The 57500-nt window shown below is 45.1% G+C and carries 59 protein-coding genes, 2 tRNA genes and 2 pseudogenes (2 of these 63 cut by a window edge); 12 read left to right on the top strand and 51 right to left on the bottom strand.

What is annotated here, in order from left to right; all coding sequences use genetic code 11:
- On the top strand, window positions 1-390 hold the final stretch of the coding sequence (locus ACYCSE_RS18635; RefSeq protein WP_446674431.1) for a phosphodiester glycosidase family protein. 741 nt of this gene lie to the left of the window's left edge; only the last 390 of its 1131 coding nucleotides appear in the window; its start codon lies beyond the left edge, outside the window; its stop codon occupies window positions 388-390.
- A gap of 129 nt (window positions 391-519) precedes the next feature.
- Here the strand turns inward: ACYCSE_RS18635 and ACYCSE_RS18630 are convergent, their stop codons facing one another.
- The 3 genes from ACYCSE_RS18630 to ACYCSE_RS18620 all read right to left on the bottom strand — a co-directional run bounded on the left by ACYCSE_RS18630 (window position 520) and on the right by ACYCSE_RS18620 (window position 1658).
- On the bottom strand, window positions 520-969 hold the full coding sequence (locus ACYCSE_RS18630) for a DUF6386 family protein (protein ID WP_459699272.1): 450 nt from the start codon (window positions 967-969) through the stop codon (window positions 520-522).
- A gap of 220 nt (window positions 970-1189) precedes the next feature.
- Window positions 1190-1288, bottom strand: a complete 99-nt coding sequence (locus ACYCSE_RS18625; protein WP_014599622.1) for a hypothetical protein — start codon at window positions 1286-1288, stop codon at window positions 1190-1192.
- A 100-nt stretch (window positions 1289-1388) separates the two neighbouring features.
- Window positions 1389-1658, bottom strand: coding sequence for a hypothetical protein (locus ACYCSE_RS18620; RefSeq protein WP_341161826.1), 270 nt, complete (start codon window positions 1656-1658; stop codon window positions 1389-1391).
- Between the two features lie 354 nt (window positions 1659-2012).
- Between ACYCSE_RS18620 and ACYCSE_RS18615 the strand changes: the two genes are divergently transcribed.
- Complete coding sequence (locus tag ACYCSE_RS18615; RefSeq protein WP_459699269.1) at window positions 2013-2351, top strand: helix-turn-helix domain-containing protein; 339 nt, start codon at window positions 2013-2015, stop codon at window positions 2349-2351.
- Between the two features lie 204 nt (window positions 2352-2555).
- On the opposite strand, the gene ACYCSE_RS18610 is transcribed toward ACYCSE_RS18615, so the two are convergent.
- The 6 genes and pseudogenes from ACYCSE_RS18610 to ACYCSE_RS18585 all read right to left on the bottom strand — a co-directional run bounded on the left by ACYCSE_RS18610 (window position 2556) and on the right by ACYCSE_RS18585 (window position 6728).
- A complete protein-coding gene (locus ACYCSE_RS18610; protein ID WP_459699267.1) occupies window positions 2556-3041 on the bottom strand; it encodes a DUF1036 domain-containing protein in 486 nt (161 codons plus the stop codon).
- A 301-nt stretch (window positions 3042-3342) separates the two neighbouring features.
- On the bottom strand, window positions 3343-4482 hold the full coding sequence (locus ACYCSE_RS18605) for a 5-methyltetrahydropteroyltriglutamate--homocysteine S-methyltransferase (RefSeq protein WP_459699265.1): 1140 nt from the start codon (window positions 4480-4482) through the stop codon (window positions 3343-3345).
- A 123-nt stretch (window positions 4483-4605) separates the two neighbouring features.
- A complete protein-coding gene (locus ACYCSE_RS18600) occupies window positions 4606-5508 on the bottom strand; it encodes a LysR family transcriptional regulator (RefSeq protein ID WP_023987954.1) in 903 nt (300 codons plus the stop codon).
- 177 nt (window positions 5509-5685) lie between these two features.
- A pseudogene (locus tag ACYCSE_RS18595) lies at window positions 5686-5898 on the bottom strand (family 1 glycosylhydrolase); the annotation flags it as partial.
- 111 nt (window positions 5899-6009) lie between these two features.
- Entirely contained in the window at window positions 6010-6345 is a 336-nt protein-coding gene (locus tag ACYCSE_RS18590) for a carboxymuconolactone decarboxylase family protein (RefSeq protein WP_336076960.1), read from the bottom strand.
- Window positions 6342-6728 (bottom strand): tautomerase family protein, encoded by a 387-nt coding sequence (locus ACYCSE_RS18585; RefSeq protein ID WP_446674427.1) that lies wholly within the window; start codon window positions 6726-6728, stop codon window positions 6342-6344. Before ACYCSE_RS18585 ends, ACYCSE_RS18590 begins: the two co-directional genes overlap by 4 nt.
- A 111-nt stretch (window positions 6729-6839) precedes the next feature.
- Here ACYCSE_RS18585 and ACYCSE_RS18580 point away from each other — a divergent pair, with 111 nt between their 5' ends.
- Window positions 6840-7715 carry a LysR family transcriptional regulator gene (locus ACYCSE_RS18580; RefSeq protein ID WP_459699262.1) on the top strand — a complete coding sequence of 292 codons (876 nt, stop codon included), beginning with the start codon at window positions 6840-6842 and terminating at the stop codon, window positions 7713-7715.
- Window positions 7716-7878: 163 nt separating this feature from the next.
- Here the strand turns inward: ACYCSE_RS18580 and ACYCSE_RS18575 are convergent, their stop codons facing one another.
- The 4 genes from ACYCSE_RS18575 to ACYCSE_RS18560 all read right to left on the bottom strand — a co-directional run bounded on the left by ACYCSE_RS18575 (window position 7879) and on the right by ACYCSE_RS18560 (window position 12560).
- Complete coding sequence (locus tag ACYCSE_RS18575) at window positions 7879-9807, bottom strand: PTS fructose transporter subunit IIABC (RefSeq protein ID WP_322172069.1); 1929 nt, start codon at window positions 9805-9807, stop codon at window positions 7879-7881.
- Between the two features lie 67 nt (window positions 9808-9874).
- On the bottom strand, window positions 9875-10786 hold the full coding sequence (pfkB, locus tag ACYCSE_RS18570) for a 1-phosphofructokinase (RefSeq protein ID WP_061828660.1): 912 nt from the start codon (window positions 10784-10786) through the stop codon (window positions 9875-9877).
- Window positions 10787-10788: 2 nt separating this feature from the next.
- The gene (locus tag ACYCSE_RS18565; protein WP_061828662.1) at window positions 10789-11535 is read right to left on the bottom strand and encodes a DeoR/GlpR family DNA-binding transcription regulator; all 747 of its coding nucleotides are present in this window, start codon (window positions 11533-11535) and stop codon (window positions 10789-10791) included.
- A gap of 353 nt (window positions 11536-11888) precedes the next feature.
- Entirely contained in the window at window positions 11889-12560 is a 672-nt protein-coding gene (locus ACYCSE_RS18560; RefSeq protein WP_459699260.1) for an O-methyltransferase, read from the bottom strand.
- Between the two features lie 126 nt (window positions 12561-12686).
- On the opposite strand from ACYCSE_RS18560, the gene ACYCSE_RS18555 reads away from it, so the two are divergent.
- The gene (locus tag ACYCSE_RS18555; RefSeq protein ID WP_061828664.1) at window positions 12687-13574 is read left to right on the top strand and encodes a LysR family transcriptional regulator; all 888 of its coding nucleotides are present in this window, start codon (window positions 12687-12689) and stop codon (window positions 13572-13574) included.
- 89 nt (window positions 13575-13663) lie between these two features.
- Here ACYCSE_RS18555 and ACYCSE_RS18550 read toward each other — a convergent pair whose 3' ends face one another.
- Window positions 13664-14746, bottom strand: coding sequence for an ankyrin repeat domain-containing protein (locus ACYCSE_RS18550; RefSeq protein WP_459699257.1), 1083 nt, complete (start codon window positions 14744-14746; stop codon window positions 13664-13666).
- Window positions 14747-14913: 167 nt separating this feature from the next.
- Between ACYCSE_RS18550 and ACYCSE_RS18545 the strand changes: the two are divergent.
- Both ACYCSE_RS18545 and ACYCSE_RS18540 read left to right on the top strand, forming a co-directional pair.
- A pseudogene (locus ACYCSE_RS18545) lies at window positions 14914-15092 on the top strand (DNA alkylation repair protein); the annotation flags it as partial.
- A 178-nt stretch (window positions 15093-15270) separates the two neighbouring features.
- Complete coding sequence (locus ACYCSE_RS18540; protein WP_254347942.1) at window positions 15271-15681, top strand: DUF4183 domain-containing protein; 411 nt, start codon at window positions 15271-15273, stop codon at window positions 15679-15681.
- 94 nt (window positions 15682-15775) lie between these two features.
- Here ACYCSE_RS18540 and ACYCSE_RS18535 read toward each other — a convergent pair whose 3' ends face one another.
- From ACYCSE_RS18535 to ACYCSE_RS18520, 4 genes are all read right to left on the bottom strand, one after another.
- Window positions 15776-17470, bottom strand: a complete 1695-nt coding sequence (locus ACYCSE_RS18535; protein ID WP_459699255.1) for a methyl-accepting chemotaxis protein — start codon at window positions 17468-17470, stop codon at window positions 15776-15778.
- Window positions 17471-17818: 348 nt separating this feature from the next.
- Entirely contained in the window at window positions 17819-19588 is a 1770-nt protein-coding gene (locus tag ACYCSE_RS18530; protein ID WP_459699253.1) for an ABC transporter substrate-binding protein, read from the bottom strand.
- Entirely contained in the window at window positions 19579-19800 is a 222-nt protein-coding gene (locus tag ACYCSE_RS18525; protein WP_459699251.1) for a hypothetical protein, read from the bottom strand. The genes ACYCSE_RS18530 and ACYCSE_RS18525 overlap by 10 nt, the downstream gene beginning before the upstream one ends.
- Window positions 19801-20038: 238 nt before the next feature.
- Window positions 20039-20917: a radical SAM/SPASM domain-containing protein gene (locus ACYCSE_RS18520; RefSeq protein WP_061828666.1), complete on the bottom strand. Its 879-nt coding sequence runs from the start codon at window positions 20915-20917 to the stop codon at window positions 20039-20041.
- 230 nt (window positions 20918-21147) lie between these two features.
- Between ACYCSE_RS18520 and ACYCSE_RS18515 the strand changes: the two genes are divergently transcribed.
- Genes ACYCSE_RS18515 through ACYCSE_RS18505 form a run of 3 tightly spaced genes read left to right on the top strand, consistent with a single transcriptional unit; the run spans window position 21148 to window position 23572 of the window.
- Window positions 21148-21903, top strand: a complete 756-nt coding sequence (locus ACYCSE_RS18515) for a helix-turn-helix domain-containing protein (RefSeq protein WP_459699248.1) — start codon at window positions 21148-21150, stop codon at window positions 21901-21903.
- A 17-nt stretch (window positions 21904-21920) separates the two neighbouring features.
- Entirely contained in the window at window positions 21921-22571 is a 651-nt protein-coding gene (locus ACYCSE_RS18510) for a GNAT family N-acetyltransferase (RefSeq protein ID WP_459699247.1), read from the top strand.
- The gene (locus ACYCSE_RS18505) at window positions 22568-23572 is read left to right on the top strand and encodes an alpha/beta hydrolase family protein (protein ID WP_459699245.1); all 1005 of its coding nucleotides are present in this window, start codon (window positions 22568-22570) and stop codon (window positions 23570-23572) included. Before ACYCSE_RS18510 ends, ACYCSE_RS18505 begins: the two co-directional genes overlap by 4 nt.
- Here ACYCSE_RS18505 and ACYCSE_RS18500 read toward each other — a convergent pair.
- The 5 genes from ACYCSE_RS18500 to nrdR form a co-directional block, all read right to left on the bottom strand.
- A complete protein-coding gene (locus tag ACYCSE_RS18500) occupies window positions 23569-24495 on the bottom strand; it encodes a GNAT family N-acetyltransferase (protein WP_254327788.1) in 927 nt (308 codons plus the stop codon). The two genes, ACYCSE_RS18505 and ACYCSE_RS18500, sit on opposite strands and share 4 nt — an antisense overlap.
- Window positions 24496-24643: 148 nt before the next feature.
- On the bottom strand, window positions 24644-24910 hold the full coding sequence (locus tag ACYCSE_RS18495; RefSeq protein ID WP_254327787.1) for a CD3324 family protein: 267 nt from the start codon (window positions 24908-24910) through the stop codon (window positions 24644-24646).
- A gap of 451 nt (window positions 24911-25361) precedes the next feature.
- Window positions 25362-25434 (bottom strand) — tRNA-Lys (locus ACYCSE_RS18490).
- Window positions 25435-25446: 12 nt separating this feature from the next.
- Window positions 25447-25522 (bottom strand) — tRNA-Ala (locus ACYCSE_RS18485).
- Window positions 25523-25653: 131 nt separating this feature from the next.
- Window positions 25654-26121: a transcriptional regulator NrdR gene (nrdR, locus tag ACYCSE_RS18480; RefSeq protein ID WP_013309614.1), complete on the bottom strand. Its 468-nt coding sequence runs from the start codon at window positions 26119-26121 to the stop codon at window positions 25654-25656.
- A 105-nt stretch (window positions 26122-26226) separates the two neighbouring features.
- Between nrdR and ACYCSE_RS18475 the strand changes: the two genes are divergently transcribed.
- Window positions 26227-26451 carry an alpha/beta-type small acid-soluble spore protein gene (locus ACYCSE_RS18475; RefSeq protein ID WP_013309613.1) on the top strand — a complete coding sequence of 75 codons (225 nt, stop codon included), beginning with the start codon at window positions 26227-26229 and terminating at the stop codon, window positions 26449-26451.
- A gap of 118 nt (window positions 26452-26569) precedes the next feature.
- Here the strand turns inward: ACYCSE_RS18475 and ACYCSE_RS18470 are convergent, their stop codons facing one another.
- The 15 genes from ACYCSE_RS18470 to citZ all read right to left on the bottom strand — a co-directional run bounded on the left by ACYCSE_RS18470 (window position 26570) and on the right by citZ (window position 43370).
- Entirely contained in the window at window positions 26570-27133 is a 564-nt protein-coding gene (locus ACYCSE_RS18470; protein ID WP_459699241.1) for a lytic transglycosylase domain-containing protein, read from the bottom strand.
- A complete protein-coding gene (gene coaE / locus ACYCSE_RS18465) occupies window positions 27130-27726 on the bottom strand; it encodes a dephospho-CoA kinase (RefSeq protein WP_459699239.1) in 597 nt (198 codons plus the stop codon). The genes ACYCSE_RS18470 and coaE overlap by 4 nt, the downstream gene beginning before the upstream one ends.
- Before the next feature lie 11 nt (window positions 27727-27737).
- The gene (locus tag ACYCSE_RS18460) at window positions 27738-28529 is read right to left on the bottom strand and encodes an MntP/YtaF family protein (RefSeq protein ID WP_061828671.1); all 792 of its coding nucleotides are present in this window, start codon (window positions 28527-28529) and stop codon (window positions 27738-27740) included.
- 111 nt (window positions 28530-28640) lie between these two features.
- A complete protein-coding gene (mutM, locus tag ACYCSE_RS18455; protein WP_061828672.1) occupies window positions 28641-29471 on the bottom strand; it encodes a DNA-formamidopyrimidine glycosylase in 831 nt (276 codons plus the stop codon).
- Window positions 29472-29542: 71 nt separating this feature from the next.
- Window positions 29543-32197, bottom strand: a complete 2655-nt coding sequence (gene polA / locus ACYCSE_RS18450) for a DNA polymerase I (RefSeq protein ID WP_061828673.1) — start codon at window positions 32195-32197, stop codon at window positions 29543-29545.
- A gap of 177 nt (window positions 32198-32374) precedes the next feature.
- Window positions 32375-33034 carry a phosphate signaling complex protein PhoU gene (phoU, locus tag ACYCSE_RS18445; protein ID WP_025721993.1) on the bottom strand — a complete coding sequence of 220 codons (660 nt, stop codon included), beginning with the start codon at window positions 33032-33034 and terminating at the stop codon, window positions 32375-32377.
- A gap of 39 nt (window positions 33035-33073) precedes the next feature.
- Window positions 33074-33832, bottom strand: a complete 759-nt coding sequence (pstB, locus tag ACYCSE_RS18440) for a phosphate ABC transporter ATP-binding protein PstB (RefSeq protein ID WP_061828674.1) — start codon at window positions 33830-33832, stop codon at window positions 33074-33076.
- A gap of 127 nt (window positions 33833-33959) precedes the next feature.
- A complete protein-coding gene (locus tag ACYCSE_RS18435; RefSeq protein WP_459699235.1) occupies window positions 33960-35084 on the bottom strand; it encodes a methyl-accepting chemotaxis protein in 1125 nt (374 codons plus the stop codon).
- Between the two features lie 159 nt (window positions 35085-35243).
- Window positions 35244-35975 carry a response regulator transcription factor gene (locus ACYCSE_RS18430; RefSeq protein WP_013309604.1) on the bottom strand — a complete coding sequence of 244 codons (732 nt, stop codon included), beginning with the start codon at window positions 35973-35975 and terminating at the stop codon, window positions 35244-35246.
- A 128-nt stretch (window positions 35976-36103) separates the two neighbouring features.
- Window positions 36104-37906 (bottom strand): two-component system histidine kinase PnpS, encoded by a 1803-nt coding sequence (gene pnpS, locus ACYCSE_RS18425; RefSeq protein ID WP_459699232.1) that lies wholly within the window; start codon window positions 37904-37906, stop codon window positions 36104-36106.
- A 121-nt stretch (window positions 37907-38027) separates the two neighbouring features.
- Window positions 38028-38897, bottom strand: coding sequence for an SDR family oxidoreductase (locus ACYCSE_RS18420; RefSeq protein WP_322171998.1), 870 nt, complete (start codon window positions 38895-38897; stop codon window positions 38028-38030).
- Between the two features lie 221 nt (window positions 38898-39118).
- On the bottom strand, window positions 39119-39535 hold the full coding sequence (locus ACYCSE_RS18415; RefSeq protein ID WP_459699230.1) for a hypothetical protein: 417 nt from the start codon (window positions 39533-39535) through the stop codon (window positions 39119-39121).
- A gap of 317 nt (window positions 39536-39852) precedes the next feature.
- On the bottom strand, window positions 39853-40794 hold the full coding sequence (mdh, locus tag ACYCSE_RS18410) for a malate dehydrogenase (protein WP_061828678.1): 942 nt from the start codon (window positions 40792-40794) through the stop codon (window positions 39853-39855).
- Window positions 40795-40810: 16 nt separating this feature from the next.
- A complete protein-coding gene (gene icd, locus ACYCSE_RS18405; protein WP_069291602.1) occupies window positions 40811-42106 on the bottom strand; it encodes an NADP-dependent isocitrate dehydrogenase in 1296 nt (431 codons plus the stop codon).
- Between the two features lie 151 nt (window positions 42107-42257).
- Window positions 42258-43370 (bottom strand): citrate synthase, encoded by a 1113-nt coding sequence (gene citZ / locus ACYCSE_RS18400; protein ID WP_028542893.1) that lies wholly within the window; start codon window positions 43368-43370, stop codon window positions 42258-42260.
- A 345-nt stretch (window positions 43371-43715) separates the two neighbouring features.
- On the opposite strand from citZ, the gene ytvI reads away from it, so the two are divergent.
- A complete protein-coding gene (ytvI, locus tag ACYCSE_RS18395) occupies window positions 43716-44834 on the top strand; it encodes a sporulation integral membrane protein YtvI (protein ID WP_061828680.1) in 1119 nt (372 codons plus the stop codon).
- 29 nt (window positions 44835-44863) lie between these two features.
- Here ytvI and ACYCSE_RS18390 read toward each other — a convergent pair whose 3' ends face one another.
- The 7 genes from ACYCSE_RS18390 to ACYCSE_RS18360 form a co-directional block, all read right to left on the bottom strand.
- A complete protein-coding gene (locus ACYCSE_RS18390) occupies window positions 44864-45262 on the bottom strand; it encodes an FxsA family protein (RefSeq protein ID WP_013309596.1) in 399 nt (132 codons plus the stop codon).
- Window positions 45259-45777 (bottom strand): acyl-CoA thioesterase, encoded by a 519-nt coding sequence (locus ACYCSE_RS18385; RefSeq protein WP_061828681.1) that lies wholly within the window; start codon window positions 45775-45777, stop codon window positions 45259-45261. The genes ACYCSE_RS18390 and ACYCSE_RS18385 overlap by 4 nt, the downstream gene beginning before the upstream one ends.
- A gap of 134 nt (window positions 45778-45911) precedes the next feature.
- Window positions 45912-47201 (bottom strand): pectate lyase, encoded by a 1290-nt coding sequence (gene pelA, locus ACYCSE_RS18380; RefSeq protein WP_459699228.1) that lies wholly within the window; start codon window positions 47199-47201, stop codon window positions 45912-45914.
- A 288-nt stretch (window positions 47202-47489) separates the two neighbouring features.
- Window positions 47490-48332, bottom strand: a complete 843-nt coding sequence (gene pstB / locus ACYCSE_RS18375) for a phosphate ABC transporter ATP-binding protein PstB (RefSeq protein ID WP_061828683.1) — start codon at window positions 48330-48332, stop codon at window positions 47490-47492.
- Between the two features lie 17 nt (window positions 48333-48349).
- Window positions 48350-49246: a phosphate ABC transporter permease PstA gene (gene pstA / locus ACYCSE_RS18370; protein WP_061828684.1), complete on the bottom strand. Its 897-nt coding sequence runs from the start codon at window positions 49244-49246 to the stop codon at window positions 48350-48352.
- Window positions 49246-50178 carry a phosphate ABC transporter permease subunit PstC gene (pstC, locus tag ACYCSE_RS18365; protein WP_013370343.1) on the bottom strand — a complete coding sequence of 311 codons (933 nt, stop codon included), beginning with the start codon at window positions 50176-50178 and terminating at the stop codon, window positions 49246-49248. Before pstC ends, pstA begins: the two co-directional genes overlap by 1 nt.
- Before the next feature lie 106 nt (window positions 50179-50284).
- The gene (locus ACYCSE_RS18360) at window positions 50285-51208 is read right to left on the bottom strand and encodes a phosphate ABC transporter substrate-binding protein (protein WP_039269889.1); all 924 of its coding nucleotides are present in this window, start codon (window positions 51206-51208) and stop codon (window positions 50285-50287) included.
- Window positions 51209-51415: 207 nt separating this feature from the next.
- Here ACYCSE_RS18360 and ACYCSE_RS18355 point away from each other — a divergent pair, with 207 nt between their 5' ends.
- Entirely contained in the window at window positions 51416-52312 is an 897-nt protein-coding gene (locus ACYCSE_RS18355) for a LysR substrate-binding domain-containing protein (protein WP_459699227.1), read from the top strand.
- Window positions 52313-52408: 96 nt separating this feature from the next.
- Here the strand turns inward: ACYCSE_RS18355 and pyk are convergent, their stop codons facing one another.
- The 6 genes from pyk to ACYCSE_RS18325 form a co-directional block, all read right to left on the bottom strand.
- The gene (pyk, locus tag ACYCSE_RS18350; RefSeq protein WP_029516614.1) at window positions 52409-53839 is read right to left on the bottom strand and encodes a pyruvate kinase; all 1431 of its coding nucleotides are present in this window, start codon (window positions 53837-53839) and stop codon (window positions 52409-52411) included.
- 125 nt (window positions 53840-53964) lie between these two features.
- Window positions 53965-54948, bottom strand: a complete 984-nt coding sequence (locus tag ACYCSE_RS18345; protein ID WP_061828687.1) for an acetyl-CoA carboxylase carboxyltransferase subunit alpha — start codon at window positions 54946-54948, stop codon at window positions 53965-53967.
- A complete protein-coding gene (gene accD / locus ACYCSE_RS18340) occupies window positions 54949-55842 on the bottom strand; it encodes an acetyl-CoA carboxylase, carboxyltransferase subunit beta (RefSeq protein ID WP_013309586.1) in 894 nt (297 codons plus the stop codon).
- A 180-nt stretch (window positions 55843-56022) separates the two neighbouring features.
- A complete protein-coding gene (locus ACYCSE_RS18335; RefSeq protein ID WP_013309585.1) occupies window positions 56023-56211 on the bottom strand; it encodes a hypothetical protein in 189 nt (62 codons plus the stop codon).
- A 152-nt stretch (window positions 56212-56363) separates the two neighbouring features.
- A complete protein-coding gene (locus ACYCSE_RS18330; RefSeq protein WP_023987905.1) occupies window positions 56364-56861 on the bottom strand; it encodes a phosphatidylglycerophosphatase A family protein in 498 nt (165 codons plus the stop codon).
- A 166-nt stretch (window positions 56862-57027) separates the two neighbouring features.
- A protein-coding gene (locus ACYCSE_RS18325) for a DNA polymerase III subunit alpha (protein WP_459699225.1) crosses the window boundary here: on the bottom strand, window positions 57028-57500 show its final stretch. It continues 3202 nt past the right edge of the window; 473 of the gene's 3675 nt are visible here — the last part of the coding sequence; its start codon lies beyond the right edge, outside the window; the stop codon is at window positions 57028-57030.

The following is a 57500-nucleotide window of genomic DNA, read 5'->3' as shown; positions in this document are numbered from 1 at the left end:
ACTAATCATTTAGCTGAGCTGGTGTCGGGTTCTGCCTTTGAACAACGCTTAAGCCAAGGTAGCGTCGAAGGTGCCCTTCAAGCCGGGCCTCGTCTGGTCACGAACGGTCAGGTTTCCCTAAATGTCAAAGCCGAAGGCTTCAAGGACCCTAAAATATTAACAGGCGGCGGCGCCCGCAGCGCACTCGGGATGAGTCGGGATCATAAGCTGATCCTCCTGACCACAAGTGGAGCGACTATACCGCAGCTCGCCCAAATGATGAAGCAGGCTGGCGCTTATCAGGCCATGAATCTGGACGGCGGTGCTTCCAGCGGGCTGTATTACAACGGCTCCTACCTCACCACACCCGGCCGCCAAATCAGCAATGCCATTATTGTAAAGTATCAATAGACAGATAAAGGGCTGTCTTCACGGATGTGTAAGCCGTGGGGATAGCCTTTTTTCTATTTCCCCAGTTTAGGTTGTCCGGCCTCCACCTGTTCAGGCGGCTTGTATGGGCCGTTACGGGTTGCCTACAACCTACAATCGAATCAGACCTGTAAAGCTATTGCTGCCTTCGCTTCCTTTTTTTAAAGAAAGATAAATACGATTGTCTTCTCTGCTCGCCAAGCATTCATAAAATCCCGGTTGCATAGAAAGGAACGTCCCTCCCCATACGCATTCAGGCTCCAGTCCACCACTTGTGGCTTCCTCCCCTGCTCCAATAAATAGGTTGCCTGAGGGAACCTTCAAAAACAGCCGCACAGTAGGCTTGTCGATATGATCTGTTATCACAACCTCATAGGTCCCGTCGGCTCCCAGATTCAAAAAAGCTACATTTCCTTTGTTCAACTCGCCCAGCTCGTCCTCTTCGATGGACCACCAATCCGGATCATCGTCCAAACGATGTTTAAGTGCTTGCGTATCAAATAAGCAAAGAGTCGCCGTGTCTGTCGTAAATTGAAATGGACTGCTTGCCGTATTCATCATGCGATCCTCCTGATTTTGGTCAACGAATTTCTGTTTTTCCACGTCTTACGCTATCCGTATTGCCATATATTTGAGGGAAAATCTCCCTGTATGTAAAGTATAACAATGCTTGCAGGGCCAGACAACATGTTGGGCTAACACCTATTCTGCATAAAAAGCCCTCCCTCACGATGTCGTGAAAGAAGGCCGATTTGTGGATTTAAGCGATGCTAACCTGCTGTTAGATCAAAAAAGACTTAGTAATAATTACCAACAAAATGAACAATACCAAAATCGCTCCTGTGGATGTCCATGCTCCACCGTAACCTACTTCACCCATGTCTGAATCCCTCCTTGCGTTAAAGCTTACTCTTATCGTATGAAGAAAAGCGGATAACGACAGGGCGAATCGGCAAGTTTATTTGCCATGGAAGGACTACTCAGAAAATGGACTGATACGTTTGAGATAGATCGCTAATGACTCTGGATGACAACTGGCAGAGAATGTCGTCCGTTCTTCGCAGTAACCTGCTCACATCCTTGTACTTCATTTTTTGAAGGAGCGGGGTTTCTAACTGGGATGAAAGAAATTGAGTGGTGCCTATAAATACAACAACATCCAATCCCGGGTTGGTTTCGGTATGTAATAAGTGCAGCAGATCAGTCATAGACAGTAATCCGGGAGGGAAACGGCTGTTGTTTTCTTTCATATATAGTGCTTTTAACATGGAGGTCAAAGCCCAGTCACATAGGATAATGCAGCATTGGACTTGATTGTGCTTGTACAGGATTTGGGCTAGTTTCATGTGGTATTGGGATAGAGTGTGAAAATCCGTTATTGAATTATGTAGGTGTTGTGAGGGTCTGGACGGTTGAGTGGGACTTGGAATAAAGGTAGAAGGAGCTTCTTTCATATCTATTCCTCCAGAGAATTTAAAGAATAGTCTTATTATACTCTAGAATAATACTTATAGATATAATATTTGATAAATATACGATTCTTAATCTCATGTTTACCCAATAAAATCTTGTCTACACTTTTTAGTATGAAGGAGTGTAGATAAATGCAGGACAAAGAAGTACTAAAGCTAGTTGGGGCTAGAATAAGAGTGTTACGCAAAGAAAAAGGCCTCTCACAAGAAGCTCTTGGGGAAAAAGGTGGATTTCATTTTACATACATTGGACAGATCGAACGTGGAGAAAAGAATGTTTCTTTGATAAATGTAGCTAAAATTGCAAAAGCACTAGACGTAAACTTAGTTCAGTTGTTTTCATATGTAAGCGAGGACCCCAAAATTGTGGAGTCTGATGAAGATATTATAGAAATTATTACGATGCTCAAAAAGTCGAGTCCAGAGAAAGTACGCTTGGCGAGGAATGTGATACGGGAGATTACAAAATAAAAGGATTTTTTAGCAAAAATAAAGGAGCCACCTTTAGTTAACAAGGCAGTTCCTATTGCACTATTGTTTTACGTAAGTTCAATACCCTATCGAACATTAAAATAACATATATATATCCACTATTAACTTAATTTCAAGTTTCTTATATAAAAGCGCGAACTGAATTGAATTCGAAATTACAAAGGATTCCCCTCCATTATGAAATTATTGACTTCTAGGTAGTTTTTTGCGGTCATTCAATTTAGATTTTCTTTTTACCCTTTTTGTGGGCAATACCATACGAACATTTTTTAGCTTCGTTTTTCTTTGAGCACTATTTGTAATAAGGTTGACTGTAAAGTTCACGAAACCGCGTTGGATGTTAAGTGTTTTAAAACCAACTCTTCTGCAATTATTGCATAGATTCCCATTAATATTCCAGATCCAACATCCACTGAAATTATAATTAGGAACATGTATGGGGAAATTACCTGACCATACAAGATTTCTTGATATGCTCTCAGCGTAGTAATAAATTGTTCTATCCCCTACGTTGCCAGTAACAACTTCCCTCGTTTGACCAGGCGCCAAACGGTACCAGGTAGACAATATACCAGTTTGTCCCACAAAGACAAACCCACATCTGCTCGCGTGATAGAAAATAGCTACTTGTACGGTAGAATTGGTGCTGTTTCGAAAATAAAGACTCATTTTTTTGTCACTCCCTCTTAATGCCATTCTACAATCCATTGTATGCAAGAGTTGTAAATAGGAAGTGGACAAACATAAAAGAGTCTTAACCTTTTTTAGGATATTCAGAAATTATGCTTTTTTAGAGTTTCCCGCCATCAGTTTGGCGAAACCATATGACCATATTGTTTATGTTATGGAATTCAATCCAAAGAATACTCCCACCTGATCTTGTAAAGATCAAAAAACACGTCCATATATGACGTGTTTTTTATAAATATCTTTAACTAATAGAACCTTTCAATTCCCCTAAACTAACCCCTTATTTCCAAATCTCGTCCGCAATCTCTTTAATGAAAGCAAGCTTTTTCCACTGCTGCTCTTCTGTCAGAATATTGCCCTCTTCTGTCGAAGCGAATCCGCATTGTGGACTGAGGCAGATGTGGTTGATGTCGACGAATTGAGTCGCTTCCTTAATGCGGTTAATGACCGTCTGCTTGTCTTCCAGTTCACCCGTTTTGGAGGAAACTAGGCCCAGTACGACCTGCTTTTGATCTTTCAGATACTTAAGCGGTGTGAAGTCACCTGCACGGTCGGTGTCGAATTCGAGATAGTAGCCGTCGATGTTGTCGATGCCGAACAGGGTTTCGGCTACAGGCTCATAGCCGCCAGAAGATGCCCAGGTGGAATGGTAGTTACCACGGCATACGTGGGTCGTTACGACCAAATCGGCTGGAAGATCCTTCACCGTTTCCTGATTCACGCGGGCAAACAGCTTTTTGGTATCTTCCACATTCTCACCCGCATGCTGTCTAGCTTCCCAATAGTTTTTATCACAGAGCATACCCCATGTGCAATCATCCAGTTGCAAGCTGCGGCAGCCCTCACTGTACAACGCTTGAATCACGGACTTGTAGGCTTTGGCGATATCCGTCACCAGTTCATCCAGATTGCTGTAATACGTATCGGTTGTTTCTTTATTCTCTCCGCGCAACAGCTCGGCCAGGAACTGTGCAGGTGCCGGGATCGTTTGGCGCGCGATCGCATCCTCACCTGCGGCTTGCTTCAGGAATTTGAAATCTTCAATGAAAGGATGACGGGAATGTCCGATTTTACCGGACAAGCGTGCGGTTTCCGCTCTTGTTTCCACACCTTGGAATTGGTAGCCGTTCGAAAGCTGTACCTTTTCCACACCATCCAGACCCCACATAAAATCAAGATGCCACCAGGAGCGTCTGAATTCACCGTCTGTCACGGCTTGAAGTCCTACGGATTTTTGCTTTTCCACTAGCTTGATAATTTCGTTATCTTCAATCTTTCTCAGCTCGTCCGCAGAGATTTCATTATTTTGAAATTGAATTCTGGCGTCTTTAATCGCTTGCGGGCGCAGAAAGCTGCCGACCATATCGTGTCTAAAAGGGGTCACTTTACGTTGGGATGCATTATCAAGGATGCTGCTCATTAAGGTTATCTCCTTTTTCGCTTTTGTAGTGAAGTTCTTGTAAGAAAGATAACATACATTTTCAGTTATAAGGTAACTCCAATAAACTATAGCTAGTTATAGCCTAAGGCTATACCAAACCTTTTATTCCCCTATCGCCTCATGCAGCGCTTCTACATAGACAGTGGCCAGCTTGGAGAGCGCAGCGTTTTTATGGCAAATCCATCCCACATTAATAGACTCATCACATTCCAGAGGAACGGAAATAATGTCGTTACCGTTCAGATCCGCACTGATCACCCCGGTAGAAATCGTATAGCCGTTCAAGCCAATGAGCAAATTAAAAAGGGTCGCCCGGTCATGGACACGAATGCTTTTGGGATGCGATAACGTACTGAGAATCTCCTCGGAAAAGTGAAAGGAATTGTACTCCCCTTGCTCAAAGGACAAATACGGATACGGATGAAGCTGGTCAATGGTCACGATGGACTGTCGGGATAGCGGATTATTGGCACTGATAAAAATATGTGGCTTGGCCGTAAACAGGCTGTTAAATTGCAGATTCGCATCTTTTAGCAGCTTGTTAATGACCTTGGCGTTAAATTCGTTCAGATACAGGATTCCGATCTCACTGCGCAGGCTTTTGACATCCTGTATGATTTCATGGGTTTTGGTCTCTCGCAAAGCCAATTCATACTCTTCTTGACCATATTGATTTACCAGATTTACGAATGCATTTACAGCAAAAGCGTAATGCTGCGTGGACACAGCAAAATGCTGTGGTGAAGGCTTGGCATCCAGATAGCGACTTTCCAGCAGCTCCGCCTGCTCAACGACCTGACGTGCATAACCGAGGAATTCCACGCCTTCCTTGGACAAAGAAATCCCCTTATTGGTACGCTCAAAAATGGTGATATGAATTTCTTCCTCCAGATCACGAATCGCGTTCGACAGACTGGGCTGGGAAATGAACAACCGCTTTGCCGCCTCATTCATGGAACCGCGATTGGCAACCTCAATGACATATTTTAATTGTTGTAAAGTCAATGCATGATGTCCTTTCCGTTTGTGTTTCTTCTATTATATAATACACGATCACACTTCTGGGAAAGGAGTAATTGGATGCTTGAATGAATTCAGACTCTCCCCAAGGCTATAAATACAAACACCCCCTCAAAATGGTAATATCCATTTCAAGGAGGTGCTTTTTCACGGCGGCTTTAATTAACGAATTTCACCGTTTGTGGAAATCAGCTTTTGATAACAATAGAAGCTTTGTTTACGAATACGACGCAGATCCTTGAGATCAAACTCCTCACGATCCACATAGATAAACCCGTAACGTTTGCTGAAGCCCTGATTAGTACTAACAAGGTCAATCGCAGACCACGGACAGAAGCCGAATACTTCTACACCGTCTGTAATTTCCAGTTGAATTATCTGGGTATCGCCTGCTTATCAGTAACAATGCAGAATAACAACACAATCATGCCAAAAAACTGCTAAACACTCGGAATCCCTTGCGCTTAGCAGTTTTTAGGTTCATGCTTAACTCTCTTTCTCTTTGCAAAACACCTCTTTGGCAACCTGCATAGCTGAGGCTGCCCGGGGCCATCCTACATAAAAGGCAAGCTGTGTAATGACCTCAACCAGTTCTTCCTCCGAAATTCCGTTCTCCTTGGCCAGTTTCAGATGATAAGGAAGTTGATTTACATGCTCACACGCTACCAGAGCGGCAACTGTAATGAGACTCCGTTCTCTGAGAGATAGCTCACTTCTTCTCCATACATCTCCAAAAAGAACATCCTCCGTATAACCTACAAAAGCGGGAGCAAAATCACCGATGGTTTCCCGAACACTCGATCTGATCAATTTATGCTTCATACAATCATCTGGGCAAGTCCGTTGCCAAAGGACCAATCCTCTAATTCAGTCTCTACCAGTGTCACAAATACATCCTCCGGTCTAACCTTACATTCAATAGATAAGAGTTCCGCTAACTTTTGGTAGAAACTCTTTTTTTGTTCCGTAGTTCTACCCGATCCCAATGTAATTTGGATGTACAGCAGCTTGTCTGTTCTGGATACATTCAAATAATCGGGACTATAATAAAACTCGCTTTGCTTATGAGCATGAAAAACCTGAAAGTAATCTTTTTCTGGAACCTGAAAATGTTCGATCAAAGCATTCATGATACAGCGACTAATCCAAGGCAACTCTTGCTCTGTGTATTGCTGCTCCATGTAGCCAATTCGTACAAATGGCATGTTCATCTCTCCTATTCGCTGGGATAAGATGATTGTACTCCTCTTATTTTCATCTGTATAATTGAAAACAATCATAAATATATTCAATTTTACCGATGGAGATGAACATGCGTGGATCTGAAAGAATTAACTACATTTCGTACCATAATCGAAGAAGGAACGTTTTTAAAAGCTGCTGCCAAATTAAACTACGCTCAGTCTACAGTCACGAACCAAATCCAGAGGCTAGAGAAAGAGCTGGGATTTCAGCTTTTTAAAAGGGGGTGGGATGCAGAGTTAACGTCCCCAGGCAAACTATATGCCGAGGAGATAAACGGGCTTATTCAGCATTGGAATTTTGTGATGGACCAGGCGAAGTCTCTAAAAAAGGAGGAGATTGGCACGCTCCATATCGGTGTGATTGAAACGGTGGCGGCTACCGTACTGCCCTTGGTTCTGCAGCAGTTTCGAGAGCATAAACCGAATATTACGTGCCATTTTACAGTTGGCAACACGGATGCACTCGCAAATGCTTTGGTGGACGGTAAGCTGGATTTTGCAATCTCCGGGGAACCTCACTCGATTCCTTCCTTACACTTTGAACCCATATATCACGAACACATCGCCTTTATTGTATCCCGTAATCACCCTTTTGCGGTAAAAAGTGAGCTTTATCTCGAAGATCTGTACGAGTACCCGCTTATCGTCGGAGGTAAGAACTGCTTGTACCATATACGACTGGAGAAAGAGCTTTCCCGCTTTCCATCGATGCCGTTTTTTTATACTGTCAGTCAAATCTCGTCGATCGCCACATTTGTAAAAACGATTCCATCAGTTGGAGTGGTTCTATCGTCAATGCCTTTGCCGGAGGAACTGGTTACCGTCCCCCTCCCGTTAACAGGCCCGAATATTCCTATTGGACTGCTACAAAACAACCATCACCAGCAGTATATGTCTTCGGCCCGAAAGCTATTTATACAGCTGGTTAAGGAGCTTTATAGGCTATAGCTCCAATGCAATAACTACTAATAAGCTATATAGGCAAAGCAGACACCTTTGCATAAAGAAAAAGCCGCTAAACACTCAGAAACCTGATGTTTAGCGGCTTTACTATTTTGATGGCCTAAAGAAATGTGGCCCTCTTTTAATTTTTATACTCTTGACATACCCGTTATTTCGCTTCGAGCGGTTTTTTCCACAGTCCCAGAATGAGCGCGGAAATCACGGAGCCGATCACGACTGCAAGCAAGAACAGCAAAGCATGATTGGCAAGAGCTGCTACAAAAATTCCGCCATGTGGAGCTGGAAGATTGATTTGCCAGAACTGCGTCAGACCACCAGCAATCGCTGAACCTACAATACAAGAGGTCAGGACACGCAGAGGATCGGCAGCTGCGAATGGAATGGCTCCTTCTGTAATGAAGGACAATCCAAGTACATAGTTCGTCAAGCCAGACTTGCGCTCTTGCTCAGTAAACTTATTTTTGAAGAACGTCGAAGCTAATGCGATCGCCAGCGGAGGTACCATACCAGCCGCCATAACAGCCGCCATCATAGCGCCGTTCGTGTTACCGCTGGAAGTAAAGACACCGATCGAAAATGCGTAAGCTGCTTTGTTAAAAGGACCACCCATGTCGATCGACATCATTCCGCCCAGGATCAGACCCAAAATAACTGCATTACCTGTTCCTAAATTGTTCAGAACATTAACAAGCCACGTATTAATACCACCGAAAATTGGATCGAACAGGTAGAACATAATCGCGCCTGAAATTAGAAGTCCAAATACAGGGTATAACAAGATTGGTTTTAAACCATCCAGTGTTTTCGGCAGACCTGCAAAAGCTTTACGCAGGAAGATCACCACATAACCAGCCATGAAACCAGCTGCCAGACCGCCAAGGAAGCCTGCATTAGAGTTTACAGCCATCAGACCCCCAACCATACCTGGCATCAGTGCCGGGCGGTCTCCAATGCTCATCGCGATAAATCCGGCCAGTATCGGAATCAGGAAGTGGAACGCACCTGTTCCACCGCCAATTGTCTGCAACAGTTGGAACAATGCATTGTCTTCTCCTGCCACTTGTTCAATCAAGAAGGAAATTGCTAACAAAATCCCCCCGCCTACAACGAATGGCAGCATATGAGAAATACCGTTCATTAAATCCTTATAGATTTTACTGCCCACGCTGCTCTTCTCCGCTTTCGACTCTTCAGCACTGCTTTTACCTTCACTACGATAAATTGGGGCATCGCCGTTCAGCGCTTTGCGGATCAGTTCCTCAGATTTACGGATACCGTCGCTTACCGGTCTTTGCAATACAGGTTTACCGTCAAATCTGGCCATTTCAACCTTTTTGTCAGCAGCAACGATTACACCTTTGGCACGGCGAATTTCATCCGCTGTCAGTACGTTTTGCGCACCTTCCGAGCCATTCGTTTCTACCCGGATGTTAACACCCATTTCTGTCGCTTTCTTAATGAGAGCGTCTTCAGCCATAAACGTATGCGCAATGCCTGTAGGGCAGGCAGTCACCGCAACCACAAACTCGTCTGAATTCGGGTTACCAACGATAACATCCGGCGTTTTCTGTGCTTTGGCAGCCTCTTTCTTTGCTTCTTTTGCTTTCTTGGCTGCTTCTTCTTCCGCCTGCTTGGTATCAAACAGCTCGGATACTTCATCCGGTGTTTGCGTATTCATCAGTTTGTCAATGAAATCGGTATCAATTAGAAGCCGGGAAAGAGCCGCTAGTGTGCGAAGATGCGTATTTGCTGCTCCCTCTGGAGCCGCAATCATAAAGAACACTTTTGCCGGCTCACCGTCCAACGATTCGAATTCTACGCCTTTACTGCTTTTGGCGAAAACGACAGTCGCTTCATTCACGGCTTTAGTCTTGGCATGCGGCATCGCAATGCCGCCGCCGATTCCAGTGCTAGACTCTGCTTCACGTTTGTAAATCATTTCTTTAAACAAGGCACGGTCATTAATACGTCCACTTGCTTCGAGACTAGCGATAAGCTCCTCAATCGCCTCGTCTTTTGTCGTCGCCTGCAGGTCCATGATCATCGTTTCTTTAATCATCAGGTCTGTTATTCTCATTTTTCACACTCTCCTAAGTTCGATCAGCGTGTCGATACACGCATAATAAGCTCATGATGCAGCCGAATTACCGTTTTGAAATCGTGACTTGCGGCCGTAATTGTTCAATCTTCTCTTTAGTAGCCAGATCATCGGAAAACGCAGTTGCGCTTCCGGATGCCACTCCTGCACGGAATGCTTCGATCGGATCGCCATGAAGAGACAGCGTACCCACGAATCCAGCAATCATTGAATCACCTGCGCCTACAGAATTTTTCACCGTACCTGCTGGTACATTTGCGTGATACACTTCATCTGCCGTAATGAACAAAGCCCCTTCTCCTGCCATGGAAATCAGTACATTTTTTGCGCCTGCTTCCAGCAGCTTACGACCGTAAGTGACGATCTCCTCCTTTGAATGAATCGTTACGCCAAACAACTCAGCCAGCTCGTGGTGATTCGGTTTGATGAGCAGCGGTTTATGAACCAGTGCCTTCATCAACGCCTCACCTGTGGTGTCGATGACGAATTCAGCGCCAGTTTGCTGACATACGCTAATCAGCCGATCATAGAAGTCTCCTCCAAGTGACGGTGGAATACTTCCCGACAAGACGACAATGTCATTTTTCTGGAGTCCCGCCAGCTTTTGCACCAACGCATCGGCCTCTTGCTCACGAATCGCAGGTCCCAAACCATTAATTTCCGTTTCATCGCCATGCTTGAGCTTAATGTTAATCCGCGTGTCATCTTCGATCATTACAAAATCAGTTTTAATGGATTCTTCCCGCAATGTATCGTCGATAAACCTGCCTGTGAATCCTCCGAGAAAACCAATCGCCGTGCTATCTGCCCCCAACTGGTTCAGTACACGTGATACATTAATTCCCTTACCACCTGGCAGTTTTAAATCACGTTTCATCCGGTTCAAATCACCAAGCTTCAAATCATCAACTTCCACGATATAATCAATGGAAGGGTTCAGCGTTACTGTATATATCATTGTTATCCCTCGATTATCTTAGTTTTCTGAGCGATGGATCGGCGTGACCGTTCTGGCATCGATTCAGTAATAAGTATAGCTTCCTTGAGCTCGAACAGTTTGGCGAAGGTTACTTCTCCAATTTTGCTGGAATCGGCTAACACATACGTTTTGCCAGACAGCTGGTGAGCACGTCGCTTGATCAGCGCCTCTTCGGGATCAGGAGTTGTATACCCCATTTCCATATCCACCCCGTTCGTTCCTAGAAAGCACTTGTCGAATCGAAAATTGTCCAAATTTTGTAGGGCAATACTCCCGATTACGGCTTTGGTATGAATTTTCATCATCCCTCCCAGTAGATAGCTTCTGATTCTTTTGCTTACCAGTGCTTCTACGTGGGATAGTCCATTCGTCACGACCGTCACGTCTTTAGCTTCAATGTAAGGAATCATCGCCATCGTTGTTGTTCCCGCATCCAGATAAATACATTCGCCATCCAAAATTTCTTTGGCTGCTATACGGGCCACCGCATTTTTTTCTTGAACGTTTTTGAATGTTTTTTCTTCCATGCCAGGTTCCTGACTTTTCTGATTCAGCAAGGTTGCCCCTCCATGAATCCGCTTGAGTAACTGACGGCTCTCAAGATCTATCAAATCACGCCGAATCGTTGACTCAGAAGCTCCCAACAGATCAGCCAATTCTTGCAACTTTACAACACCACATTCTTGTAAGCGCTGTATTATTAACTTGTATCTTTCTTCCGTCAGCATCATCATTCCCCCAACTGATCATATCGTACCACAAACTTGACAAAAAACAATCACTTTTCTTCAAAAAGATTCAAAAAAATTCATTTCTAATTCATTTTTTTACAAAATGGTGAATTCCTGCTCCAATCATCATGATTGCGTTTACATTTTAAAGAAAATACATCTACTTTTATGTAAATTCATTCTTCTTACATAGGAATTCAGCAGTAAACGTTCAAAAACGTTCTAAAGCTTCCATCAGTACTATTTTACCATTATGCGCACAATTCGTCCCCACCTTCTCTACTGCTCAGAAAAAGGCTAAACACGAGGACTGCTCCCCTTTGTGTTTAGCCAATCGAGATGCTTAGCGTTCAGCCCTTAACGATTCCAATGACGAAACCGTCATACCCCTTGCTCCCCACGGTTTGGATAGATGTAGCTGTAATTCTTGATTCCTCAGCTAGCATCTCATAAAACTTTCTTACTCCCTGCACACGGGGGTCTGTGCTATAAGCTTGAACCACTTCTCCTTCACGGATAACATTATCACCGATAATAACGGTGCCAGGACGTGAAAAACGAAGTGCCCAATCCAGATAAAATGGATTATTGGGTTTATCCGCATCGATAAAAATAAGATCAAAGGGGTCAACTCTCTCCTCTTTCATCTGTGCTAACTGCTCTAAAGCGTCTCCCTCCCGAAGTTCCACTATTTCATCCAACTGAGCCAACGATATATTCGACCGGGCAATTTTAGCATGGATCGGATTGGCTTCCAGCGTAACTAATTCTCCCTCCTCCGGCAACGCCCTTCCCAACCAGATTGTGCTGTAGCCTCCCAAAGTACCGATCTCCAGCACACGTCGCGCTCCCTGCATTTGAGCAAGGATATTTATTAGCTTTCCCTGATTGGGGGATACATCATGCGGAGGTAGTCCCGCCTTTTGATTAGCGGCCAATACTTGTTCCAAGACAGCATCATGCGGAATGAGACACTCCGATATATACTGGTCTACTTGATCCCACGTGTTCGTTTGATTCATTCGCTCCACTCTCCTTTGGATTAACTTACAATTTGATTGTAAATGAATTATTATTATAAAAATAATATATGTTTTTGCTCTATTCATAATCTACATATATGAATCTGTCGGAAAGGAAGTATGGTCTTGAACCTGCATGCATTACGCTTATTTCACGTGGTCGCCTCTACAGGGAGTGTGACACGTGCCTCTGAACTTTTAAATATTAGTCAACCTGCGATTACTGCCCAGATTAAAAAATTTGAAAAAGAAATATCTCTCACACTGCTCATGCCGCTAGGAAGAGGGATTGCCTTAACGGATGCTGGTGAAAAACTTGCTGTACTCGCCAGACGGCTCTTTGCTGTCGAACAGCAAATCGAACAATTTTCACAAGATTATCGTGATGGAGCTCATGGTCATATCCGGCTAGCGGCTACTTATTTACCGGCTCATTTTCTCATTCCGGCCTGGATTGCAAAATTCAAACAACAATATGAACATGTTGAAATGACGATTAACACTACAAATTCCAACGATGCTTTGCAGCAGCTATTAAATATAGAAGTGGATTTGGCTATCTACGGAGGACTGCCTGAGCAGTATCCCGATACGATTCAGACTGAAGAATTATTTCGTGATGAATTGTGGTTCGTGGTAGCTCCAGATCATCGATATGCAAATCAGCAGGTTTCTTTATTGGAAATGATGCATGAACCCTTTGTTATGCGTGAAAAAGGGAGCTCAACACGGGAGAGATTATTTTCCTTATGTCGAACCTACAATGCCCCCGCCCCCCAGGTCACCCTAAACTTCACAGGGCTGCATGAGGCGATTACCGCAGTTATTGCCGGATATGGTGCCAACTTTGTGTCCTCACTGGTCGTGCGTGAATATGTAGAACGTGGCGAACTGTGCCGGGTATATGTAGAAGACATCCAGCTTCTCAATTCAATCGCCATCTGTACCCGTAAGAACGAACCCCTATCTACCGCTACTCTAAATCTCATTCAGCTCATACGTAACCATTCCTGATGAGTATTAGGCACCTGTGTACACTAGCGCTGTATTTTAAAATAACAAGAGCCATGACTGCGTGCATACCGCATTCATGGCTCACCTTGTTATGATACATATTCACCCTCAATAATCTTCTCCAGATAATCTTCCGGCTGTGCAAGAAACTCGGCAAAGCTGCACACATCCGCATGTTCCTGATGCTCCTCGTCATAATAACCCAGGCACTTCTGCTTCGGATTCCACACCAATATAATATCCGAGTAATTATCTACTTTTAGAGACAGACGCAACAGCTTTTGCCGACCCACCTTCATCTCAACCGTATCTATGAGCGAGAAGAACTCAACAAATTGAATATCAAGATCATTTTCTGGCAGGTTCACACGGAGCTGATCCCCCGTCAGAAAGGCTATTAAATCCTTCGGAAGCTTGTAGCTTTTCAAAGCATGTCGTTTATTTTCCAAATTATGAAATGCCGGAGGCTCTACAGACTTTAAATACTCAGCCATTTCTACGTTATTATTCTTTAGTGCAATTGTATATGCCCGTTCTCCATCTTTTTCTGCCAGCATCATATCAGCGCCTTGCTGAACCAAATACTTCACCATCGCAAAATCGTTGTTGCGTGCCGCCACTGTTAAAGGTGTGGCTTTATAAGGATATACCATATTAGAGGCATTGAAATTAATATCTACACCATGTTCCAATAGTAATGCTACTGTTTTTAGGTCATGCTTACTAACTGCGCTGCGGAGTGTTGCTCCAGCATGCTGCTTCATATCGAGGCCCAGCTCATGGATAAGCAGTATATTACTTTTGTTACCGTAGTAGGCTTGCTCATAAGCACCGGATTTGACATGATTTTTACCGTCCAGCTTGGCGCCATGGGCGACCACATAACGGACAATCTCTTCGGTACCATAGCGAACAGCCTTCAGGAATGCGGGATTATCCTTCACATTAAGTTGGACCCCCTCATCGACCAGTAGCTTCAAGACTTCCATTTGCTCAGTGATGAGTGTAATATCTAATGGACTTAATGTCGTATATTTGCTGATAACGATTCCTTGTTCTATATCCCAGCCTTCGGTCAGCGCTTGGCGTAAAGCGGATATATTGCCTTGAACGATATGCATCGCTATCTCAGGAAGAACCTCGAAATTGCCTACATCTTTTAATTTAATCATCGTTATTACCTCACTCTTTATGTATCTACTATTAATCATGTATATCTATTTTATACCAACCTCTCCTTTGTATAAATCCAACAGACTCCCCAAAATTCATTATTCTCTCTAGCGCAAACAAGTGAGTAATAGAGATCAAAATTCCTTATAGAAGCTATAATTGTATTATGATTCTGTATACTCTGTGCAACCGAAAAGGTGCTCGCAAAGGGTCAGATATTCCTAGTGATGTGCTTCAGCTGCTACAGCAGGGGCGGCTTGAGACGGTGAATCTCACCGAATGGCTGGCTGTCGATCATGTGTACTATTGCAAAATACTCTTAATGAATTTGGCTTGCAGCGATCATCCGATGTCTTCGCTTGATGACTTCGGATACCAAAGAAACGAAGCGAATAGTAACCCGGGCCCAAAGAAGCTTGAACAAAGAGAAATAATTAGAAGACTCCTCCCCATCCAATCCATATCTAGAATATTCACATAAACTATAATATTTATCTGGAACATTAGGAATGGAGGAATTCCTATGTCTATTATTCGAATCTATCTGGAAGCAGACAGTATTGTATCTGGAAACATTGCTATCACAACAAGTATCAATGTCACTCCAGTGGTTAATCGTTACACAGCTATTGTCGTGCTTGGTAATATATTAGGTGGAGTGACCACTATCCCAGCACAAAATTTCACGAATGATAGTGGTACTTCAGTCGCGGCAAACAGTCTTGTGGTTCCGACCAGTAGCGGATACTACAATGTATTTGTAAATGGGACGTTGCAGCGAGGCGGCTTAACAACGCTTTCTGCTACAAACCTAATTATAAATACAGGCCTGATTGTTGGTGCAACAGTAGTCGTTGAGGTTATTAATTTCAACTCTAGTGCCTCCTCAACCTCTGTCAACAATGTTACAGTAACTACTACCATAAGCGACTGAGAGAATGCCTTCGTAAAATTACTATAAAAAAACCGCCAAACACAGGGTTTACCCTCGTCTTTTAGCGGTTTATTTCTCTTTGAACCCCGAATATTTAAATCTTGAAGTTCTCCACAAGCACCTGAAGCTTCTCGGCAAGTGATGAGAGAAGCGCTGCGGAGGATTCCACTTCTTGCATGGCAGCAAGCTGTTGCTCCGAAGAGGCTGACAGGGACTTTGCCCCTTCAGCCGTATGGTTAGAGACCATTACGGTATTCTGAATGGCTTCAACGAGCCCTTCAGAGATCAGCGCCAGATCCCGAACTGTGGCTGATATTTGCTCGCTTTGGGAAGACATATCGGAGATGGAGACCTCGATCTCGGAGAAGGAGCGTCCGGCTGATATGATCAACTCTTTGCCCTGCATCATTTCGTCCTTGGAACGCTTCATAGTTTCTCCTGCCTTGTCCATTTGGGCGATAATCAGACTGATCAGCTCGCTGATTTGTGTGGCAGAATTGGCAGAACGTTCGGCCAGCTTGCGGACAGAGCCAGCGACAACGGCAAAGCCCTGACCTTCTTCTCCGGCGCGCGCAGCTTCTATCGCTGCATTCAAAGACAGCAAGTTGGTCTCCTCGGCGATGCTGGCGATGGTGCCGACAATGTTCTCAATCTCCTTGGAGTGGCTGCCAAGCGTATGAATAATGCTTGAGAGATCGCCGATGCTTTCGCTGACAACTCCCATTTGGGAGGTGGTGGAATCCATCGATTCCCGGCCAAGACGTGCTTTCTGGACATTATCCGCGGCCTTGTTCATTGCGATGTCCGCATTGCCGGCAATATCGCTGATGAAGCGTGACATATCCTGAACAGCTTTATAGCTTCCTTCCAGATTCTCCAGTTGGGTATGCGCTCCATCGGCTAACTCAATCGTAACATTCACGCTATGCTCTCCAGCACGGTTCGTTGCCTGTGCGCTGGCAGACAGCTCTTGAGAGGAAGAAGCGACCAGCATAGAGGTGTCATTGACCTGAGTAATCAGGTTGCGCAGGTTCATTGTCATATCGTTGAAGTCGCTGGCCAGCGTCCCGATTTCATCCTTGCTTTTGAAAAGAAGCGGTTCATGAGTAAGGTCGCCTTTGGTTATGGTATTCACAGAGGCTGACAGCTTGGTAAGCGGACTTACCATATGGCGGATCAACAGGTAAACAACAAGGATAGCCACGATGAAAATGGAGCCGCCAATAATAAAGGGCTGAACAATAATATCCAACGTCCGTTCCTGAATTAACGAACCGTCAAAATTGATGGCCATCAGTGCAACAATGGGCTTGGTGGGATCATGGTCCTGATAAATGGGGCCGTATCCGGTTTTGAGCGAGGTTCCTTCATATGTATAAACCTTGGAGTATGCTGAATGCTTCATGGTAGTTATCATTTTTTTGTCTTCGTCTGTGAAGTAGAAGGAATCGCCAGCTTGATAGCCTCTTTGCTTGAAGTTGGCATCGGCGGCCAGAATTTTTCCATCCAAGGAGATAATGAAAGCCTCTTTAAAAATAGGCTTATGTGCTACAATCCAGCCGATCCGGTCTTCAATGGCAGCAAGTTTGCTGTTATCTCCACTGACCAGAGCCGATATATCCGCAGGATCTATAAGGCCAGTCGTAATATTGGCGCAACCCACCAGCTCGATCCCAGCAGCTTCATCCACTTGATGATAAGCGGTACGATATCCGAAGTATCCAATGGAGGAACCTACGAGAAGCAGTATGATGAGCATCATCCAGGTTAATTTTGTTGCCAGCTTCATTATTTGAACCACCAATCCTGACTCTAATAAATTTTTGTGACCATCCGTTTTCACTGCTACGATTATAGCCTATCAACACTTCCTATAATATGGCATTCCAGTGTCGGAATATGTCGTTTTTTGTGAGAATAGTCACTGTTTTTTGTAAACGGGGACGTTGCAGCGAACGGCCGTCATTAATGGCGCGGTGACGACTACCATAAGCGACTGAGGTGAGAGTGCCTCTGTTGAATTACGACAAAAAAACTGCTAAACACAGAGGTTCACCCTCGTTTTTAGCAGTTGATTTTTCTATATATCATGTGTTTCATCGGTAACGTATTTTGATTTTTATAGGTGTATTCAGCTTTATTTTTTGTGGGCTAATAAGAGATTAACTATCGTATCCAATTGAAGTTCCAATGAATAAGGATCTTCCATCACAAACTCATCCTCTTTATCGCTGAATGAACCGTACATATAAACCTGTCCTTTTTTTACAGCCGGAAGTCCTTTCCATAGCTCATTATGCAGAATCTGATTAGCCCCTTCATCTTCTGAACCGTATACAAAGATGTGATCTCCCATATACTCGGGTAAAACCTCAAGTGAAATATTTTCAAATCCTTCTTTCATGTTCAATGCCTTCTTGGTAGGTGGCAGCTTTAGCATCTGATAAATGGTCGGACTTCCGTAATTGCCGCCTTTCGCTGCCAAAACATATATCGATTTATTGGCGACTTGTACAATTGAAACCGTCTCTCCGTCCTTAACGATACCTTGAATTTTCGTTCTGGCCTCTGCAGCTTTCTTCTCGTATTCAGTAATCCACTGCTCGGCTTCTTTCTGCTTGCCAAAGATTTCACTGATTCTACGGAATTTATCCAGCGGTCCCGCTGTAGATTCGCCCTCCCAATACGGCAGGAACACGGTCGTTCCTACCTTTTGGTAGCTGTTGATGTTCTTTTCGATTGAACCGATAATTAAATCCGGTTGCAGAACGGTCAGTTCCTCTAAATCCATAGGAAAATCACCGAGATCCTTGATTCCGGCCAACTTCTCTTTGGGATATCCCGATCGATCAATCCAAGCCTCATTCAGCATATAGCTTCTGACCCCTACCGGAATAATCCCCAGCTTCAAAAGATGCCCCATATACTGATCCGATGCCACTCGTTTCGGGTTTGCAGGTACTTCCACATCGCCTTTTAATGTCTTAACCGTTCTTGTCTGTGCTTGCACTGCCGCTTGTCCATCGCTGTTGGATGATGTCGCTGTATGATTAGCCTTCGTTTGCGAGCTTCCATTTGTATTCGCCGGAGCCGAGCAAGCTCCCAGCATCAAAGATAAACACAGCATAATCATCATGGCCGTTATTTTGACTCTTCCGTGCATGATTAAATCCCCTTCCGCATGATGCCGATATTGAAAATCAATATCAGTATAACGTGTGAAAGATGTCCGCTGAAGGGCATATTTAAGCATCGTTTGGGGCATATCCTGATCTTGCTTCTGGGCAGGATGCTCCCTCTCCTTTTTGAATCGTACGGGAGATAGTCCCTTATATTTCTTGAAGCTGCGACTTAACGAATGGGCATCTGGATATCCCACACGCTCTGCAATCTCCTGCAAAGTGGCGTCCGTCTGCATTAGCAGTTCTGCTGCTCGATCTGCTCTTACTTGGCCCAAGTAATGAATCGGACTGGTATGCATTTTACTTTTGAACAACCTTGATAAATGCCCAGTACTGCATTCCAGCTCCTCCGCAATGGACTCAAGTGTCATAGGCCGACTAAAATGTTCACGCATATAGGCTACAGCCTGCGATACACGGTCGGGCTTAAGAGGTTCGATGTCCTGCCCATACAACTGCTGCAACAACTCATATACAAATTGATGAAATAAGGCTTTAACATGCAGTTTGCCAAGTCCAGAAGCTTCACGCCATTCTTGCTCCAACAGCTTCACTTGATCGTACAGGGGCAGCGGGTAATGAGGTGCGAAAGCATACTGATTCTGAAAAGGATTTTCCTTTTCCTGCAATTGTGCAATCTCCTCGCGACCAGGCAGAGCCAACGTTGCCTTGTACAAAATGATGAAATATTCAAGCCCCTCTTCCGCCAGGATACTCAGGCACATTCCTTTTCCGCCATGCAGTACATGGAAACGCCTACCCTGTGAATACTGTTATCCAACCGTACCCGTGCGCTTCCACGCACAGCATACAAGAACGCACTAACAGGAAGTCGATAGGTTCGTAGCTCCTCCCCTTTTTCTATCTTCTTATGACGAACATCCATCACCTGTATAAAAACATGATTCCACAGCAAAATGTGATCGTTCAACTTCATTACTACCGCTCAGCCTCCATCCAAACCGTTCCTTCAGTTCTTATTCCGCCCTATCAGAATTAAATTCATTATAATTGATAATCATTCTCACAAACAATCGATTGTATCTAACTTCCTCTAAACAGTTCAAAACCATTGATTATGTATGTATATATCAAAATATAAGTAAAAAAGCCCTGCAGAAGGGCTATCTTTCTTGCAATTCATTCTACTGTTGAATGGAGATCTACCTGTATGATTATGTTCCAAATCGTTTGCGGTACCCGCATTTTCGACATAACTCTTCTACCGCTTCTCTCTTGGAGAATCCGAAGTACAGACGGTTTGCACGCTCCCCTTCCACAATGTCGGAAAAAGATTGTTCGTGCACGTTACCTAAATTAATGACACCTTCTCCATCAAGACAGCAAGGGACCACTGTTCCATCCACCAATACCGCCGCCTGGCTACGGAGTGCATGGCAAAAGCCTTTTCCGTCATCTTCCGGGGCACTGAGGCTCGGCCATTCAAATTCATGGTCTTGATTCAAATAAACATTTGGTGCGATTTTGACCCCACTGCCTGGTATCACCTTTTCCTCAATCCGATAGTCCAGTCCAAACTCTTGCTCCAGTCGTTCAAGTGTTTCCCGGTTGCGCTGACGCTGCACATTAGTCAGATTATCCTGAGTCAGGTTCCAGAGACGGAACGAAATAATGACATTGTGTTTCACTGCTTCTCTTACAAACGTGAAAATATTACCCAAATATCCTTCTCGATCCACGGAGCCTTCATGCCCGTCAAAACTGTGAAGAGAGAAGTTCATCTGACGCAGCGCTGGTTGCCCAAGCAGCTTATGTCCGGTCTTCGGCAGCAAGGTACCATTGGTGGTTATATTGACCTTCAAGCCTTTCTCATGAGCACTTTCCAGCAAAAGATCAATTTTCGGATGGAGCAACGGCTCTCCTTTTACATGCAAATAGATGTAATCCGTGTGTGGTTTGACCTGATCAAGCACATTTCGAAAGACTTCCGGATCAATAAATTTTTTGACACGCTGTGTTTGAGGACAAAAGCTGCATGCAAGATTGCAAATGCTCGTTATCTCAATGTATACCTTTTTAAAAGTTTTCAACATGATTTCCCCATTCTAACCTTCATCCGGAGCATCTTGTTTATGCTCACTAATCTTATGATTATAACGGGTTATCACCGACAGGTAAACTCTCCAGTCTCCCCCCTTGGTGTGGGCATCAAATGCTCGACACCTATGCCTATCCAAGATTTGATTTGATATTTTCTATTGACCCTAGGTCTGACCTAAGGTTTATAGTGGAGTTATTCAACTATCAGTAAGGAGTCCTGTCATTGAAAGAACACATTACGATCAGCCAGCTTGCTCAGCTCATGAATGTATCTGTACATCAACTGCGTTATTATGAAGAAAAGGGAGTCCTGTATCCATCACATACAGAAGAAAATCAATATCGGATGTACGGGCTTCATGAGATTTATCAGCTTTCGCATATTTTATTATTACGCAAATTAAACGTCCCTGTCGGCCAGATTCTAGAATGTATGACTTCCTATGCTGCGGATGATTATAACCGGCTTTTAGAGCATTCGTTGCAGAAGGTACAGGCTGAAATAGCTAACTTGAAAATGCATGAACAGTTTATTCACAAAGTGCTAGAAGAACATGATAGCCTGACTCAGCGAAATGATGAATATCAGGTCAAACGATTAGGTCCCCGTCATTTAAAGCTATGGTTTGCATTGGAGAATGGTCAAGAGCTTACTGCCGGAAACTTATTTAAACACCGCCCGGCCCCACCTCGATTATTTGAAAATGACCTGCATTACTTGTCTGATGCCGGACAGGCGAAGCTATGTTATGAAACGGCGGATGTGGCTGACTATATCCTGGAAGAAGGCAACTATCTTTATAAGCATCTTTCCGTCATTGAAGAGCCTGAGATTGATTATGAAATTAAACAAATGGAACGATATGTAGCTCATCACCAATATAACTGCCAAAGCAAGATTGTCCTAGTAGAAAAATCTTATCTTTCGATGTTCGACAACAACAAGCTGCAATACGAAATTCAGGTTAAAGTAGAATAAATCTTGGAGGGCGTTACATGAGTGCAAAATCCTTTGACATTGTTGCATACCAGAAACAAGACCATGAAGCCGTTTGCAGTCTTTTAGTCGAATCGTTTAAAGCAAAATTCCAATCTCTTGTTACACTGGAGGATCAAGCTATACATCAATTGTTAATGCAGGTTTGGGTTCAAAATCCTTATTCTACATCTATGAAACAATTTGTAGCCAAAGAAAACGAAGATGTTGTCGGTGTTCTTTCCCTTAAATGGAAATCCTCCTCCTCTTCCCTTCCTGAAACAAACCCCATTTCTTTAGCTCCGCTCCTAAAACAGTTTGGTTGTTTCAATGTATTTAAATTTTTGACAGGTATGCATGCGCTGGAGTATACCCCCGCTACAAATGAGTGTTACATTGATCATCTGGCAATTCGTTCAAGTCATCGTAACCAGGGAATAGGACGCCGTCTTCTAGCTTTCGCACAGCAATTTACGGTTGAATCTGGTTTTCATACATTGACGCTTCATGTAGCGTATAAGAACCAAGGGGCTATCCGTTTGTATCACAAACTGGCGTTTGAAGTAGAACAATCTAAGTATAATGGGTTACGGCATTTTTGGTTCAAGGAGCCTGTATGGCATCTGATGAGTTGGAAAGAGAACCTACATTCGAGGAGAGAACACCATTGAAAAAAACATTTAAGCTTACACTTGGTATTGTGGCAGGGCTCGCTGTTGCCTTGATACTCATTGTTCTATATCAAAATTCCTACAAAATGACGGAAGAAAAAATACAAATTACGACACCTAAAGGGCTGTTAACAGGTACATTAGCTTTGCCTAAGAACTACTCGGAAAAGGTTGGATTGGTTGTTTTTGTGCATGGGGATGGTCCTATTAATGACACATATGATGATGGATACAAACCACTGTGGGAAAAGTTCGCCTCCAAGGGTTATGCCTCCCTGTCATTGAATAAGCCCGGTATTAATAGTGCCCCTGGCAATTGGCTGGATCAAAGCATGGAGGACCGCGCACAGGAGATCCGATATGCAATAGACTGGGCGAGAACCTTGCCGATGATTGATACGCAAAAAATCGGCCTATGGGGAGCCAGTCAAGCAGGATGGGTCATTCCGAAGATCGTTAAAGAGGAACATGATATTGCATTCAGCATCCTTGTATCGCCTGCCGTGAACTGGATTTCCCAAGGACAATTTAATACCAGAAAAGAAATGGAGCAAGAAGGAGCTACTCCGCAAGAAATTCAAAAGACATTGAACTACGATCAAGAGATTCTACAGTTACTGAAAAAACATGCTTCTTATGAAGAATACCTAAGCATAGCCGATCCTGAGGATATGATCTCCAAAGAAAGATGGAGCTTTATAGGCAAAAATTTTCGGTCTGATTCCACCGCAGAATTAAGTCACTTCCATTCTCCTGTACTCTTGGTTCTGGCTGGCAAAGATATTAATGTTGATGTACAGGATACCGAGCGAGTCTATCGCCAGAAAATACCCGCAGAGCTACTGTCCGTGATTCATATACCTGAAGCCGACCATTCCATGATGGATGAAAAAATCGTACATTCAAAATCTCTAACTTTTTTAACAGCCGTATTCGCCCCAAGAAAATTAGTGAATGATGAGTATCTCAAAATCCTTGCCAATTATGTCAGTCAGCGTTAAACAATGATGCTCTTTTTTTGCCATATTTCTTTTGAGTATGCTAATGAAAACCCCATCGACAGATAAAAGGGCTGATCCGAACCTACAAAAATTCTTTCTGCACCTTTGTCCTTGACTCTTTTTATGGCTTCATAAATAACAGCTCTTCCAAGCCCTGTTTTTCTATACTTAGGTATCGTACCTACCGGCTCCAGTATTCCTATTTTATTCAACTCGTCGTACCAGATTGTAGTGAAAGAAGCCACTTCATTGTTATGATCCAGGATGACTACATCGAATTCCGGTATATAATCAGGGGCATTTCTCAATGATATATAACATCGCTCAGCGACATTATGATCTGGATAATCGCCCTTGTAGTACCCGAATGCTCTTCCATGAGCAAAGCCTTTTTCAAAATCCCCAACTTCATTCGCATCCGCAATTCTAAACCCGTTTGGCAATTCCAGCTTTACATCATGCGGTACATTCATACAGGATGTCGTTTCTTTCCCATCTTGCAAGATGTACTCTCTTTTTTTCAAAAGCTCCTTCAGTTGCTCTCCATCCTCGTTTACGATTATATCTAAAGTAGCTACATTCTCACCATGTAAAGCTAATTTCAATTCAGCATAATCTATTAATTCATTTAGAAATTCATTTGAAAAATCACGATCTGCAAGCTGGAAATAAGCTTCACCTATGTTATCTTCTCCTTCCGGGTGAACAACAGCAACAATTTCTTGATGTTCATCCTCCCAAATTCCAACAGTTTCAGGCCATGTTTCAAATGTATTGTGCATGATTTGTCCCCAATATCTACAGAAATTCCAGCGATCTATGAACCAATTTTTAAGATCAGGACTACTTTTCAGGGAGTGTTTCAAAAAATCTCTAATCCTTAAAAAGTCATGCGTTTCGAATTTTTTCTGAGTATACTTCATTATTTACCTCCTGCTTTTCTGTAATAACCTTATTGTAAAGATTCTGGAACTTCAGATATATGCCAAGTTCTTTTATCAAGTGTTTGTAACGTTCTGCTTATATATAAGGACAACAAAAACCCACAGATCATCTCTGCGGGCACATTTTTCATTTTTTGGAGTATACGATTTTCTTAATGCGGTCTACAGACAGTCCGTATTGTTCTGAGAGTTCGTCAATGGGCACCCTCTTGCTGAATCTTGCGCGTATCTCTTCATTCCGAAGGAGATAATAAAGGGCCGCGCCTGAGCTTTCTCCCCATCTCCTACGCTCACTTGAACGACTTGGGATATAAATAAGTTCTCCTTGTATATACCGCTGTACTTCCTTAAGCAAATCATCAGGAAGCAGATCAGTTGCCTTTAAATAATTCATGTAGGGCTCGCTCCTTAAAATAAATTTTACATTTTAAGGGCAAAGCCTGCGTCTGCCAATAACTATTCCTTACAGGCGAAATATATTCGCTCCATACCAAGCTTCGCCTTGTTATTTCGCAGGCTTTGCATGGAGCAGATTGAGTACGAAATCAATGATACGATACATCGTTCCCCCTCCTTTTTGACATCACATTAGTTTTTACTTAGTTCAGTTCAATGATTAGGAACTTAACTCATGTTATTGTAAAATACAAACTGCAATGAAACAACGATCAAAGCTACACTTGCGAAAAATGAGTTGCTATTCAGTATCGACTTCTATTTCCTATAGGATCTGTTTTCTGTGCAGTCAGTTACACGCTCATTCAACCCATAACGGTTCCCGGTTAGACTGGGAATAGATCTATAAACAACAAAAAAACGGCATCTCTGCCGTTTTTTCTAAAGGATGGACTCTCAGGGACTCGAACCCTGGACCAATTGATTAAGAGTCAACTGCTCTACCAACTGAGCTAAGAGTCCATAATAAAAGTTTGGTGGAGCCTAGGGGGATCGAACCCCTGACCTCATCGCTGCCAGCGATGCGCTCTCCCAGCTGAGCTAAGGCCCCATCGTAAGTAATTTTTTTCAACGTTTCAAGCGACTTCTATATCATATAAAATTTTTATTCCTGTGTCAATACTTTTATAAAAAAAATATAATCATCTTCCCACTTTGTCCCAAGAAAGATACAGTCAGCGATCAGTCGCTGGCTGTATCTTTAGATAACAATGTTTTCAGTTCCTTCATAAACATATTGATGTCTTTAAACTGACGATAGACGGAAGCAAAACGTACGTAGGCGACTTCATCCACTGGGTAAAGCTGTTCCATGACCAGCTCACCGATCTGCTGGCTATCCACTTCTGTGGCTGCTGTGTTGCGGATAGCGTTCTCTACCTGGGATACGATCATATCCAGTTGCTCGACGGATACTGGGCGCTTCTCGCAGGCCCGAATGAGACCGCGCAGCATTTTATCACGACTAAACTCTTCACGGCTGCCGTCTTTTTTGATAACCATGAGCGGCGTTTCCTCCACCATTTCAAAGGTGGTAAAACGCCTGGCACACTGTTCACATTCACGGCGACGACGGATGGACTTGTTATCATTCGCAGGTCGCGAATCCAACACTTTCGTGCCGTTGTAGGCACAATACGGACATTTCATAATCTCACCACTTTCTTTTTCCAATAAATTCCCGAAGATTCTTAGTAATAATTTTGTCAAAACGGATCATAATATGTTTACCATATCGCGAGGAGGTGAACAACAATGGCACAAGGAAACAATGGCAACTCCAACAATCTGGTAGTCAGCAGATCCTCCGGCGCTCTGGAGCAAATGAAATATGAAATCGCTCAAGAGCTGGGTATCAGCATTCCTCAAGATGGATACCAAGGTAACATGACTTCCTATGAGAACGGTTCGATCGGGGGCTACATCACAAAACGCCTCGTAACGATCGCCGAACAACAATTGGCAGGTCAATACCAATAATCGCGGTAATAATGCAGAAATAACAAGATAAAGTGTATGGATGGGCTGCTAAAAACAGCCTGTCCTGCGCTTTTTTCATTTTAAAGCAAAAAGGCTCATCATGTCATGAACTTGTCATTTAAAAATCATTATAAATTTTCGTGTATTGCCTGTAGTAATAAATGACCCGCTGTACATAATGTCGTGTCTCACCAAAAGGGATTTGCTTAATGGACTCTTCTTTTCCATCCCACACTCCCTTATCTAGCCACTCCTGAACTTTCCCTGGCCCTGCATTGTAAGCAGCTACGATTGCTATAGGATTATCCTGAAACTTCATGGATAGGTTATGCAAATACCAGGTTCCCAGCTCAATATTGGTGCCAGGCTCGTGCTTGACACTCTCCAGCGGAACCTTTTGAATCTGGGCGCTGTCCATAATCCAAATTGCCGTATTCGGCATAATCTGCATCAGGCCCAGTGCACCCTTATGCGACTGCTTGCTGGTTTTAAAATTGGTTTCTACGCGGATAATAGACGCCACCAAAAATGGGTCCACTTCATACGTTTGTGAATACTGCCGAATCTCATCCTTATATTGAATTGGATAGAACCAGGACATCCAATTTGAATTAAGGAACAGGATCAGGACAAACCCGACAAACAAAGTGAGCAGGACTCTTTTCTTTCGCAAAATGTTCATGCAAGTCCCTTCCGCTGCCAAAATTGATCAATTTGTCGTTTCGTCTCAGTCTGTGCTCCGCTATTATCGATAACGATATCGGCCAAGCTTTTCTTTTGTTCAATATCCATTTGTGCGGACAGCCTAAGTCCAGCTTGCTCCTCCGTCAGACCGTCTCTGAGCATCAGACGCTGGAGCTGAATATCACGTGGTACGTACACAACCATAATCTCCTCGTACAAGCTCTCCAGCCCGGACTCGTACAATAACGGGATATCTGCCAAAACAAGCTTGTCCGGCTGTTCCCGTTCATATGCTTCCATGCGCATACGCATTTCCTCACGAATAGCAGGATGTGTAATATCGTTAAGTGCCTGCCGCTGGGCAGGGTCTCCGAATACAATCTCACCCAGTTTTTTGCGGTGCAGGGTTCCGTCATTGTTCACTATAGCTTGTCCAAAATGCTGTATGACCGCCGCCAGCACCGGATGCCCCGGAAGCATGACTTCCCGGGCAATGGCATCTGCGTCGATCAGCAGCGCACCTTTGGCGACCAAAAGAGCCGACACGGTGCTTTTTCCGGTAGCAATACCTCCGGTTAATCCGATATTCATGCTCTTTCACCTCATAACAGCTTCAATATGCCCATCATAATCAGTAATAATGCCGGCAATACACCCAGCGCCTTCATAAATCGAAATGCTGATAGAAAGAAGCCTGCCTTCATCCCTGCAATCAAAAATGTTCCACTGAATAACGTAATAGCCAGCGCAGTAGACAGTGGCTGAAAACCAAGCATAGCTGCCCCGAGTCCCGCTCCGAACGCATCGACCGATAATGCAATGCCCAGCCAAACCGCTTCGGTAGCAGATATACTGCCGGAACGGTCCATATCCGCAGCAGACGGACTTCGAAGAATCCGAATAACAAGTCCCCATTTGCGGAACTCCAGAGAAAATAGCGTTCGCTCCTGCTGCTCCACAGAAGCTTCTGCCGACAGATCTTTTCTTGAGCTAAGGAAAGACTCTGTATCAGCATCCTCTATACTCTTTTTCTCTCCAAGAAAATATCTGCTCACTGGATCAGTCTGTTCTGTAAGAAGCAGCCGCCGAGAGGCTTCCGCTGAATCCTCTGGCGAATCCTCTTTGCGGTGCAGAGCTTGAATCAAAGAGTAACAGCCGATACAGATCAGGATGACAGCGCCAAAAACGGTCGTATATACAGGAGACAGAACATGAGATAGTAATGCGCCCAATTGCATGGATATGCCGATCACCAAACCTGAACATACGGAGATGATAGCAATCGACAACAGTGGAATTTTCATTTTGCGCAGACCATATGTAACACCGACTCCGAAACTGTCCAAACTTAGCGCAAATGCCAGTAACAGCAGGGCTCCCCAATGATTAGCCACTCCAATTCCCTCCCATTGCGAAGGCAAGGCCTTATAACAACCGAAACCCTCCGCAGTATTGGTACTTGGAACAATATATGAGAGGGATGGGCTTGGGGTGACTGTGCCTGTTTAGCGCAGAGGCTGGCAGACCGGACAATGATGTGTGCCACGTCCGGCTACGACAGATTTTTCGATCAATGTGCCACAGTTAACGCAAGGCTTCGCGTTACGTCCATAGATTTGCAATTGATGCTGGAAGTCGCCCGTTTTACCCTGTCCATTAACGAACGATTTAATGGACGAGCCTCCAACCTGAATCGACGCACCCAGCGTGGAGACAATAGCTTCATGCAAGACATGAAATTGGCTATCCGTTAGGCTTTTGGCTGGCTGTGCTGGATGAATCCCCGCCTTAAACAACGATTCATCTACATAAATATTCCCGATGCCCACCACATATGACTGGTTTAACAGCGCTGCCTTGATCGAAGTCGAACGAGTTCCAACAGCGACACGCAGCATTTCGGGTGTAAAGGCCTCGTCCATCGGTTCCAAACCGAGCTTGTTCAGCGGCTTTTCCAGCAAATCCTGTCCTGCCGGAAATAAGTGCATTGTGCCAAACTGGCGCACATCCTGATAACGCAGCTCCGTACCATCTTTAAAATGAAAGATGACATGGGTATGCTTTTCCACAGGATCATGTTGCGAATACAATCCATATCGCCCTTCCATTCGAAGATGGGAGACCAGCACCAGCCCGTCCAGCAAAATCCGCAGAAACTTTCCGCGTCTCTCAACCCCTGTAATCCGGTGATCGGCCAATTCCATCGCAAAAGCGTGGATATCATCGGGCCGTTGAATGATCCGCGGCAAATTAACGGTGACATGATCTATATGTTTATCAACGATAAGCTCGTTTAGCGTTCGTTTAATTGTTTCTACTTCCGGTAATTCCGGCATGATGTCTTCACCTCACCCTATATTATAACGGAAGCAACGTCAAATTGGGACTATCTACTCATTGAAATATATTACTTGGCCTCATACCAATTGCTGCCATAGCTTACTTCGGCTTTGAGCGGCACAGCCAGCTTTAATGCGGCTTCCATGGTAGCCGGGACAAGCTCTTTCATCGTTTCCATTTCCTCAGGCGGAACCTCGAACACAAGCTCATCATGTACTTGGAGCAGCATTCTGCTGCGAAGTTTACGTTCACGTAAGGCCTCATCCATCTGTACCATCGCCAACTTGATAATATCGGCTGCGGTACCTTGAATCGGCGTATTCATCGCTGTACGCTCAGCGAATGAACGCAGGTTGAAATTGCTGGCGTTAATCTCCGGCAAATAGCGTCTGCGTTCCAACAGCGTTTTTACGTAGCCGTCCCGCTTCGCATCCTTCACAATATCATCCATGTAACGGCGAACGCCTTGGAACACATCAAAATACTGGTCGATAAAACGAGCCGCTTCCTTCCGCGTAATATTCAAATTTTGTGACAGACCATAATCACTGATCCCATAGACAATCCCAAAGTTGACTGCCTTCGCAGAACGCCGCATATTGGAGTCCACATCTTCTGCTGCTACCCCAAACACATCGGATGCGGTCTTGGTATGGATGTCCATATCGTGGACAAAGGCCTCCTTCAAACGTTCATCATCCGAAATATCAGCCAGCACCCGCAGCTCGATCTGTGAGTAGTCTGCCGCCAAAATAGACCAGCCCGGTTCGGACGGAACAAATACTTTGCGAATTTTGCGTCCTTCTTCGAGACGAATCGGGATGTTTTGCAAATTCGGAAATTGACTGCTCAAGCGTCCAGTTGCTGCAACGGTCTGCCGGAAATACGTATGCACCTTACCCGTTTTCTCCGAAATTTCTTTCAGCAATCCTTCGACATACGTCGATTGGAGTTTGGCAATGGTGCGGTACTGCAAAATATTTTGCACAATATCATGATAGGGGGCCAGCTTTTCCAATACCTCTGCATCGGTCGAGTACCCCGTTTTCGTCTTTTTAATGACAGGTAAACCCAGTTTATCAAACAAAATCTCACCCAACTGCTTGGGTGAATTCAGATTGAACTCTACTCCGGCAATGCTGTAGATTTCACCCACCAACGTTGCAATCTGGGCTTCAAATTCTTTCCCCAAAGCGCGTAGTTCTTCTACGTTCACCAAGATGCCCTGCTTCTCCATATCCGCTAAAATGCGGGACAACGGCATCTCCAGCTCATGAAACAGCTTGTGCATTTCCGTTTTTTCCAGCTCCGCCTGCTGTACAGGCACCAAAGCTTCAATCACCGCTGCCTTACGCGCCACATGATCGGACAGTACATCCACATCAGGGACTTTATATTTAGCTCCTTTACCGAACACTTCTTCGTCTGGACGGATCGAAGACAAACCATATTTGGCTGCCAATCCGCTCAATGTCTGGTTTGCATCGGTCGGGTCCAGCAAGTACCCTGCCAGTTGCACATCAAACTCGGCACCTGCAAACGTAATTCCATGCCAGTGTAAAGCCAAATCCGTACGATGCAGATCATGACCACGTTTTTTGCGTTCAGGGTCAGCAAGCCATTCGCGAATAGATGAAGCTGCATCGCTTTGCAGTACATCCAGTGTCATAAAAAACTGCTGTCCCGTTGCGGCAAATATCAGACCTACGATGTCAGCATGATGCGGATTATCACCATGCGTCTCAACATGCAGCACATCCACATGATCCAACACTTCTACCAATTCGCTAATCCGCTGCTCATCCAGCACTGTTACGTCAGCCGCGGCTTCCTCTACGTCTACCCCAGTACTGCCAACCTCACCTGAAAAGGATAAACGCTCCAGCAAGGACTTGAACTCTAGCTTCGCCAGAGCTGGCCCGGCCGTTTCTGCTTGCAGCCCGCCAAAGGCCACATCTTCCAGCTGCTTGTCCAACGTTACATCCCGATAAATGGTCGCCAAATCTTTGCTCATTCGCGCATCATCAGCATGTGTCTCTACGCGTTCTTTCATTTTGCCCTTCAGCTCATTCGTGTGCGCCAGCACCTCTTCCACTGAACCATATTGATGAAGCAGCTTGAGCGCTGTTTTTTCACCTACGCCTGGAATGCCTGGAATATTATCCGACGTATCACCCATTAGACCCTTAAGGTCAATAATTTGCAGCGGCTTCAGGCCATATCGTTCCTGAATTTGCTCAGGTCCATACGTCTCCACCTCAGTAACCCCTTTGCGGGTCAAGCCGACTGTGACATGATCTGAAGCCAATTGAAGCATATCCTTGTCCCCGGTCACGACCAGCACATTGAAACCGGCTTCGTCCGCTGTCTTGGAGAGGGTGCCTATAATATCGTCCGCCTCATAGCCATCCAGTTCAAACTGAGCAATGCCGAAAGCGGTCAATAGCTCTTTCAGCAACGGAAATTGCTGGGACAGCTCTGGCGGTGTTTTCTCCCGTCCACCTTTGTAATCCTCGTATCCTTTATGGCGAAACGTTATTTTACCGGCATCGAAGGCAACCAGAATATGTGTTGGTTTGTGCTCCTCCAAGAGCCGCAATAACATCGTCGTAAATCCGTACACCGCGTTCGTCTGCTGCCCGCTCGAATTCGTTAACGGTGGCATAGCAAAAAACGCCCGGTAAATGATACTGTTGCCATCTATAAGCATGAGTTTATCCATTTAGCACCTCGCAAGTTCATCAATGCATTCGTAACGTTCTTACGTTTTACGCATTCCTCTTCCTATCTTAACATACAAGACTCCTTTTTCAGAAAAAAACGGCTGCTTCCTAACCAAATTTGCCTTTTGCTCAAAGACAAGTCTGGGTCAGAAACAACCGCTATATACCTGAAAGCTCTACTGGTTCAAATCTGGTCTCTCCCCTGTCACGAGATATACAGTGCTTTCACCGATATTCGTAGCATGGTCACCAATTCGTTCAATGTATCGTCCTACAAGCAACTGCAGCATGGCTTGTGAAGCCTCTGCCGGCTTTTCTACCATAAAGGCATACAGATCGCTGATCATGTGGCTATACATGGAATCCACACGATCATCCTCTTTGGCCATTTTGTAGGCCAGATCTGTATTTTCATCCAAATAGGATTTGATCGCATCATCTATCATTTCTTTAACAATGGAAGCCATGTGCGGAATATCCACCAGCGGCTTAATGATCTGCTGCCCTTCCAAGCGAAGTGTCACCTTGGCAATATCAAGCGCCAAATCGCCCATTCGTTCCAGATCACTGGAAATTTTAAATGCAACAATGATCCGGCGCAAATCCTTCGCTACCGGCTGCTGGGTGATAATGAGCTTGGAACCCATATCGAGAATATTCTCTTCCAGCGTATTAAGGGATGCATCATTTTTGACCACCTGCTGAGCCAATTCTGTATTTTTGGTCTGCAAACATTCAATGGCCTGATCGAGCGCCTTCGAAACGTGTGCACCCATTTCGCGCAGTACGGCTCTCAGTTCATCTAACCCTTCATCAAAACCTTTTCTACGTATCATTTCGAAGTCACCCCTTCTGGCATATTCATCTGGTAGGCTTTAGCCAAATCGCCCTGAAATATAATCTTCCGTACGTGAATCTTGCGGCGTGGAAAACATCGTCTGTGTATCCGCCGCTTCCACCACAACACCATTCAAAAAGAACGCAGTTCGACCGGACACACGCGCTGCCTGATGCATGTTATGCGTCACCATGACAATGGTATACGTGTCTCGCAATTCCTGAACCAGTTCTTCAATTTTCATCGTGGAGATCGGATCCAGCGCAGATGTCGCCTCGTCCATAAGCAAAATATCTGGCTGTACAGCAAGCGCCCGGGCAATACACAACCGTTGCTGTTGTCCACCGGATAAACTCAGAGCAGAACGCTTCAGAAAATCCTTGACCTCTTCCCAGAGTGCCGCCTGCCGCAGGCTTTGCTCAACCAATTCGTCCAACTTGTCCTTTTGCCGAATTCCATGCAGACGCGGACCGTAGGCCACGTTATCATAAATGGATTTGGGAAATGGGTTAGGCTGTTGAAAAACCATTCCCACCTGCTTACGCAGAGTTTCTACTTCCATAGTATCGCCGTATATATCCTGACCTGCGATACTCACAGTGCCTTCAATACGCGTTCCCGGTATCATGTCATTCATCCGGTTCAGCGTACGCAGCAGGGTTGATTTGCCGCAGCCGGACGGGCCGATGAAGGCAGTTACCGTTTTTTCAGGAATATCGAGGTTTATATGTTTCAGCGCGTGAAATTTCTCATAATATAAATTCAGCTTATCGATCCGGATTACGGAATCATTCATGGATTTATGATCTCCTTCGTGTTGCAGTTATGATCCTCAAGCATTGCACCTGATTTGCACAATATGAAGATTATATAAGCTGTGTGTAAATTTAGTGTGGTGGATTTGTTAACGGTATGTAAAATGATCAAGAACTTAGCATGAGCTCAAGCTCCTGCGCAATTTCGGCTGCATTCAAAGCCGCTTCCTCTGCGGAACGGGACATTTCGCTGTTTTTGGCTTCAATTTCGTTGACAGCCTGCAGTAGTTTGGCAAAAGTTTGTGTTCCGGCAGAAATATATTGAGAGCCTGTATGAATCTGCTGCATACTCGTATCCGTCAGTTCAGCGGTGTCACGCAGCATTTGCTCGATATGGGTGAGTAAGCCTGTAATCTGCGTGGAAAAGGCTTTCGTCTGGAGTGACATATTCCGCACTTCCTGAGACACAATCTGGAAGCCTCGTCCGTGTTCGCCAGCATGCGCCGCTTCAATGGACGCGTTGATCGCTAGCAGTCCGCTGTGATCTGCCAGTGCACGAATGGATGAGGCCATGTTCGCAATGTCATTCAGCGATTGGGTCAACGCCGTCATCTGCTCATGCTGGCGCTTCATTTGCTCCGTGACTGCACGATAGGAGAGCAAAACATCCTCCAGTTCTACTTTTCCACGACGGGATAATTCACTCATTGAGCGGGTTAGCCGCACACTGTCGTCGGCCTCTTTAGCTGCATCCAGCACAGTGAGCTGAATACGCTGGACTCCGTCATAGCTATGCCGAATCACATCGCCCCGCTCTTCGTCTGCTTCTCTTTGCATTCGCTGCACGACGGACAGGATATCACGAATTGTGAGCACGCCAAGTAACCGTGTTCCTTCCTTAATCAACACACAATCGTAAAAACGCTGATCTTCGCGTAGCATCGCCAGTTCCACAATGTCCGATGCCTGGCTTTTCAGATCCACAATTAATGTATCGGGGTCGGCAAATATGGCCGCAGGCTTGTCATAAAACAACGCCGCAGCAAATCTCCCCGTAAAATGGCGATTATACGCATCTCTCATAATAATGCCCAGTGGAAGATCATTTTTATCCACAACAATGACACAAGGAATATCCTCCTGTGTTTTCATAAGTGCTAACAGTTCTTTACAAGTCATATCCGTACCAATGATCGGAACCTCCCGGCATGGCACATAGGTAGTAATCGGCTTGTATGCTTCACGTTCAATCACGGCAGTGGAACTCGGCTGGGTCTTTGGTTCCGTTATCATCGTTCTGAAGTCCCCTTTTTTTAACTACTTGGAGTGACGGGAACATCATATCGGTCATTTGTTGATTCTAGCGTCTATTTTTGTTAATGAAATGTAAAATCACGAAATGGACACAAAAGTCGTCAGACACTTCCCTGGATAAAGAAAAACGCTCCTCATTTATAATAAATGAGAAGCGCTTCTTTTTTTATTTACAACCAGCTTGTACCCCACTCCACGGATCGAATCGATATGAACCGAGTCGGGATCCAGCTCCAGCTTTTTACGTAAGGAACTGACGTGCACATCCACGGTTCGTTGACCGCCAATGTAGTCAAAACCCCAAACAGCATTCATCAGATCATCCCGAGTCAATACCACACCCGGCTTGCGGGACAAATAAAGAAGTACCTCAAATTCCTTTGGTCTGAGGCTAATGGACTGACCTCCAAGAATGACCTCATATTTCTCAGGGTAAATCTCCAGCTCGCCCAGTTGAATTTTGGAGCTATCTTTCTGATCAGACAGCACTCCTTCATCCCCGCCGGAAGTTCTTCGCAGCACAGCCGTTACACGGGCCAACAGCTCAGAAACGCCAAAAGGCTTCGTGATGTAATCATCTGCACCCGACTTCAGCCCTTGGACAACCTCGGCCTCGCCGTTTTTGGCCGTTAAAATAATGATAGGCGTTGTCAGCCCCTGATGGCGAAGTCTGCTCAGAATGTCCAGTCCGTTCATTCCCGGCAGCATCAAATCCAGCAGGATCAAATCGTAGGACTCTCTGGAGGCTTTTTCAAACCCTGCACTGCCATGATCCTCCGTGTCCACTTCGAAGCCTTCTTGTATCAAATTGTAGGATAGCAATCTGGCAAGCGTTGGTTCATCCTCAATAACCAGCAAGCGTTGTCCCATAAATAACTTCATCTCCTGTTTACCTGTTAAAGGCGCATTGGTCAAAATCCTGAAACCTTTTCCATACTCATGCGACACCCGTTTATTTTATCACGGCATTGTTAACAGAATGTAAAAAAGGTTATAGTTCATTCTTCCTGTTGCAATAGCGGTAATTCAACTGTAAATGTGGTACCCAATCCAAGCTCACTTTCCACCGAAAGGGTGCCATGATGCAAATCGACCAAGTGTTTGACGATCGACAATCCCAGTCCCGTTCCTCCAGAGTTGCGCGAGCGTCCTTTGTCCACCCGATAAAAGCGTTCAAAGATACGTGGCAGGTCCTTCTTTGGAATTCCAATACCTGTATCACTGACTGTAAATACGACCTTTTCCGTGTCATTCTCCCGCTGGATCGTTAAAACCTTAATCTTTACCTTGCCACCATCAAGTGTATAGTTGATACCATTAGACAAAAGGTTCAGGAAAATCTGCTGAAGCTTATCTTCATCTGCCTCCATAAACAGCTCATCCGGGATATCCATGTGTAGCGTAATTCTTTTTTTGGCAGCTACATTGTTCAGTTTTTCCAGCAATGATTCTATGAACGACGAAACGTGCACTGGCGAGCAATCCAGCGGAGAACGCTTGGATTCAATTTTGGATAGCTCCAAAATGTCACCGATCAGCCGATTCAATCGTTCGCTTTCATCATATATAATTTGCAAAAATGAACGGGCCGTCTCTTCATCTTTAACCCCGCCACCGAGTAACGTCTCGGCGAAACCCTTGACTGCGGCAATTGGTGTTTTTAGCTCATGAGAAACGTTTGCCACAAATTCGCTCCGCATATTTTCCAACCGTCGAATAGCCGTAATATCCTGTAAAAGGAACAGCATCCCCCGGTATCCGCCTTCATCCTCATACATCGGAACACCATCCAGCAACACGAGTCTTTCCTCGGGATTGTACAAATGAACCTCACCATGCAGCCTTTCTCGGCTTTGTATGCTGCCCTCAATTAGCTTTGTGAGCTCATAGTGCTTCTTCAGCTCATGATACGGCTTGTCCGTCACCCGTTTGCCCACGACACCGAGCATTCGCTCAGACTCACGGTTTACAAGCGCAATACTTTCACTTGCATCAATCATTAGAATCCCGCCTGTCATATTACTCATGACGCTCTGGAGTAGATCCTCATTGTCACGTATCGTTTTCATTTGGTTTTGGAGACTGTCAGCCATACGATTAATGGCTTCCCCCAGTTGCCCTACTTCGTCCCGGCGCTGCACACCAACCCTTGCGTCATAATCCAGTCCTGAAATGCGGTTGGCTACCCCTGTAATATGCTCAATAGGCGAGGTCAGACTGCGGGCAATACGATAGCTCACCAATCCAGCAGCAAGAAATAGCAACACGAGTCCAATCCCGATAGCCGTCCAGCCGCGGCGTACTCCCTCCTCCACCGCTTTCAGACTCATGGACAAACGGATATATCCGTCAAAGCCCTTGTCCGATACAACAGGCTCTGCAACGTATAGCATGTTCCGCTGCAAGGTTTCGCTGTAACGAATCGTGCGTCCGATTCTCTCTGTTAAGGCTTGCTGAATTTCTTCACGAGATGCGTGGTTTTCCATCTTACGCGGATCGCTTAACGAATCGCCAACCACCGTCCCGTCCTTGCGAATGAAGGTCACCCGCGATTCCGTCAGACGGGCAATTTCCTTCGCCTTTTGAGAATAATAAGAGACATAATCCGTACTGGACAGGGCATCTGCATTCACAAAAGGGAATGTAGCGCGAAGCAGGTCGATCTCCCGTCCCATGTTCTCCTCTAGCACCTTCATATTCGAATTTTTAAAGATTTGTCCCATCGTGATTCCAGCAGCAAGGACAGATACGCCAATCAAAACCAGCATAATCAGGGTAAGCCTGAAACGAAACGATTTCATAGAAATTTGCCCATCCTTTTATGTAAGTTAATCTCATTCTACAGGCTGCCTGCATTATGTTCCACTGTGAAAAGAAAAAAAGGCCGGAGCATAAGACTGCCCCAACCTTTTCCTTATCCTCTTATCCGTTTACAACTTCACCGCCATTGATATGAATAACCTGCCCGCTTACATAAGACGAATCGTCTGAAGCAAGGTACACATAAGCTGGCGCCAATTCTTCCGGCTGACCCGGGCGCTTCATAGGCTGTGCTCCTCCAAATTCGCTGACTGTCTTGGCATCAAAGGTAGACGGGATTAACGGTGTCCAGATCGGTCCTGGTGCTACAGCGTTCACCCGAATACCTTGATCCGCCAAATTGAGCGAAAGGGAACGAGTGAATGATGTGATTGCCCCTTTGGTGGAGGAATAATCAATGAGTGTCTTATTCCCAGCATACGCGGTAATCGACGTTGTGTTGACGATCGCGCTCCCTTTCTTCAAATGCGGCAATGCTGCTTGCGTCAGGAAGAACATACCGAAAATATTCGTACGGAACGTGCGCTCCAACTGTTCTTTGGTGATATCCTCCAGCTTTTGTTGTGGATGTTGCTCTGCCGCATTGTTCACGACAATGTCGAGCTTGCCCAACTCGTTAACCGTCTGTTGAACCGCTTTTTTGGCAAATTGGTCATCTCCGATATCGCCAGGAATCAATACGCATTTGCGCCCCTCCTGCTCTACCTGACGTTTTGTTTCTTCCGCGTCCTTATGCTCATTCAAGTAGATGATAGCTACGTCCGCACCTTCTTTGGCATACGTGACAGCTACAGCCCGTCCAATTCCACTGTCCCCACCAGTAATAAGTGCAACTTTACCTGTTAGCTTGCCAGCGGCTTTATAAGTTGGTTTTTCAAACTGAGGTGCAGGCGACATTTTGGACTCAATCCCCGGTTGCTGGTCCTGATGCTGTGGGGGCAAAGTTTGCTGAGGTTGATTACTTTTAGGCATTGTACATTCTCCCTTCAAAATCAGATATTTTTTTAGGATGCAACATTTGCATCCTCTCTACTCCTGATTTACCACACAAAGTTATTCGTTAAACGAAAAAAGAAAAATGTAGTTATTTGAGCACACAAAAAAACGGCCTATGCTTATTCAGCACAGACCGCTTTATTCAACTTTTAACATTAGCCTTCGTCATTATTTAATTGGCTGATTAAAATGCATAATTAAATAATATGGCTGTATACCATTAAAATCGTAATTAGAATCATGAAGACAGCCAGCAGCGTGCTGAACATCCGCATTTTACCAGCGTATTGCGTAATCGGCTGTTGGTTACGAACCGCTTCCAGTGACAAGCGTAATGGCTTACCCATAGCACCAGCAATACCGGAAATGGCAAGAAACAACAACAAAACAACAACGATCCATGCTACCGAATAAGAATTCCAGGCAAAAATCATATAGATACCGCTAACAAGCACTAGGATCAGTGCAAATTGAGCCAAGCGGTTTAATAGCTGAACAGCCGATATCGTTCCCTCCTGCACGTTAGGAGCCAATTTGTCGATTTTGCCCACAACGAAGGGGAGCAATAAATAAAAACCCATCGCCAGTGATCCAATAATGTGAATAAAAAACATTTTTCACAACCTCCATTTCTTTGTTTTCTTACAAACTCTTATTCCATAGAACGATCATATTCCAACGAATGACTACCATCTTTTCAGTGTTTTGGGACATGCTTTTCTATGTCAGGATTTTTGCAAAATCCTCATGTAACTATCCATGCATATGAACTCTATTATACCGGGGAAGTGGTCCAAAGCAAAGGAATAAGGAAGAAAACGAATAGATTCCTTATTTCCGTTTAAAAGTAAAAGAGGTGTCCGATGGCCATGACTATGGCTTGGGAACACCTCTTCAAGTAAAAGTATACCGTTTTAGTAGAAAATTGAATCTATACGGTAACTATTTTAATCACACTGCGGACCGATTCGGCGGATTGATCGAGCGCTGCTTTTTCTTCGGCTGTCAATTCCAACTCGAACACTTTTTCGATACCATTACCGCCAAGAAGTGTCGGTACGCCAAGGAACAAATCCTGATAGCCGTACTCTCCCTCCAGATAGGCAATGACCGGGATAATCCGTTTTTTATCTTTTACAATCGCTTCTGTCATCTGTGCAAGCGAAGCTGCCGGGGCATAATATGCGCTACCATTACCCAACAGGTTGACGATCTCACCGCCACCACCGCGTGTCCGTTGTACGATCGCTTCGATACGTTCCTGCGAAATCAGGGTTTCGATAGGTATACCTCCAACGCTGGAATAGCGTACCAGGGGCACCATATCATCACCGTGACCACCCATAACGAAGCCGCGTACGTCTTCGACGGAAACGTTCAGTTCTTGTGCAATAAAGGTACAATATCGCGCTGTATCCAGCACACCTGATTGGCCAATAACCCGATTTTTCGGGAATCCAAGCGTTTGATAGGCAGTATAGGTCATAGCATCTACCGGATTACTCAGAATAATGACGATAGAATCCGGCGCATACTTCTTCACGTTCTCACAAACGGATTTTACAATTCCTGCGTTCGTATTTACCAAATCATCACGGCTCATACCCGGCTTGCGTGCAATCCCGGCAGTAATAATGACGATATCCGAGTTAGCTGCATCCTCGTAACTGGAAGTGCCCGTGATCTGGCTGTCAAATCCCTGTACCGGACCGGCCTCCAAAATATCAAGCGCCTTGCCTTTGGTCGGATTCTCAAGTTGCGGAATATCGATCAGTACGATATCACCTAGCTCCTTTTGAGCCAGCAGCAATGCGGTAGTGGCACCGGTAAAACCGGCGCCAACAATGGATATTTTTTTACGTTGAATGGACAAGTGGTATTCCCCTTCCTTACAGGTTACTAATAATGGTATCTGCGAACTCGGAGCATTTCACTTGTGTAGCACCATCCATCAGACGAGCAAAGTCATAAGTTACAATCTTCTTATTAATGGACGTCTCCAGCCCTTTGTAAATCAGGTCAGCCGCTTCTTTCCAACCCAAGTGTTCAAGCAACATTACGCCCGACAGAATTACGGAACCAGGGTTCACTACGTCTTTGTCGGCGTATTTTGGAGCTGTACCATGTGTAGCTTCAAAGATAGCATGCCCTGTTACATAGTTAATGTTTGCACCTGGCGCAATACCAATTCCACCAACTTGGGCAGCAAGAGCATCGGACAGATAGTCCCCGTTCAGGTTGAGCGTAGCAATTACATCAAATTCAGAAGGACGAGTCAGTACTTGCTGAAGTGCAATATCAGCAATCGCATCCTTGATAATGATTTTGCCTGCATCTTCAGCTGCTTTTTGAGCTGCATTTGCCGCATCCTCACCGTCTTTTTCCTTGATTACATCATATTGGGCCCAAGTAAATACTTTATCTGCAAATTCTTCCTCAGCCACTTCATAACCCCAGTTTTTGAAGGCACCCTCGGTAAATTTCATAATGTTACCTTTGTGTACGAGCGTGACACTCTTGCGTCCGTGGTCAACAGCATACTGAATGGCTGCCCGTACCAGACGCTTTGAACCCTCGGAAGAAACTGGCTTAATGCCAATACCAGAGGTTTCAGGGAAACGAATTTTGTTCACACCCAGCTCTTGTTGGAGGAACTGAATAACCTTTTTCACGTCTTCGGACCCTTCAGCATACTCGATCCCCGCGTAAATATCTTCTGTGTTCTCACGGAAAATAACCATGTCTACCAATTCAGGACGTTTCACTGGAGAAGGAACACCGTTAAAATAACGAACAGGACGCAGACATACGTATAAATCCAGTTCTTGCCGCAATGCCACATTCAACGAACGGATACCACCGCCAATAGGTGTCGTAAGTGGACCTTTGATGGCTACAATATACTCACGGATGGCTTCCAAAGTATCGTTAGGGAGCCATTCGCCGTATGTATTGAAAGCTTTCTCACCAGCGAATACTTCATACCAGGCAATCTTTTTGCTGCCGTTATATGCTTTTTCTACAGCTGCGTCCAGTACGCGCTTGGAAGCTTTCCAGATATCGCGACCCGTGCCGTCACCTTCGATAAACGGAATTACCGGATGGTTCGGAACCCGTAGTTGACCGTTATCAATCGTAATCTTTTCGCCTTCAGTTGGGAGCTCAAACTTTTCAAATTTCGCCATAAGTTCCTTTTCCTCCTCAGATATGAATGGGTACAGGACGAAAGACATGATCTTTATCACAGACAAAAACGTACATCTCTCGTCGTCCCCTCTATTGTACCTTATTTTTTAAATTCAGGGTATACAACCTCAATCTTCCTTCAACAAAGGGTTAGCGCAACTCTGGTGATACATATTTTTGATCCATTGGACCTGTATATTCGGCGCGAGGACGAATCAGGCGGTTATTTTCATACTGCTCTAAAATGTGTGCGGTCCACCCGGATACACGACTCACAGCAAAAATAGGTGTAAACAGGTCTCTCTTGATACCCAACTGGGTATACACAGAGGCAGAATAAAAATCCACATTGGGCTTCAAGCCTTTTTGCCCTGTTACAATTCCTTCAATTCGAACTGACATATCAAACAACGTTGTGTCGCCGTTCATTTCCCCCAGTTCGCGGGACATTTTGTGCAAATGCTTGGCACGCGGATCACCGTTTTTATAGACTCGGTGTCCAAAGCCCATAATTTTTTCGCGGTTATCCAGTTTCGCCTGAATATAGGAGTCCACCTGATCCAAGCCACCAATCTCCTCCAGCGTTTTGGCCACAGCCTCATTGGCCCCACCATGCAGTGGTCCTTTTAAAGCTCCAATTGCAGACGTGATTCCGGAATAAATATCCGACAATGTGGCTACCGTTACACGCGCAGCAAAGGTAGAAGCATTTAATTCATGATCGGCGTGCAACACGAGAGCCTGATTGAACGCTTTAATAGCCGTCTCCTCCGGGTCCTTGCCAGTCAGCTGATACAAAAAGTTTTCAGCAATGGAAATACCTTTTTTAGGCGCAATCGGCTCCAAGCCCTCGCGTATACGTGCTATAGCTGCCACAATGGTAGGCAATTGCGCCTGAAGCTTGACGGTTTTGGTCACATTAGACTCTCTCGACATATCATCCGCCTCTGGGTCATACAAAGCGAGAGACGATACGGCTGACCTCAAGGCAGCCATCGTGCTCAAATTTTTCGGATATAACTTTAATTGAGTAACAATTTCATCCGGAATAGCAGCGTATTCGCTTAACTGGTTGCGAAGCTCCTGCAATTGCTCCTTATCAGGTAATTTTCCAAACCACAACAAATAAGCTACCTCTTCAAAATCGGCGTTAACAGCCAAATCATCAATGTTATAACCCCGGTACGTGAGAACGCCATCTACGATAGAGCTTATGGAGGAAGTGGTCGCTACGATCCCTTCCAGACCTTTAGTCGCTGTCATCGTTACATCTCTCCTTTGTAAAAACATTGTGAACGGACTTGCAATGTAAACATTTTCAAAAGTAAGATATGTCTTTTAAATAGCTGAGTAATGTTAACGCCATATGTCAATATTTAAACCTTCTTTCACTATACTGGATTTTGTCGTTTATGTGAACATTGAGGGCTATTCCAACACATTCAAATGTTTTATCGCTTCCATAAATAAATTTTTGAAACCCCTTACAATAAATATTGATTCATTTGCACTTTTTTACACAGGTCTTGTCTCCCCCCTTTCCCGCATATGTATAGTAGAGCATTTATTTTATGAAAAACTATCGTAAAAGAAAGGAGCCGTGAGAGCTTGAGCCGGTTAATCCTGAATCGCATATTTCGTGCTCTATGGGTGGCAATCGTGATTGTAGCTCTGTTACTGGGCATATATGTGCTTTTCCCTCTCGTCTATCCTTTCCTATTCGCCTGGCTTGTGGCTTATGCCATGAATCCACTGGTTGGTTTTCTGCGTAGCAAAGCCCGTATGCCACGTTGGACGGCTGTCACGGTCTCATTATTTGTATATTTAGGTGGAATTGCAATTATCCTATCTGCGGCAATCACCCGCATGGTCCGAGAAGTTATAAAGTTGGCCATGACTTTTGACGGACATATTGAGCGTTTTAAAAGTCTATTTATCGATTGGACACAAAGCGATTTGATTCAAAATGTAATTATTGAAATTAACCATTTTATCAGAGATAATCCGGATTACCAACATACCATTAACAGTAATATTGATAAGACAACTCAAACTGTCAGTTCGGCTGTCACTACGCTAGTCGCTCAATTTTTTAATGGAGTTTTGAACTTGCTGACCTCTCTGCCTAATATGGGAGCAGTTCTAATGGTTATTGTATTAGCAGCCTTTTTTATTAGTAAGGATTGGGACCGACATAGTCGGATGCTCTCAAACACGATTCCTGATACGATTCGCAAGCCATTGTCGGATATATGGCACGATTTGCGTAAAGCACTGTACGGCTATTTGCGCGCACAGTTCATTATCATATCCATTACGGCATTAACGGTCATTGTTGGGCTGTTCATATTGCGTGTGGAATCCGCCTTTACCATCGGTTTGATGATCGGGCTGGTGGACTTGCTACCTTATTTGGGGGTTGGCATTGTGATGATTCCGTGGATACTGTATGCGTATATGTCTGGTAATTTGGCACTAGGAGTAGGATTGTCGATCCTTTATATCATCCTGTTGATTGGACGACAGATCGTGGAGCCTAAGGTGCTGGCCAGCAGCGTGGGCTTGAACCCGCTTCCCACCCTCATCGGTATGTTCATCGGGCTCAAGCTGTTTGGCGTTTTAGGACTAATTATCGGACCTGTATCACTCATTGTCGTTGATGCACTGAATCGCGCGAATGTCATTCAGGACTTGCGCAACTATATTCTCGCTGGAAGAGTCCGCTAAATCAGGGATAGGAAAAACGGCAGCTCACGTCAAAACCGCCGAAACGTAATACTGCCGTTCTTCATTTTTTTCTCCAGCCACTTCAATAAAAACCGTCGGTACAACGCTCGTGTTAAAGGAAACACCAACGTAAAACCAATAATATCTGTTAAAAATCCAGGGATAAGCAGCAAACTCCCACCGAAAAAGACACATAATCCATCCAGCATTTTACGGCCGGGCATTTGTCCCCGGTTCATTTCATTTTTCGCATCGGCAATCACCTTACGACCTTCAAATTGCATCATGGCAGCCCCGATTAGGGTCGTCAGAATGATGAGTAAAATCGTTTTGCCCGCTCCAATCCAGTGACTTACCCATATAAACCCGTACAGCTCCGCCAAAGGAATGAGCAGCAGCAACAGCCACAGACGTTTACGCATCATCATGACTTCTGTCCCTCCCCGCCTGTAAAAGCAAACCTTAATGCAGTGTACAGCTCAGGTAGCGCCTGATCCAGTCGAACGGGCTTCCATTCGGTGTTCAACCATACGTGCCGTGTCATCCCTGTGACAAGCAATTCTCCCGGCAGCGTGTCTGCCTGGGTCCATACCTTTCCCATATACCTTTGATGCTCATCTTCCGTTACCCGTCGAACCTCATAGATATAGTTTAGACGTAGTCTGGAGAAGTCCGTAATTGCGGTATAAACGGTAATTAAATCATCATATCGAGCAGGACTCGCATATTTCGCATTGATTTCAATAACTGGCAGCAAGACTCCTCGTTCCTCCATACTCCGATAGTTAAAACCCGCCTGTCGGATCATTTCGGTGCGCCCGATCTCAAACCAGTTCAAATAATTCGCATGATATACGACCCCCATCTGGTCGCTTTCCTGATAACGGACGCGTAGCGGTGCGCCATACCAGCGTAATTCCGTTTGTTTCTCCTCTTGAGTCATACAAGCTCTCCTATCTTTGTGCATCTTTATCTCTATTTTACCCTCTCTCCATTAAACCATATTTACAGCCCGGGAACAAAAAAAGGGCAGACCGAACGGTCCCCCCTCTCCAATCATATATAATAATGCCTTTATTATTGTGGCAACGGCTTGGACAGTTTATAATATCCGCTATCCGAAGCCAGCTTGAGCAAGCTCTTAGCCTGGCTTCCCGCCCAGGCGTAACCAAGTCGTCTTTCCTCACTAATTTTCATGATGTCGGTATACTTTTTGCCATCCCGGTCTGAAAAGAAATATTTATTGTCTTCCACATTATAGAACCGATACCACATTACGCTCGATGCATCCTTTTGGAAAAACTCCGGACCTTGACGATTGTATTTGATACCGTCGATTCGGTTCGCGTCAAACCATTTCAAAGCACTCTGAGCCGCTTTTTTCACTTCAGCGGTTTGCGGCTGGGACATGAGAAAAGCAGTAATGCCTACTGATTCTGTAGTTGTTTTGGAAGGTAACTCAAATAACCGGGCTTCAACAGATGCATAAGTAGCAGGATCGTGCTGTGCACCCCAGATTGTTGGTGTACCATTATTTACAATTTGAGATTTAATTGTGTACTGGATACCTTTGTTTAGCGCTTGCTGAAGCCTGGAGCGGTAAGAGTTATCCAGAATATCGCTATCAAACGGCTGCTTCTTGTTCACAATATCGTCAGCCAAAACCATAACTCTGACCATTGCATCATCATTATAAGTTACAGCATCGGAATAATTACCACGTTTAGGGTATACCTGAGGCCAGCCACCTGAGGAATATTGAGAGGTTAGTACGAAGTCGACTGCTTTTTGTACACTGTTCTTAATATCTTTATTTTTGGTTTTTTTGTATACATCCGCTAAAAAACGAATCTCGGTTGTCGTGGCCTCGTTATCAAACGTTCCGAGTTCAACACCATCCTTGCTTTTCCATGTGGAGCGTGCAGCTTTGCCATCCCATTTGGATTTATAATTCTTTTCCATAGCTTTGAAGAATCCGCCATGCGGCAATTGCCAGGATACAATATTTAAGGCAAGCGTCGTATCCTTGGATATATCCCCCGTAGAAAACTTGCTAAAGTCGCGCATTTTGTTCAAGAGGCTGTCTGTATTCACAACAGCGGTTGGCTTCGCCACAGCTGACAGCCCAAATAATGGCTCACGATCCAAAACACCTGAATTTACATCACCACCATAAACGTCCCGTCCCACAGCTGAATCTGTGGTAAGTTCATAAGAAGCAGTCGCCGATTCACGTCCTGAATCATATGTAGTCGACACCATCTCCTGTGCCGCAGCCCATGAGGGACTTAGGAGTCCTGACGTTACTGTAATCGCCAAACTTGAAAGCGCTATCATCTTTACGGTTGGACACATCTTCTTTTTCATTTGAACCTCTCCCTTATTTTGATTTGGGTAATTGTGTTCAGTTTAACCCTATTTACTCTTGCTGAAGATTCTTTTTGATAGCGAGGGGAACTAAACCACTATTTATGCATGATAAATAGTTAGTTGTATTATATGAAAATATACCCAAACGATCAATATATTTTAATTTACTAATAGATTAAAAAAGTTACAAAACGTTGAACACAATAAAAATCCTCTTACTAATGCTGGATTAGTAAGAGGATTTTACGTGCAGCTCATATATAGTAGGTCGATGAGCAACATCGCTTAACCAAATCGACCCATGATGTACTCCTGAGTAAGCTCATTTTCAGGATTCGTGAAAATATCGTTCGTTTTCCCATGTTCAACCAGACTTCCAATATAAAAATAAGCAGTATAATCGGAAATCCGTGCAGCCTGCTGCATATTGTGCGTCACAATAACGATGCGCAGTTCTTTTTTTAATTCGGTGATGAGCTCTTCTACCTTGCCTGTAGACACAGGGTCCAGCGCGGAAGCTGGCTCGTCAAGCAATAGAATTTTCGGCTGAACGGATAGTGCACGTGCAATGCAAAGCCGCTGCTGTTGCCCGCCAGACAGCGCCAGAGCGGAGTCGTGAAGGCGATCCTTGACCTCGTCCCATAATGCTGCTTTACGCAGGCTACTTTCGACGATTTCATCAAGCTGTTTCTTCTTGCGCACCCCACGGTATTTAGGACCGAAGGCGATATTATTGTAAATGGATTTGTAAAAAGGATTGGGACGTTGCCACACCATGCCAATTTGCTGACGCAGCTTGATCACGTCCGTTTCCGGTGCCGTCAAATCCTGTCCATCCATCCAGATATGTCCCGTTGTAGAGGAAGACGCAATCTCATCATTCATCCGATTAAGGGAGCGCAAAAAGGTCGATTTACCGCAGCCGGAAGGCCCGATCAGGGCAGTCACTGTCTGTTCCGGAAAGGCCAGATTCACTTTTTTCACAGCCTCAAAGCTGCCATAATAAATACTCAAATCCTCAGTACTGAACGGATGCGGCGGTTGCCCCGCAAGCTGTTCCGAACGCGTAGACTGAACGGATGTTGCTGGTGCGGCGGTTTTTACCGTTCGCGTAATCACATGTTCCATTGTTCTCCATCCCCTTTCTAATCCATACGTTTGGCAGCTGTCAGACGGCGGTATACAACTCTTCCGAACCATCTTGCACTCAAGTTGAATGTAAGCACAAGCAGCACCAGTACGGCAGAAGCGCCTGCAGCGATATCTTTGGAGTCGGGAGCAATCCCCTCACTGTTGACCTTCCAAATATGGACAGCCAATGTCTCAGCAGGTCGCATCGGGTTAATAGGCGATCTGGCATGCAATGGATTCCAATCAGTAAAATCAAGCGGCGGCGTACTCATCCCTGCTGTAAACAGCAATGCTGCGGCTTCCCCGAAAATACGGCCTGCGGCCAAAATGGTACCCGTAATCAAGCTTGGCAGCGCAGCTGGCAACAAAATGGAGGTGATGATTTTCCACTTGGACAATCCAAGCGCAAGTCCAGCTTCCTTTTGCTCCTTCGGCACAGCTCGGAAAGCCTGCTCCGTTGTGCGAACCATCAGCGGTAGGTTAAATACGGCCAAAGCCAAGGCTCCTGATAAGAGGGAAAAGCCAAAATCAAACGTATTTACGATAAGTAGTAGTCCAAACAATCCGATGACGATAGACGGGAAAGAGGACAATACTTCGACGACAAGTCGTATAAAGTCCGTAATTTTCCCCGGCTTTGCATATTGCGCCATGTAAATACCTGCGCCCCAGCCAATCGGAATGGTGATAATCAAAGTTAAGATTAACAAAAATACGGAATTAAATAGTTGTGGGCCAATACCACCGCCTGCACGTAATGTTTGGGGAGCACTGGTTAAAAAGTCAAAAGAAATATGACTGACTCCGCGGGCCAAAATGAAGCCCAGTAATCCAACCAAAAGTGCAACAATGAACAAGGCGAAGAAACAGATTACAAATGTAGCGATCTTGTCGGTCGTTTTAGCTTTCATCAAACCCGGTTTCTCCTTTCAAGCAGCCTTACCAGCAGCACGAAAATGAATGTCATGAGCAGAAGAACAAGCGCCATGCTCCAGAGAGCATTGTTATGAACGGAGCCCATCGCTGTATTACCCATGCTTAGTGTAATGACGCTGGTCAAGGTCGAAGCAGATTCCAGCAAGGAATGCGGTATATGCGGAGCATTCCCGATTACCATCTGTACAGCCAACGCTTCTCCGAAGGCACGAGCCATACCGAGAATAATTCCTGTTAAAAGAGCAGGCAACAGCGTCGGAATAATAACACGGGCAATTGTCTGCCAGCGAGTAGCACCCAAAGCATAAGAGGATTCACGCAGCCCCCCCGGCAAGGAAGACAACGCATCTGCCATAATACTCGTTATCGTCGGCAAAATCATGACTGACAACACTAGGCAGCCTGCCAGAATGCCGATGCCTTGTCCTCCAAACACGTTCCGCAGCAGCGGGACGATCACGGTCAAGCCGACAAAGCCATATACAACAGACGGAATACCGGATAATAATTCAATCGCAGGTTGAAGGATACGTTTACCCGATTTCGGCACGATTTCCGTCATAAATAAAGCCGCACATAAGCTGAGTGGACTGGCAATTAAAGCCGCCAGTATGGTTACTGCAAAAGAACCCGTAATAAACGGAAGCGCGCCGAAGGACTTAGGCTCGCCATCCGGGCTCCATTTGGTTCCAAAGAAAAACTCTCGCAGACTGACTCCATTCACCGCAAATGTAGCTACACCTTTGGAGGCAACAAAATATACGATGGAGACAATGACTGCAACTAAAAAAACGACACAAACCGACGTATATATGCGGCCGGTCCATTCTTCCCAGTAATGTCTTTCTTTCATAACTCGGGATCGTTTATTCTGTTCCATGTATGCCTTCCCTTCAATTGGTTCCATACTGTAACTCCTTTAACCGAAGAATAGAGGCCGGACGCTAGTCCGCCTCTTCTTCGTGAATATACTCGCGTTAGCTGCGTTCATCGAACAGGAGGTGTGACTCTCCTTATTTCGTGATATTACCGTCAGCATCACGTTTCACTTGCATACCTGCTACTGGAATGTATCCCAAGTCTACGACATCCGTTTTTTGGATTTCATCTGACAGAATGTAGTCCAGGAATGCTTTCACATGCTCTTTTGGCTCACCTTTAGTGTACATATGCTCGTAAGCCCACACTGGATATTTACCTTGTTCTACATTTTCAACGTTAGCTTCAACGCCATCGTATTTCAAAGCAGTTACTGTGTTGTCGATGTAGGACAGAGCCAGATAACCAATCGCACCCGGTGTTTCAGCAATCAGCTTTTTCACAGTACCGGAGGAATCTTCTTGAATGGAGCCCGGCAGATCTTCCGTTTTTTGTCCCAATGCGTATTTTTCAAATGTTGCACGAGTACCGGAGCTGCTTGGACGGTTTACGATAACGATTTTTTGATCTGCACCGCCAACTTCTTTCCAGTTCGTGATTTTACCTGTAAAGATTTGTACCAATTGATCTTTTTTCAGGTCTGTAACGCCTACTTTAGGATTCGCTACCGCTGACATGGCTACAACAGCTACTTGGTGATCGACCAGCTCATCTGCGCCGCTCTCCAGTTTTTCTTTTGCAAACACGTCGGAGTTACCGATGTCCGCTTGTCCGCCGGAAACCTGAGTCAAGCCAGTACCGCTACCGCCGCCCTGCACTTGAACTGCAATGCCTTTATATTTATCGACAGCCATAAATTTTTGTCCCGCTTGCTCTACCAATGGTTGAAGTGCAGTGGAGCCAACAGCCAGAATGTTCCCTGTCAGTTCAGCAGCTGCTTTATTGTCTGTTCCTGTAGCAGCTTCTCCTTGTGGTGCAGCATTGTTACCTGATCCGCAAGCTGCAAGTGCAAATACCATGGTGAGAGTCATCAGAATGAACGGCCATTTTTTCAACATTTTTTATTGTCCTCCCCTTAGTTAAGTGACGGTTTTTTATTTATGACCATCAACACTTTTACATTGTAGGCCTGGAATGTTAGACGAACGACGTGGTTTTGTAAAACAAATATAAAATATTGATAGATAAATTATTTTTCGGTATATAATTAATCTATAGTTCGAAATTCACATATGAATGACATATAAGGAGAGCTGTTGGATTCCATGAATATTCTAAAATTGCGTATTTTGATGCTGATCGACAAATTCCATAAGGCGACGGATGTGGCCGAAGCTTTGCAAGTCAAACAACCTACCGTCAGCTTTCATATGAAAAGCTTGGAAAAGGAAATGGGTGTTTCCCTATTCTCTCTTCAACAAGGCAGGATTATACTAACGGAAGCCGGAAAAAAATTATTACCTTACGCAAAGCAGATCATCTCTCTGGAGCAAGAAGCTAGACAAGCTGTAGATAAACTGACAAAAGAGTCACAGGCGCAATTACATCTGAGTGCAGAGTCGATATCAGGTACGTATCTCCTCCCCACTTTGATGGCTAAGTTTGCTGAGCGGTATCCAGATTGTCGTATTCAGTTGGAGATTCAATCCCCGGATGCAATTAAGCAGCTACTGAAACAGGGGGAAATTGATTTTGCTTTTCTCGACGATAGAGATTCTCTTCCAGAGTATACGGTGGCAGAGCCAGTGGCTTCAGATCAAGTAGGAGTTATCCGTTCTGCATCTGCACTTGCACCTGCATTCAAATTAGAGGAGGTCGATGGACCCGATGTGCTGGACAAGCACACATGGGTAAAATATAGCGGTTCATCAGTTGTAGATCAGTATTCCTCTCTAGTTAAGCCTCATCTGGAAATCAACTCTTGGGAAGCGGTAAAGCAAGTCGTAAGCGGCGGAGAAGCGCTTGCCTTCTTTCCTGCAAGCGGAGTGGATAATAATGAAAATGCTGTTCCCTCGGTGGAATGGCTTCCTTATCCCGAGGCTGATAACCAAAGGAGCCATTATCAAATTAACATCGTGTATCAACAAGATACACACATGAACTTGATGCAACAGGCATTTCTTGATTTCATACGACGAGAAGGACTGGAAATGAAAAGCTAGAGAACATAAAAAAAGAGCATCCAAGTCTTATTGACTTGAATGCTCTTTTGCTTGTTGTAACGATGCAGCCTCGGTATTATGTCATGGAGACTTTAATTACGCTTGTGCTGGAACGCAGCTAATTTTGATCAGGTTCGTAGAACCGGAATCACCAAGAGGTACGCCCGCAGTAATTACAACCAAATCGCCCTCTTTAACGAGGCCAGATTTGCGACCGCCTTCCAGTGCGTTGTCAAACAGACTATCTGTTGTGTCAACGATTGGTCTGCCTTGTACTGCATGTACGCCCCAGATCAGAGCCAAACGGCGAACTGTTCTTTCCTGTGTTGTCACAGCAACAATCGGAGCTTCAGGACGGTATTTAGAAATCATACGCGCCGTTGTTCCGCTTTGTGTGGACGTCAGGATCGCTTTGGCATGCAGGTCAAGTGCAGAAATAGAAACAGATTGGCTGATTGCTTCTGTAATACTAATTTCTTGAGCCGTTCTTTGTTTCTTGAACAAATCACGGTAGTTCAGAGAGGACTCAGCTTTTTCTGCAATACGTGACATCGTCAATACGGATTCTACCGGATATTTACCCGCAGCTGTTTCGCCGGACAGCATAATTGCGTCTGTTCCGTCAAAAATAGCATTCGCCACGTCACTTGCTTCCGCACGAGTCGGACGCGGGTTACGTTGCATGGAATCCAGCATTTGTGTTGCCGTAATAACAGGCTTGCCAGCTACATTACATTTGTTAATCATCAATTTTTGCGCCAGAGGCACTTCTTCAGCAGGAATTTCCACACCGAGGTCACCACGAGCAACCATCAGGCCATCTGAAGCTTCCAAAATTTCATCCAGGTTGTCAACACCTTGCTGATTTTCTATTTTGGAAATGATTTGGATATGACTTGCGTTGTGTTTCGCCAGCAATTCACGGATTTCCAGAACGTCACTTGCTTTACGAACAAAAGAAGCCGCGATGAAATCAATGTCCTGCTCAATACCGAAAATGATATCATTAGCATCTTTTTCAGTAATACCAGGCAAAGAAATAGCAACGCCTGGAACGTTAACGCCCTTCTTGCTTTTGATCGTTCCGCCATTAACAATGCGGCATTTGATTTCAGTGCCTGATACTTCAATAACGGTGAGTCCGATCAGACCATCGTCGATCAGAATGGTGGAGCCGGGCTCCACGTCCGAGGGAAGATCTTTGTACGTAATGGAAATACGATCTTGCGTACCGAGAATTTCTTCCGTTGTCAGCGTAATGAACTCGTCCTGAACAAGCTCAATAGGTTCAACTTCGAGCTTTCCTGTCCGGATTTCCGGCCCCTTCGTATCGAGCAAAATAGCAACGTTTTTGTTAAGCTCCTTACAAGCTTGACGGATGTTTTTAATCCGGTTGCCATGCTCCTCGAAATCACCGTGAGAGAAATTCAGGCGGGCTACGTTCATACCAGCCAGAATCAGTTTCTTCACATTTTCCAATGACTCACTGGAAGGACCGATGGTACATACAATCTTAGTTTTGCGCATTTGGGTTTTTCCTCCGTTTTCAAAGGTGCTACTCTTTATATCTTTTTCCAACAATTAAATCTACTACACTTTTTCCTATTTGTATAGGAAGTTCGTCATATTTATTGTTACCCGTTTACAGCGTATTACAACATAGGCTCAGATTCCGAAGGCTTCAAGAAGGTGTATTGACCTATTTTTCGGAATTTTTGATACCGATCTTCCCTCAATTCATCGCAGCTCATATTCGTAAGATCTGCCAAATGACGTTCCAATAGCTCCTTGATTGCGGCAGCAGTCACTTCATAGTTACGATGCGCGCCCCCTTTCGGCTCCGGCACAATATCCTCGATAATTTCCATGCGCAGGAGGTCATTAGCCGTAATCTTCATGGCTTCAGCTGCCTGATCGGCCTTGGAAGCATCTTTCCATAGAATCGAAGCTGCACCGTTTGGAGAAATGGCCGAATAAATGGCATGTTCCAGCATCAGCACACGGTTACCGACTGCAAACGCAAGCGCACCGCCGCTTCCACCCTCGCCGATGACCACACAAATAACAGGCACCGAAAGCTTTGCCATCTCCCGCAAGTTGCGGGCAATCGCTTCCGATTGACCTCTCTCCTCTGCTGTATTACCCGGATAAGCGCCCTTCGTATCAATAAATGTAATAACAGGGCGTTTGAATTTATCAGCCTGCTGCATAAGACGCAAGCCTTTACGAAATCCTTCCGGATGAGCACTACCAAAGAAACGTGCAATGTTATCTTTCGTATCCTTACCACGCTGTTGACCAATGACGGTCACCGGAATACCATTTAGCTTGGCAATTCCGCCCACAACCGCCAGATCGTCTCCAAACAAGCGGTCGCCGTGTAATTCAATAAAGTCCGTAAACACCTGCTCAATCAGATCAAGAGACGTTGGTCTTTGATGATGACGGGCCAAATGCATTTTTTGTGGTGCTGTAATGTTCGAATATATTTCTTCTTCCATCTCGAGATAACGTTCCTCGAGACGGTTGATTTCATCTGTAAAATCAATTTGCTTATCCTGTCCGAATTGCTTGAGTTCTTCGATCTTCTGTCGCATCTCGACCAGGGGCTTTTCATAAGGCAATTCACCAGCCATCTATTCCACCCCTTTCACACTGTGCAGATCAAGCAGTTGCCCGAGGGTATCACGCAGTTCCTTGCGGTGTACAACCATATCCAATTGTCCATGCTGCAAATTAAATTCGGATGTTTGAAAATCATCCGGCAACTTCTGTCTGATTGTCTGTTCAATTACAATACGCCCTGCAAAGCCGAATACAGCTCCTGGCTCCGCGATATTAATATCTCCAAGCGTAGCAAAGCTGGCGGACACTCCACCTGTAGTCGGGTCGGTGATAACAGAAATATACAGCAAGCCCTGCTCATCCAGACGAGCAAGAGCAGCACTTGTTTTGGCCATCTGCATCAAGCTTAAAATACTTTCCTGCATACGTGCCCCGCCGGAAGTTGAGAAAATAATTAGCGGCAGACGCTTGTCTATTGCTTGCTCAATGGCGCGGGTAATTTTCTCTCCTACGACCGAACCCATACTGCCAGTAAAAAAGTCAAAGCTCATCACAGCAACGACAACAGGATGTCCATAAATAAGGCCGTCGCCCGTAACGACAGCCTCTCGCAAGCCAGATTTCAGGGTCTGTTGCTCCAGCTTGCTCGCATATCCCGGAAAGTCCAGCGGGTCAACCGAAATCATATCGGCATCATATTCCGTAAACGTGTCTTCGTCGAGCACCATGCGAATGCGATCCATAGCATTCAAACGCATATGGTATCCGCACACCGGACACACTTTCAAATTTTTCTCTAGTTCTTTGCTGTATTGAATACTTCCACACTTGCCACATTTGGTCATAAGACCTTCGGGAATTTCCCGTTTGGGACGATCCGGCATGTCCGCTTGATCGCCGCTCAGCGCCCGTTCCGAAGGGATGGTCGCGTATTTACGCTTCTTTTGGAATAAATCTTTAAACACAACTACACCTCTCCAGCCGTTTATTTGTCAGCCGTAACCGATACAAGGTCCTCTGCCGTCTATGCGGCACCTTTAAGCATTATGTTCATACACACGTCAACGCCTGTTACTAAAACTTTACCGCCGATCGTGCATCCTTTGTTCCACTCATGCTGCTGTATCACTTCCGCCGTTCCGGACTCAAGGGCGCAAAATCGAATTAAGCACTTCCTGTATTTCTTCGACTTCACCCGAAGGCACAAGTATCTCAAACTGTTGCTTGGACGCGCTGATGGCCCGGGCCTGCACCATAAAACCTTCTTCAGACAGTTTGAGCTTAATCATGTCAGCCAGTCTGGCCGTCGGTGCAATATAAATCACCGTCCACATGCCTTGTTTCTACCCCCTAAGCCTCAAGTTTTGAGCCCATATAATAGACTCATGATAACATACCTTACTTTTTTCCCGCAACAAAAGCCCTCCTGATCATTCAAGTTCGTCGGAGGGCCTAGAAAATCATCAACTCTGTCTACACAGGTCAATTAAGCGTCCAATGATGCAGGATAATGCTTGGCATGGAGGCTCCGATGTGCAATGCGCGAAGAAGCAGCGGCAGCTAGTCCGGCGACAAGATCGTCTAAAAACACATGAATACCACTGCCTTTTTGGTTCAGCTGTTCAATAATCCCCGTCTTTTCCTTATCCAGATAACCAAAACTGGTTAAGCCGATCATGCCGTACACACTCGTAATTCCAAGAGCCAGTGTCTCGTCCACTCCGTACAGCGGTTCGTCAGCCTCCATAATGGCTTGCAATGGCTGGGGGAGAAGTTTTTTTTCGGCCAGCTCATCGAGCGCAATACCTGTGAGCAACGTATATTGAACCTCACGCTTTTGTAAAACCGCTTTGACACTGTCTATACATTCTTCCATCGTCAAATGAGGATAATATTTTAGCTGAAGCTGAAAAACAATGTCCGCAATGGACTCGATACGAATGCCTCTGCGATTTAACAAAGTTTCTGCATATTCATAGGACATAATTTCCCTCCCGCTTTCACCGTGCAGTCTATTCTTTCACCGTACGGGACCTTATGGTGCAGGGGACGTGTTGAATCTCCTGTTCCGCCAGTTTTCCAAGTGTATGCGGGAAGGAAGAAAAATGTTCATTAAACCGTTACAATAAGGGCGGTTTGCTGTGTGCCTATCATTTGACTTTCACCGTACCTTCACCCAACATCGACTCCATTTGATCAAAAAGCTGAGGAGAGGGCTTAATGCTGTAAGCATCGCTCAAGGCCAGCAGACGCTGGTTGCTCTCATAAAAAAGTACGGTAGGCATAGCACCGGGATGCTCCTGTAGCAGTGCCTTGAGACTGACCAGCAAGCTGGCGTCCTCCTCGGCCTGGCGGGTGATTTTGACAAACACCCGCTGACGAGTGGTCGGCTCCGAGCTGTGCGGGACTGGCACCTGCTCACCGCGAGCCGCTTCGGCTCCGCGCGGTGAAGCAGCCAGCACGGGACGAGCCGCCTTCGGTTGAGGCGAAGCAGATGCATTGGCTGCCGAAGGCGGGGGCGACACGCGCGACGCTCTCCCGCCTGGACCGCCAGCAGCAGAACCAGCAGTTGGCACGGATGCTCCAGCGGCGGACGAGCGCGTACTGGCACGTCGGCGCTGGA

Source organism: Paenibacillus sp. SEL1 (genome assembly GCF_054602535.1).
The sequence above is the reverse complement of the archived record's forward strand: the minus strand, read 5'-3'. Positions and strand labels throughout refer to the sequence as shown.

Excerpts from the sequence above, each read along its gene's own strand:
- ACYCSE_RS18630 (WP_459699272.1), bottom strand. The coding sequence starts at position 969 with ATGATGAATACGGCAAGCAGTCCATTTCAATTTACGACAGACACGGCG.
- ACYCSE_RS18625 (WP_014599622.1), bottom strand. The coding sequence starts at position 1,288 with ATGGGTGAAGTAGGTTACGGTGGAGCATGGACATCCACAGGAGCGATT.
- ACYCSE_RS18620 (WP_341161826.1), bottom strand. The coding sequence starts at position 1,658 with ATGAAAGAAAACAACAGCCGTTTCCCTCCCGGATTACTGTCTATGACT.
- ACYCSE_RS18615 (WP_459699269.1), top strand. The coding sequence starts at position 2,013 with ATGCAGGACAAAGAAGTACTAAAGCTAGTTGGGGCTAGAATAAGAGTG.
- ACYCSE_RS18610 (WP_459699267.1), bottom strand. The coding sequence starts at position 3,041 with ATGAGTCTTTATTTTCGAAACAGCACCAATTCTACCGTACAAGTAGCT.
- ACYCSE_RS18605 (WP_459699265.1), bottom strand. The coding sequence starts at position 4,482 with ATGAGCAGCATCCTTGATAATGCATCCCAACGTAAAGTGACCCCTTTT.
- ACYCSE_RS18590 (WP_336076960.1), bottom strand. The coding sequence starts at position 6,345 with ATGAAGCATAAATTGATCAGATCGAGTGTTCGGGAAACCATCGGTGAT.
- ACYCSE_RS18585 (WP_446674427.1), bottom strand. The coding sequence starts at position 6,728 with ATGCCATTTGTACGAATTGGCTACATGGAGCAGCAATACACAGAGCAA.
- ACYCSE_RS18575 (WP_322172069.1), bottom strand. The coding sequence starts at position 9,807 with ATGAGAATAACAGACCTGATGATTAAAGAAACGATGATCATGGACCTG.
- pfkB (WP_061828660.1), bottom strand. The coding sequence starts at position 10,786 with ATGATATATACAGTAACGCTGAACCCTTCCATTGATTATATCGTGGAA.
- ACYCSE_RS18565 (WP_061828662.1), bottom strand. The coding sequence starts at position 11,535 with ATGCTGACGGAAGAAAGATACAAGTTAATAATACAGCGCTTACAAGAA.
- ACYCSE_RS18560 (WP_459699260.1), bottom strand. The coding sequence starts at position 12,560 with ATGAATCAAACGAACACGTGGGATCAAGTAGACCAGTATATATCGGAG.
- ACYCSE_RS18550 (WP_459699257.1), bottom strand. The coding sequence starts at position 14,746 with ATGATTAAATTAAAAGATGTAGGCAATTTCGAGGTTCTTCCTGAGATA.
- ACYCSE_RS18540 (WP_254347942.1), top strand. The coding sequence starts at position 15,271 with ATGTCTATTATTCGAATCTATCTGGAAGCAGACAGTATTGTATCTGGA.
- ACYCSE_RS18535 (WP_459699255.1), bottom strand. The coding sequence starts at position 17,470 with ATGAAGCTGGCAACAAAATTAACCTGGATGATGCTCATCATACTGCTT.
- ACYCSE_RS18530 (WP_459699253.1), bottom strand. The coding sequence starts at position 19,588 with ATGTGCCTGAGTATCCTGGCGGAAGAGGGGCTTGAATATTTCATCATT.
- ACYCSE_RS18525 (WP_459699251.1), bottom strand. The coding sequence starts at position 19,800 with ATGAAGTTGAACGATCACATTTTGCTGTGGAATCATGTTTTTATACAG.
- ACYCSE_RS18520 (WP_061828666.1), bottom strand. The coding sequence starts at position 20,917 with ATGTTGAAAACTTTTAAAAAGGTATACATTGAGATAACGAGCATTTGC.
- ACYCSE_RS18510 (WP_459699247.1), top strand. The coding sequence starts at position 21,921 with ATGAGTGCAAAATCCTTTGACATTGTTGCATACCAGAAACAAGACCAT.
- ACYCSE_RS18500 (WP_254327788.1), bottom strand. The coding sequence starts at position 24,495 with ATGAAGTATACTCAGAAAAAATTCGAAACGCATGACTTTTTAAGGATT.
- ACYCSE_RS18495 (WP_254327787.1), bottom strand. The coding sequence starts at position 24,910 with ATGAATTATTTAAAGGCAACTGATCTGCTTCCTGATGATTTGCTTAAG.
- nrdR (WP_013309614.1), bottom strand. The coding sequence starts at position 26,121 with ATGAAATGTCCGTATTGTGCCTACAACGGCACGAAAGTGTTGGATTCG.
- ACYCSE_RS18475 (WP_013309613.1), top strand. The coding sequence starts at position 26,227 with ATGGCACAAGGAAACAATGGCAACTCCAACAATCTGGTAGTCAGCAGA.
- ACYCSE_RS18470 (WP_459699241.1), bottom strand. The coding sequence starts at position 27,133 with ATGAACATTTTGCGAAAGAAAAGAGTCCTGCTCACTTTGTTTGTCGGG.
- coaE (WP_459699239.1), bottom strand. The coding sequence starts at position 27,726 with ATGAATATCGGATTAACCGGAGGTATTGCTACCGGAAAAAGCACCGTG.
- mutM (WP_061828672.1), bottom strand. The coding sequence starts at position 29,471 with ATGCCGGAATTACCGGAAGTAGAAACAATTAAACGAACGCTAAACGAG.
- polA (WP_061828673.1), bottom strand. The coding sequence starts at position 32,197 with ATGGATAAACTCATGCTTATAGATGGCAACAGTATCATTTACCGGGCG.
- phoU (WP_025721993.1), bottom strand. The coding sequence starts at position 33,034 with ATGATACGTAGAAAAGGTTTTGATGAAGGGTTAGATGAACTGAGAGCC.
- pstB (WP_061828674.1), bottom strand. The coding sequence starts at position 33,832 with ATGAATGATTCCGTAATCCGGATCGATAAGCTGAATTTATATTATGAG.
- ACYCSE_RS18435 (WP_459699235.1), bottom strand. The coding sequence starts at position 35,084 with ATGATAACGGAACCAAAGACCCAGCCGAGTTCCACTGCCGTGATTGAA.
- ACYCSE_RS18430 (WP_013309604.1), bottom strand. The coding sequence starts at position 35,975 with ATGGGACAACGCTTGCTGGTTATTGAGGATGAACCAACGCTTGCCAGA.
- pnpS (WP_459699232.1), bottom strand. The coding sequence starts at position 37,906 with ATGAAATCGTTTCGTTTCAGGCTTACCCTGATTATGCTGGTTTTGATT.
- ACYCSE_RS18420 (WP_322171998.1), bottom strand. The coding sequence starts at position 38,897 with ATGCCTAAAAGTAATCAACCTCAGCAAACTTTGCCCCCACAGCATCAG.
- ACYCSE_RS18415 (WP_459699230.1), bottom strand. The coding sequence starts at position 39,535 with ATGTTTTTTATTCACATTATTGGATCACTGGCGATGGGTTTTTATTTA.
- icd (WP_069291602.1), bottom strand. The coding sequence starts at position 42,106 with ATGGCGAAATTTGAAAAGTTTGAGCTCCCAACTGAAGGCGAAAAGATT.
- citZ (WP_028542893.1), bottom strand. The coding sequence starts at position 43,370 with ATGACAGCGACTAAAGGTCTGGAAGGGATCGTAGCGACCACTTCCTCC.
- ACYCSE_RS18390 (WP_013309596.1), bottom strand. The coding sequence starts at position 45,262 with ATGATGATGCGTAAACGTCTGTGGCTGTTGCTGCTGCTCATTCCTTTG.
- ACYCSE_RS18385 (WP_061828681.1), bottom strand. The coding sequence starts at position 45,777 with ATGACTCAAGAGGAGAAACAAACGGAATTACGCTGGTATGGCGCACCG.
- pelA (WP_459699228.1), bottom strand. The coding sequence starts at position 47,201 with ATGAAAAAGAAGATGTGTCCAACCGTAAAGATGATAGCGCTTTCAAGT.
- pstB (WP_061828683.1), bottom strand. The coding sequence starts at position 48,332 with ATGGAACATGTGATTACGCGAACGGTAAAAACCGCCGCACCAGCAACA.
- pstA (WP_061828684.1), bottom strand. The coding sequence starts at position 49,246 with ATGAAAGCTAAAACGACCGACAAGATCGCTACATTTGTAATCTGTTTC.
- pstC (WP_013370343.1), bottom strand. The coding sequence starts at position 50,178 with ATGGAACCAATTGAAGGGAAGGCATACATGGAACAGAATAAACGATCC.
- ACYCSE_RS18360 (WP_039269889.1), bottom strand. The coding sequence starts at position 51,208 with ATGTTGAAAAAATGGCCGTTCATTCTGATGACTCTCACCATGGTATTT.
- ACYCSE_RS18355 (WP_459699227.1), top strand. The coding sequence starts at position 51,416 with ATGAATATTCTAAAATTGCGTATTTTGATGCTGATCGACAAATTCCAT.
- pyk (WP_029516614.1), bottom strand. The coding sequence starts at position 53,839 with ATGCGCAAAACTAAGATTGTATGTACCATCGGTCCTTCCAGTGAGTCA.
- ACYCSE_RS18345 (WP_061828687.1), bottom strand. The coding sequence starts at position 54,948 with ATGGCTGGTGAATTGCCTTATGAAAAGCCCCTGGTCGAGATGCGACAG.
- ACYCSE_RS18335 (WP_013309585.1), bottom strand. The coding sequence starts at position 56,211 with ATGTGGACGGTGATTTATATTGCACCGACGGCCAGACTGGCTGACATG.
- ACYCSE_RS18330 (WP_023987905.1), bottom strand. The coding sequence starts at position 56,861 with ATGTCCTATGAATATGCAGAAACTTTGTTAAATCGCAGAGGCATTCGT.